The following is a 57434-nucleotide window of genomic DNA, read 5'->3' as shown; positions in this document are numbered from 1 at the left end:
CAGCCGTTGTAGCCGGCGACGATCAGGGAGATCACCAGGACGGTGATGATGAAGCCCATGCCGGCGCCGGTGAGGGCGCCCAGGACGATGAGTCCGCCGCCGACGCCAGCGGTGATCTGGATGGCCTTGGAGTGCTTGCGCACGGCGGCCTTGCGCTGGGTGATCGGGTTGTCTCCGTAGGGGCTGAGGGTCATGGTGCTTCTTCCTCTATCGCGTTCTTGGTGTTGTGGCCCGGGTGCTCATCGGGTCGCCGGGGTGCCTGGGAAAATTTTTAGCTTCCGGTGGGTAAATCTACCCAACGTTGGCCCGCGCGGGTGGGTTCCACGCGGCCTTGGGTCCAGCTGGCGAGGTGCGTGGCTAGCGCGTCGTCCCCGGCGATGAGGAAGCCCACCTTGGCGGCGTAGTCGGTCTCCAGGATCTGGTAGCCGGCGTTACGGATCTCGGACTCCACGCGCCCGGCCTCGTCGTGGTTAAGCTCCACGCGGTAGAGCTCCAGCTGGGTGCGCGTGACCCAGGTGACCTCATCGAGCGCGGCCTTGGTGGCGTCGTGGTAGGCGCGGACCAGACCACCGGTGCCGAGCAGCACGCCGCCGAAGTAGCGGACGACCACGGCGGTGATGTCCAACGCCCCGCTGCCGCGCAGCACCTCGAGCATGGGCTGCCCGGCGGTGCCGGCGGGCTCGCCGTCGTCGCTGGAGCGCTCGATGGGCTGCGCGCCGTCCTGATGGACGAGGTAGGCGCTGCAGTGATGGCGAGCGTCCGGGTAGCGGTCCCGGACCTCGTCGATGAAGGCGCGGGCTGAAGCCTCCGTGGGGGTTTGCCGCACTAGTCCGATGAAGGTGGAGCGCTTGATCTCGAGCTCCGCCTGCCACTCTTTTGCCGTCGGGCGGCGGTAGGGCTCGAGGCGGGTGAACTCTTCTGCGCCCTCCGCCTCGGGGGCCTGCTTCTTCTTGCTCACTGGGTGTTGTTTTCCTGCTCGTGGTTTTTCTGGGCCGGGGCTACCTGGGTTTTAGGCGAAGATGCCCTCCCAGGTGCTGGCCTTCAGGTCGCCCATCAGCGCCGGGGACTTGGTCACCCGCATCTCTGGGCCGAGGAGGAACTGCACCTCCTGCTCACCGTCGATGAGGGTGAGGTAGACGTCCGAGTCGCCCTTGTTGTTGCTCAGCACCTGCTTGAGTCGCTGCATGTTCTCCGGGGTGGCCTGGTCGACGCGGATGTTCAGCCGCAGCGGAACGCCGGTGCCAGCACCGATGGAGAGCTCGGCGGACTTCAGGTCCTCGCAGAAGATGCTCATGCGGTCGTCGCGGTAGCGGATCTTCGCCTTCGCGAGGACGATGTTGTCCTCCACGATCTGCGGGGCGACCATCTGGTAGGTCTTCGCGAAGACGAGCAGTTCCACCTGTGCGCCGTGCTGGTCCTCCAGGGTGGCGATGACCCAGGGCGCACCGTTGCGGTCCACGCGCCGCTCGACGCTGGAGATGATGCCGCCGATCTTAACGTCCTTGTTATTCGGCAGCTCGCCGGAGAGCACGGTGGGCAGCGGGGTGTCGATCTGGGCGTCCAGGGCGTCCTCGAAGCCGTCCAAGGGGTGGCCGGACACGTACAGGCCCAGCATGTCGCGCTCCAGGGCGAGCTCGTGCTTGCGCTCCCACTCCTGGTCCGGGACCTCGACCTTGAAGACGTCCCCGGCCTCCTCGGCACCCAGGCCGGCGAAGAGGTCGAACTGTCCCTTGGCGGCGGCCTTCTTCGTCGCGACGACGGCGTCAACGGCATCCTCGTGGACAAGGACGAGGCCCTTGCGCGGGTGCCCGAGGGAGTCGAAGGCACCGGCCTTGATCAGGGATTCGGTGACGCGCTTGGAGGCGGCGACGGCGTCGATCTTGTCCAGGTAGTCGGAGAAGTCCTTGAAGTCGCCCTTCTCTTCGCGGCTGGCGATGATGGACTCGACGACGTCCTCGCCGACGTTGCGGACCGCGCCCAGGCCGAAGCGGATGTCCTCGCCGACGGACTGGAAGGTGAAGGCGGACTCGTTGACGTCCGGCGAGAGCACCTTGATGCCCAGGTGGCGGCAGTCGGCGAGGTAGATCGCGGACTTGTCCTTCTGGTTGGACACCGAGGTCAGCAGGGCGGCCATGTACTCGGCGGTGTAGTTGGCCTTGAGGTAGGCCGTCCAGAAGGAGACCAGGCCGTAGCCCGCGGCGTGGGACTTATTGAACGCGTAGTCCGCGAACGGCAGGATCGTGTTCCATAGCGTGTCGATGGCGTCCTTGGAGTAGCCATTGTCGATCATGCCGCCGGAGAAGGTCTCGTACTCCTGGTCCAGCACCTCACGCTTCTTCTTACCCATGGCCTTGCGGAAACCATCTGCCTGGCCAGCGGTGTAGTTCGCGACCTTCTGCGAGATCCTCATGATCTGCTCCTGGTACACGATGAGGCCGTAGGTCTCCTCCAGGATCTCCTGGAGTGGTTCCTCCAGCTCCGGGTGGATCGGGGTGATGGGCTTGCGCCCGTTCTTGCGGTCCGCGTACTCCCAGTGCGCCTTCACGCCCATCGGGCCCGGGCGGTAGAGCGCGAGTGCGGCGACGATGTCGTTGAAGCCGGTAGGCTGCATGCGCTTCAGCAGCTCCTGCATGCCGCCGGAGTCCAGCTGGAACACGCCCAGGGTGTCGCCGCGGGCGAGCAGCTCGTAGGTGGACTTGTCCTCGGTGGCCAGGCCCTCGAGGTCGAAGTCCTCGCCCCGGTTCTTCTTGATGTTGTCGATCGCATCACCGATGACGGTGAGGTTGCGCAGCCCCAGGAAGTCCATCTTCAGCAGGCCGATGGCCTCACAGGCCGGGTACGGCCAGCCGGTGATCAGCGCGCCGTCCTGCTTGCGCTTCCACATCGGGATGCAGTCCAGCAGTGGCACGCTGGACATAATCACGGCACACGCGTGCACACCCGCCTGGCGCACCACGCCCTCCAGGCCGAGGGCGTCCTCGTAGATCTTGTTGACTTGCGGGTCGGTGTCGATGAGCTGGCGGACTTCGGCGGCCTCCGCGTAGCGCGGGTGCTCCGGGTCCTTGATGCCCTTGAGCTCGATGTCCTTGGCCATGATTGCCGGCGGCAGGGCCTTGGTGATCCGGTCGGCCATCTGGAAGCCGGCCTGGCCGTACCAGGCTCGGGCGGAGTCCTTAATCGCCTGCTTGGTCTTCACCGTGCCGAAGGTGATGACCTGGGCGATCTTGTCCTCGCCCCAGCGGTCGGAGGCGTAGCGGATCATCTCGCCGCGGCGGCGGTCGTCGAAGTCGATATCGATATCGGGTGCGGACGGGCGCTCCGGGTTGAGGAAGCGCTCGAAGAGCAGCCCGTGCTCGATGGGGTCGATGTTCGTGATCGTCAGCGCGTATGCCACCAGGGCGCCGGCGGCGGAGCCACGGCCGGGGCCGACGCGGATGCCCACGGAGCGGGCGTACTTGATCAGCTCGGCGACGATGAGGAAGTAGGAGGGGTATCCCTTCATGTCGATGACGCTGATCTCGTATTCAGCGCGGTCAATGTATTCCTGTGGCACCGGGCCGCCGTTGAATCGCTCCTCCAGGCCCCGCATGACCTCGTGGGTCAGCCAAGACGTCGGCGTGTGCCCCTCCGGCACCTCGGCGACCGGCATGCGGTCGTAGGGGTGCTCTTCCCAGATCTCGCCGTAGTCCTGGACGCGCTCGGCGATCCACAGGGTGTTATCGCAGCCATCCGGGACGACGTGGTCCCACTGGTTACGGATGTCCTCCGCGGTACGGATGTAGTAGGAGGAACCGCTGAAGGCGAAGCGCTTACCGCCCTCGTCGATGGTGGGCTCGTCCATGGTGGAGCCGGTCTGCACGCACAGCATGACCTCGTGGGCGGCGGCCTGGTTCTCCAGCACGTAGTGGCAGTCGTTGGTCACCAGCGGCGGCAGGTCCAGCTTGCGGCCGATCTCCATGAGCTCGTCGCGGACGCGCTTCTCGATCTCCAGCCCGTGGTCCATGAGCTCGAGGAAGAAGTTGTCCTTGCCGTAGATGTCCTGCCACATGGCCGCTGCCTCGAGGGCCTCGTTGAACTGGCCGAGGCGCAGGCGGGTCTGCACGTCGCCGGAGGGGCAGCCGGTGGTCGCGATGACGCCCTCGGCGTGCTCGGCGATGAGCTCGGCGTCCATGCGCGGCCACTTGCCCAGCTGACCCTCGTAGGAGGCCATCGAGGAAAGATAGAAGAGGTTGCGCAGGCCGGTGGCGTTTTCGGCGAGCATGGTCTGGTGCAGGTACGCGCCGGAGGCGGAGACGTCGTCCTTCTTCTGCTCCGGGCTACCCCAGCGCACGCGGTTCATGTTGAAGCGGGAGTCGGGGGCCATGTAGGCCTCGATGCCGATGATCGGCTTGATCCCGGCCGCCGTCATGGTGCGGTAGAAGGCATCCGCGCCGAACATGTTGCCGTGGTCGGTCATGCCCACCGCGGGCATTCCCTGGCGGGCGACCTCCTCGGCGAGCATGTCTACCTTCGCCATGCCGTCGAGCATGGAGTATTCCGTGTGATTATGCAGGTGGACGAAAGACGAGCGGCTCATAACTGGCTATCCTATCGTTTTCCGGACACTGCGAAACTCGGGCACTAAGCTTTTGCTCCGTGAAGTATTTGACCAGGTCTGCAGTTGCCCATTTGGATGCCCCGTTCGCCGTCATGGATCTCGACGCCGCGCTCGCGAACGCCCGCGATATGGTTCGGCGCGCGAATGGCACCCCGATCCGGCTTGCCAGCAAGTCGGTGCGTATCCGTGAGATGCTGCGCCGCGTGCTGGAGCTGCCGGGCTACGCCGGGGTGTTGGGCTTCCACCTTTCCGAGGCCATCTGGTTGGTCGAGACCGGGGTCACCGACGACGTCCTGGTGGCTTACCCCACCACCCACCGCGAGGCGCTGCGCACGCTCGCCGCGTCCCCGACGCTCCGGGAGTCCATCACCGTGATGGTGGACTCCCCTGCCCACCTGGATTTCATCGACGACGCGGTTGCTGGGCAAAAGGCTTCCGGCGCCGAGCGCGGGGAGATTCGGGTGTGCATCGACGTCGACGCCAGCCTGGCCATGGGGCCGGTGCACCTGGGGGCGTTGCGCTCCCCGGTCCACTCCGTGGAGCAGGTCCGTCGCCTGGCGGAGGTCATTGTTGCCCGGCCGGGTTTCCGCCTGGTGGGTCTCATGGCTTACGAGGGGCAGATCGCTGGAACCACGGATAGCTCTCCGGCGGTCTCGGTGATGAAGGGCATCTCCACCCGCGAGCTGGCTACCCGGCGCGGGAAAATCGTGCGGGCGGTGGAGCAGCTGCTGGCGAGCGCGGGACAGCCGCCACTGGAGTTCGTCAATGGCGGGGGCACCGGGTCGATCGAGACCACCTCGGCGGAAACGGTGATCACGGAGATCGGCGCGGGCTCGGGTGTTCTCGCTCCGGGTCTGTTCGACCGCTATAAGAGCTTCCAGCCGGAGCCCGCGCAGTGGTTCGTGGTACCGGTGGTGCGCCGCCCCGCCCCGGATGTGGTGACGGTGGCCGGTGGTGGCCGGGTGGCCTCTGGGCCACCGGGGGCGGACCGGCTGCCGACCGTGGACTACCCCGCGGGGCTGCGCATGGCGCCGCTGGAGGGTCCGGGCGAAGTGCAGACCCCGCTGAAGGGGCCTGCGGCCAAGAGCCTGCAGCTGGGCGATCACGTGTGGTTCCGCCACGCGAAGGCCGGCGAGCAGGCGGAGTGGTTCGACGAGGTAGTCGTCGTATCAGGAGGAGAAATCGTGGACCGGTGGCCGACCTACCGGGGCGAGGGTCAGGCCTTCGTTTAGCCTTCCTCCGTGGCCGGGGTATCCGTGCCGAGCTTCTCCAGGGAGGCGTTACGCCGGGTAGCGCGGGTCTGGATGACCATGTCGATGATGAAGATCACCACGGCTACCCAGATGATGGAGAAGCCCACCCAACGCATCGGCTCGATATGCTCCTTGGTGACGAACACGGCCCAAAGCATCTGCATGACCGGGGTGAGGTACTGGATCATGCCCAGCGAAGTCAGGGACATCTCCTGGGCGGCGCGGGCGAAGGCCAGCAGCGGCAGAGCGGTGACCACACCCGCAACCATCAGCAGAGCCGTGTGTCCGCCGCCCTCGGTGGTGAAGGTCGATTCCGGCCCCAGCCACAGCAGGTAGATCACGGCGATGGGGGCAAGCACCATCGTCTCGGCAGCCAGCGACTGCAGCGGCTCCAGCCGCATCCGCTTCTTCGCCAGACCGTAGAAACCGAAGCTCAAGGCCAGGCCCAGGGAAATGATCGGCGGCTGGCCCAGCGCGATGGTGAGGATCACCACCGCCACCGCGGCGATGGCCACCGAGAGCTTCTGCATCGGGCGCAGGCTTTCGCGCAGCAGGAGCACGCCGAGCACGACGGAGACCAGCGGGTTGATGAAGTAGCCCAGCGCGGCGTCCGCCACGTGTCCGCTGTTGACCGCGTAGATATAGAGTCCCCAGTTCACGGAGATCAGCAGCGAAGCCACCGCGACCCGGATCCACTCGCGGGGCGTGATCTCGCGCAGCAGCTTGATGCGGCGCAGCGCCAGCAGGAGCAGCAGCACGAAGACCAGGGTCCAGATGAAGCGGTGCGCCAGGATCTCCACCGGTGCGGCCGGTTCCAGCAGTGGGAAGAACGCGGGGAAGAATCCCCACATGATGTATGCGGCAAAACCCCACAGCATGGGCTATTCCTCCTCGTGCGTCACGGCGCGGATGCCCATACGACCATAGGCTGCGTCCACCGGGGCCGGTTCAACGGCCATGACTTTCGGGTTCTTCGCGATCGCCTTGAGCTCGGCGGGCGCGGCGTAGACAAGGGCGCCGTTGATCGCGACGTCCTCCCCCTCCAGTCCTTCGGTGGCGATGGTGAAGACGTCCTCGCGGCGCAGCCCGGCGGCCGGTTCCGGGATCGGGCGCTGTACCACCGGGCCGATCAGCAGCGTGGACACGCGCACCCGGGCCGCGTGCGGGATGTCGAAGACCTTGGCGAAGTCCTTTGGCGCCATCGCCGTGGTGGGCGAGACCAGCGCCCAGCGGGGCTCGTTCCCCTCGGCCTCGTCAAGGAGCTGGCGGGAGTGCTCCTCGTACGCCTGGTCGGACATGTAGAACGGCCCCAGCTGGTCGCCGTTGATGTGCATCGGCTTGCTGGTGCGGTCCGACTGGGCCATGACCATGATCCCCACGAGCAGGGCGACGGCGCAGATCCCGCCGAGCCACGCCACCCACGCGGGTCGGCGGGTATCCTCCCAGTCCAGTTCCCGCTGGCGGGCGCGGTTGGGCTTGACCACCTGCGGAGACCTAGATTCCATCGTTGGCCTCCCGCAGCCTATCCAGGGCCTGCTGGAGGTCCGCTGGGTACGGGCTGTCGATCTGCATCATCCGGCCCGTGGGGTGCTCGAAGCGCAGGGAGACTGCGTGCAGCCACTGGCGGATCAGCCCCAGCTTCTCGGCCAGCTCCGGGTCGGAGCCATACATGGGGTCGCCGCACAGCGGGTGGTGCAGGGAGGAGAAGTGCACGCGGATCTGGTGGGTCCGGCCGGTCTCCAGGTTCACCCGCAGCAGGCTGGCCTGGCGGTGGGCCTCGAGGGTGTCGTAGTGCGTCACCGCGTGCTTGCCATCGTCGCGCACGGCGAAGCGCCAACCCGCCGAGGGGTGGCGCGCGATCGGGGCATCGATGGTCCCGGAGGTCGGGTCGGGGTGGCCCTGCACCAGCGCGTGGTAGATCTTCTCCACCTCGCGGTTGCGGAAGGCGCGCTTCAAGTGGGTATAGGCCCGCTCGCTCGCGGCGACGATCATCACCCCGGAGGTGCCCACGTCGAGCCGCTGGACGATACCCTTGCGCTCCGGGGGCCCGGAGGTAGAGATACGGAAGCCCGCGGCCGCCAGGCCTGCAGTCACAGTGGGGCCCTCCCAGCCCAAGGTCGGGTGTGCGGCGACACCGACGGGCTTATTCACGGCGATGACGTCGTCGTCGGAATAGAGAATGTCCATGCCCGCGACGAGCTGGGGTGGCTCGGCAGCCAGGTCGCGTTCAGGGGCGGGAAGGGTGACGTCCAACCACTGGCCGGAAACAAGCCGGTCGGACTTGCCCAGCGCCTTGCCCTCGGAGGTGATGTCCCCCGCGGCCGCGAGGTCGGCCACCACCGTCCGGGACAGGCCCAGCAGCTTGGACAGGCCTGCGTCGACACGCATCCCCGCCAGGCCGTCCGGCACGGGCATCATCCGCTGCTCACGTTCGGTCATTCCTGCGCCTTCCTTTCTGCTCGGGGCTCAACGATGAAAACGATGGCGAGGTAGAGGACTACCCCGACGGTGATGGCGATATCCGCCACGTTGAAGATCGCGAAGTTCCAGAAGCTGAAAAAGTCCACGACGTGGCCGTGCATACCGCCCGGCTCCCGGAAAATGCGGTCGATCAGGTTGCCGGCCGCCCCTCCCCCGATCAGCCCAATGGTCAGGGCACCAAGCCCGGTGCGGGCTCGAAAGGCGAGGAATACCGCCACACCCACCGCGATGAGCTGGACGAATGCCAGCACGATGGTGGCGTCCGTACCCATCGAAAATGCCGCCCCCGGGTTGCGGACCAACAAGAAACGGAACCAATCCCCCAGCACCGGCACGGCTTCGCGCGGCGGCAGGGTGGCCACGGCCAGCCACTTGCTCAGCTGGTCGATGATCACCACAACCGCCAGGGTCGCCAGGGCCACGGCGGTCACGGTTCCTCGGTTACTCTGCTGCTTCACTCCAGCAAGTCTAGCTTGAGCTGCAAACTGCTACGGTTATGACCGTGTTTACTCCCTCACGCACCCGCTCCCACCGCACCGGCCGGCGCGCGATCGCCGCTTTGATGTGTTCCCTCGGACTCCTCGGCACGGCCGCGTGCACTGCTGATTCGTCGAGCCCAGAGGCCGTCGAGGCGCCGGTCGAGGGCGTGCGCGTGCAGCTGCTTGAGCCCGGCAACAGCCCCCGCGCAACCCTCGCCTACCGCATCGGCGAGGAGGAGGCTTCCCAGGAGCTGACCTATTCGGCGACCCAGGGGCTGGAGCAGAAAACCGCCCACGGCGAGGGCGAGGACGTCCCCTACGGCGATGTCACGATGGACCTGCCACTGAACGCCACGGCGAGCGAGGAGGGCGAGGAGATCGCCACGACCGTCGTGGTGGGGCGCCCGGACGGGACGAACGCGGAGCTGAACGAGGACATGGCCTCCGCCGAGGGTTTCGAGATGCACCAGACGATGGAGCCCAGCGGCCGGGTGAAGACCCGCTCCTTCGGCGCCCCCGAAGGCGCCACGGACGGGGCTCGGGCCAGCGTGGAGCAGGCTCTGACGCAGATGACGGACCTGCCGATCGTCTTCCCCGAGGAGGAAGTGGGCCCGGGCGCGAAGTGGACAGTCAGCGGGCGCGTGGACGAGGGGGTCTCCCTGCGCCAGGAGCTGACGTACACGCTCGTGGAGCGGGACGGCGACAAGGTCGTCCTCGACGTCGCGGCCAAGCGCCGACCGGCGGTCGCGAGCCTGGCGGATACGGATCTGAAGGTGCTGGAGGCGGATTCGACCTCCGAGGGGCGGATCACCGTTGATCTGTCCCGTCCGCTGCCCGCCGAGGGCAAGGTCAGCGTGGAAACGACCGTCACTTACGGCAAGGACGACGCCCCGCTGCGCGTGTTGCAGACCATCACGTCGCGCAGCGAATGGAAGTAGGCGGCTTGCGCCCTAGCGCGCAAGCCCCGGGGGCTTCGAGTCCCCTTTAGAGTTCCTTACACATCGGCGGGACCTGCTCCGGCAGGACCGTCTCGACGAGGGTGCATGCCCAGCGGGTGTCCAGCTTCCACTTGCCATCCTCGTGGACGAACTCCACACCGCTGATGACCTGCGGGTCCCTCTCCGGGGCCTGCAGCTTGATGGTGGCCTCGGCCATGTCCGGCAGCACGCCCGGCAGCACCGGGTCCACGACCTCGAGCTTCGCCTGGGCCTCGCTCTGGCTGCGGGTCAGTGCCTCGAAGATCTCCGGTGCCTGGTCACCGTCGACGACGGAGTTGACCTTCTCCTCGGCTGGAACGCGCGGGTCGACCGCCTTGAGGAGGACCTCCTGCAGTTCCTGCGGGGTCGGCAGCTTCTCCTCCGGCGCGGTCGAGGACGGTGCGCTGCTGGCGGTGGTCTGCTCGGTGGTGGCGGCGGTATCCGCATCCTCCGAACCGCAGGCGGTCAGCGTGAGGCCGGCGACGGCAGCGGTTGCCACGGCCACGGACTTCCAGATCTTCACGGTCAACATTCTCCTTCGACGCGGGGGTGTCAAAGCCTTGATCCTACTCGCCCGGGCGGCCAAAGCCCGCCTCCGCGGACAGTGGTGTGCGGCGGATCTCACTCCCCGGTGGAGTCAGTTGGCCCTTCCCCACCGAGCGCCAGCTGCTCACCGTCATCGTCCGCATCCGTGCCCCAGGCCAGGCTGTCCAGCGGGTCCGCGGGCTGGAGCTGCGGGTCGTCGGTGTCGAAGGTCGCGATGCGGCCGGGTCCGGTTTCGCGGGTCTCGAAACGCACGGTCACCACGCCCACCCCACTTCCCTGCACCCAGCCGTGGCCATAATCCGGATGCCAGACGTCCTGGGTCTGTTGCCAGCGGCTTTCTTTCCGCTCCGCTGCTCCCCCGGGATGTGACTCGCCAGCAGCCTCGGCCCCCGCGGGGACCTCACCCCGGCCGGCCACGGTAGTGGCGCTCTGGGTGACGCTCTGGTGTGGCACCGCGGGGTGGCTGAGCTCCGGGAAGAGCATCTCCTGCCGGTCGTGGCTGAGCCCGGAGAATCCCACGCCCACCAAGCGCACCGCGCCGGAATCCTCCGGCCGGGGCAGCACCGCGCGGGCGGCGCGCAGCAACTGCTCGAAGTCATCAGTGGGTGCGGGCAGCGTGGTCGATCGGGTGTGCAGCGCGAAGTCGCTGGTACGGATCTTCACGGTGATGGTGCGCGCCGCCCGGCCGTCCTTGCGCAGCCGCCGATAGGCCTGCCGGGCGGAGAGCTCCATGATGTTCAGCACGTCCCGGTAGGTCCGCGCGTCCACCGGCAGGGTCTGTTCGGCGCTGATCTGCTTCGCCTCCGCGCGTGGGGCCACGGGCCGGGGGTCGTCGCCGCCGGCCATGACCTGAACCTCCAGGCCGACCTTGCCGAGCAGCGACTTCACGTCGGTGGGGTCCATGTCCACGAACTGCTGGATCGTGTACACGCCTACGTCGGCGAGCTTGGCCTGAGCGACCCGGCCAATCCCCCACAGGTCGCCCACTGGGCGCGGGCCGAAGGTGGCCATCCGGTCCTCCACCACGAAGATCCCGTGGGGCTTGGCGAGGTCACTGGCCATCTTCGCGTCCAGCTTGGTGCTCGCCATGCCGATGGAGCAGGGCAGCTCCGTGGCCTCCTCCACCGCGCGCTGGAGGTCCTCGGCCCACCGCCGGGCGGCCGCGGCATCCGCCAATCCCTGGGGCTCGGCGAAGCCCTCGTCCACGGAGAGCTGCTCGACCACGCCCGCGCGCTCGGCGATGACCTGGAAGATTCGCCGGGAAATGGTTTTATACAGCACCGACCGGGGCTGGACCACGATCGCCCGGTTGCGGCACAGCCGGATCGCCTGGTGCATCGGCATGGCTGAGCGCGCGCCGTACACGCGCGCCTCGTAGCTCGCCCCGGCCACGACCCCGCGCCCGGACATCCCGCCCACGAGGACGGGCCGGTCGCGCAGGGTCGGCCGGGTGAGCTGCTCCACGGACGCATAGAACGCGTCCATGTCGATGTGGGCGACCCAGCGCATGGCGGCTTAGCGAGCCACCTTTGCCACCTCGGCGGTCACGCCGTCCACGATCTCGTGGCCCAGCTTCTCACCGGTGAGTACCTCGTGCTCCACCGCGAGGACCTCTTCAGCGATGTGTCCGATGTGCTGGTCTGCCCAGTCCTTCTTCTCCGCCGGCACCGCCAGGCGCAGGCGGATGCGGTCGGAGACCTCGAAGCCCTCGTTCTTGCGGGCGTCCTGCAGGCCGCGGATGACGTCCGCCGCCCAGCCTTCGGCCTCCAGCTCCGGGGTGACGGTCGTGTCGAGGACCACCAGGCCGTCGAGCCCACCCGGGCCCGCGACGCGCGCGGTGGAGTCCGGGTTCTCCGCAACCAGGCGCTCGGTATACAGCTCCGGGGTCAGGACGATGTCTCCGTCGACGATCACGTTCTCGCCTTCGCGGACGTAGTTACCGGCCTTGACGTTCTTGATGGCACGCTGGACGTCGCGGCCGAGCGTCGGACCAGCGACCTTCGCGTTGACGACGACCTCGAAGCTGCCCGCGGAGTCGACGTCATCCGTCAACTCCACGTCCTTGACGTTGACCTCATCGCGGATGGTGGCGGCGAATTCCGCGAGCCGTGCGGACTCCGGCAGCGCGACCGTGAGCTTCGGCAGCGGCAGACGGTTGCGCAGCTTATTGGACTTGCGCACCGAGCTGGCCGAGGAGCAGACCGCACGGGTGGCGTCCATCGCGTCGACGAGCTCCGCGTCGGCCGGGAAGTCCTCGGCCTTCGGGTAGTCCGCCAGGTGGACGGAGCGCTCGCCGGTCAGCCCGCGCCAGATGACCTCGGAGATGTACGGCAGCAGCGGCGCGGTCACGCGGGTGGCCACCTCGAGCACCGTGTACAGGGTGTCGAAGGCTTCCGGGTGGGCCTCCTGGCCGGCCCAGAAGCGGTCACGGGAGCGGCGCACGTACCAGTTGGTGAGGATGTCGGCGTACTGGCGCACCTCGTCGCAGGCGTCCGCGATGCGGGTATCGGCCAGGGCCTTGTCCACATTGGCCACCAGGTCGTGGGTCTTGGCGAGGATGTAGCGGTCCAGCACGTTATCGGAATCCACGGACCAGCGCGCCTCCTCGGAGGCGTAGAGCTGCAGGAAGCTGTACGCATTCCAAATCGGCAGCAGCGCCTGGCGCACGCCCTCGCGGATGCCCTGCTCGGTGACGATCAGGTTGCCGCCACGCAGGATCGGGCTGGACATCAGGAACCAGCGCATCGCGTCGGAGCCGTCGCGGTCGAAGACCTCGTTGACGTCCGGGTAGTTGCCCTTGGACTTGGACATTTTCAGCCCGTCGGAGCCCAGGACGATGCCGTGGGCGACGACCTTCTTGAAGGCCGGTCGGTCGAATAGCGCGGTGGAGAGCACGTGCTGGACGTAGAACCAGCCGCGGGACTGGCCGGAGTACTCGACGATGAAGTCCGCCGGCTGCTCCTCCTCGAAGGCCGCCACGTTCTCAAACGGGTAGTGGTACTGGGCGAAAGGCATGGAGCCGGACTCGAACCAGCAGTCGAGGACGTCCGGGACGCGGCGCATCATGGACTTACCGGTCGGGTCATCCGGGTTCGGGCGGACCAGCTCGTCGATGTCCGGGCGGTGCAGGGACTTCGGGCGGACGCCGAAGTCGGCCTCCAGCTCAGCGAGGGAGCCGTAGACGTCCACGCGCGGGTACTGCGGGTCATCAGAGACCCAGGCTGGGACCGGGGAACCCCAGTAGCGGGTGCGGGAGATGTTCCAGTCGCGGGCACCCTCCAGCCACTTGCCGAACTGGCCGTCGCGAATGTGCTCCGGGATCCACTCGATCTCCTGGTTGAGCTCCACCATGCGGTCGCGGATCTCGAGCACGTTCACGAACCAGCCGGGCAGGGCCATGTAGATCAGCGGCTCGCCGGAGCGCCAAGAGTGCGGGTAGGAGTGGACGATCGTCTGGTCGCGCACGACGCGCTGCTTGGCCTTCAGGTCGCGGATGATGTCGCGGTTGGCGTCGAAGACAAGCTTGCCCTGGTACTCGGGCACCAGGGAGGTGAACTTGCCGTCGGCGTCCACCGGGATGACCAGGTCGATGCCGTAGCCCTTACAGACCTCCATATCGTCCTCACCGAAGGCCGGAGCCTGGTGGACGACACCGGTGCCGTCCTCGGTGGAGACGTAATCCGCGACGAGCACCATGAAGGCGTTTTCCTGATCAGCGAAGTGATCGAAGACCGGGGTGTACTCCAGGCCCTCGAGCTCAGCACCGGTGAAGGTGGCCAGCACCTCTGGCTCCTTGCCCAGCTCCTTGGCGTAGGCACCCAGCAGTGCACTAGCCAGCAGCAGCTTCGCGCCGACGAAGCCCTCCACACCGTCCTCGCCGACCTTCACCAGGGAGTACTCGATCTCCGGGCCGACGGCCAGGGCGAGGTTGGACGGCAGCGTCCACGGGGTCGTCGTCCAGGCGATGGCCGCGGCGTCGTGCAGCTCGGGGTGCGCTTCCCAGGTCTTGGTGGCCGGGTAGCCCTCACGTGCGCCGGTAAACGGCATGGTCACGGTGACGGTCGGGTCCTGGCGGTCGCGGTAGGAGTCGTCGAGGCGGGTCTCCTGGTTGGACAGCGGGGTGTGCTCGGCCCAGGAGTACGGCAACACGCGGAAGCCCTGGTAGATCAGGCCCTTGTCGTAGAGCTCCTTGAAGGCCCACATGACGGACTCCATGTAGTCCTGGTCCATGGTCTTGTAGCCGTTTTCGAAGTCCACCCAGCGGGCCTGACGGGTGACGTAGTTCTCCCACTCATCGGCGTAGTGCATGACGGACTTGGCGCAGTACTCGTTGAAGCGGTCCAGCCCCATGGACTCGATCTCGCCCTTGTCCTTGATGCCCAGTTGCTTCTCCGCCTCCAGCTCGGCGGGCAGGCCGTGGCAGTCCCAGCCGAAGACGCGCGGGACGTGGTAGCCGGCCATGGTGCGGTAGCGCGGGACGATGTCCTTGACGTAACCGGTGAGCAGGTGGCCGTAGTGTGGCAGGCCGTTAGCGAACGGCGGGCCGTCGTTGAAGACGTACTCCTCGTTGTCCTTGCGGTTATCGAGGCTGGCCTGGAAGGTATTGTCCTTCTTCCAGTACTTCAGTACCTCTTCTTCCATGGCCGGGAAGTTGCTGCCTCCGCCGCTCATGTCGACGCGGGGGTAGACGCCGCCAGCTGGTGTAGCCATAAGAAAATCCTCGTCTCTGGTGCTTAAAGTGAAATTTCTTTCAAGCACAGGGACGAGGATTCGCGGTACCACCCTGCTTGAAGCCTGCCGTGGGCGCCACCCGCCCGTTGGAAAGGCTTCCTCTTATCTTGCGTTGTTCTACGGGACGCGACTCCGCTCGGTTCTACTGGGCTTCCCTGGTGGGGGCTGTTCTTCCGAGGCGCTCGCCGGTGATGGCCGGGTCCTAGCGTTGGGTTGGCTCGGTGTGGCTGCCAACCCTAGGGGTAAAGCTATGTAGTTATTTTTTGCTCTTACGGTGCTGGATGGCCTCCGCGATGGAGAGCAGGACTCCGATGGCTGCGATGATCACGCAGATCCAGGCCCAGGTGACTGAGCCTAAATAGAGCGCCACCAGGAGCGCTGCAAATCCGAGGACCGCGAGGCCCAATGAGGCCACGAGCATGATCGCTAGTTGCGCTCGCCTTCGCCCTCGACGGCCTTCGGCGCTGCGGTGCCGCGGCTGTTGAGGTCCTCAAGCTGGGACTCGAGGAAGGTCTTCAGGCGGGTGCGGTACTCGCGCTCGTAGGTGCGCAGCTCCTCGATGCGGGCCTCGAGAGCGGTCTGCTGCTTCTTGACCGTGGTCATGATCTCGGTGTGCTTGCGCTCGGCGTCCTGCTGCAGGGCGTTGGCCTTCTCCTGTGCCTGGCGCACGGTGGCCTCTGCCTGAGCGTTGGCGTCGGAGACCAGGGTCTCGGACTTCTGCTTCGCGTCAGAGAGCTGGGTCTCGGACTTCTGCTTCGCGTCAGCCAGCATCTTCTCGGAGCGGGTCTTCGCGTCGGAGAGCTGCTCCTCGGAGCGCTTCTGGGAATCCGCCAGCTGGTTCTTCGCGGTGGAGTCCGCGTTATCCAGGGTCTTCTTCGCCTCGGCGCGGGCCTCATCCAGCATGGCGCTGGACTCGGTCTTCGCGTCGTTGGTGAGGCGGTCGGCCATCTCCTGCGCCAGGGACAGCACGCGAGCGGCCTGCATGTGAGTGTCCTCGGTGGCAGCGCCCTTGGCGGCTGCACCACCGGCGACACCGGAAGCCTGCGGGGCGGCCTTGCCAGCCTGGGACTTCGCGGCCTCGGCATCCTGCTGAGCCTTCTTGGCCTTCTCCTCAGCCTCCTGAGCACGGCGCTCAGCGGCCTCAGCGCGCTGCTCCGCCTCCTTCAGCTTGGACTGCAGGCCAGAGACCTCGGCAGCACCCTTGGACTGGGTGTTCTGCGCCTCGCGGCGAGCCTCCTCGCGGACCTCGGCCTCAACCTCGGAGCGGATCTGCTTGCGCAGCGCCTCCTCGTCGACCTTGCTGTCCGCTGCGGCAGCGGTCGGCTGGCCACCGTCGCCCACCTGGCTGCGAAGTTCAGCGTTCTCGTCCTGGAGCTCGGCGAGGGTGTCCTCAACGAGGTCGAGGAACTGATCGACCTCGTCCTCGTTGTAGCCACGCTTACCAATCGGGGGCTTACTGAACGCAACATTGTGAACGTCAGCTGGTGTGAGCGCCATCAATACTTCCCTTCGCTCTCGGTTATTTTCGGCAATGCCTGTCTGCAGGATGGTTTTATTCTTCAGAAAGACTGTAGTCCACCATACCAGCGCGAAAAGGCTTTGTTCCCATCAAGAGCTGGTTTTCTTCACCAGTTCTGAAAAACCTTCGCCCTGGCCGGGCTCCCGGGATTCCTCGCTAGAGGAGGGAGTACAGAATCATCGTGAGAATCTGCAGACCAAAGAACAGCACCAAGACAGAAACGTCGAGGGCAACCCCGCCCATATTCAGCGGCGGGATGAGCTTACGCAGCCCCTTGACCGGCGGATCGGTGATCGCGAAGATCGGCTCGGCAAGCATGATGAACCAGCGCTGCGGGCGCCAATTCTGGGAGAAGGACTGCACCATCTCCACGATGATCCGCACGATGAGGAGCAGCGTGAAAAGGCGGACGAGCAGGATGAGTGCTCCGATGAGGTTGACCACTCGGGATCAGCCCTCCGTCAGCTGATCCAGCTGGGACTGCTCGAGCTCAATGCCGTGCGGGATCAGCACGAAGTTACGAACCCCACCCAGCTTCTTCAGCTCGGCGTCCAGGCCCAGGCTCAGGCCTGCGGCGAAGTCCAGCACGCGGGTTGCGGCGGACTTCTCCATCCCACCCAGGTTGAAGACGACGACGTCGCCGGTCTTCAGCGCCTCGGAGATCTCGCGCGCCTGGTTGTACTCGTTCAGCGCCAGGCGGATAACCATCGGATTCTTCTGCGCCGGGGCAGCCTCACGCTCGGTAGCACCGTAGCGGGAACGTGCCGGGGCCGCGTGCTCCCGGTCGGAGCTGTAGCCGTGAGAGGAGCCAGCCTCGGAGCGTCGCTCGCTGGAGCGGTAGGAACCGTAGTGATCGGAGTCGTAGCGTCCGGCCGAACGGTCCTCACGCTCGTGGCGCTCGGTGCGCTCGGGGCGCTCTTCGAAGTTATCCCGGTAGTAAGGGTCCTCGTAGCTTTCTACGCCCCCGAGCCCGAAGAACTCCTTGAACTTATCGCCAAAGCCCTCAGCCATGCTTGGGTTTCCTTTCGCTTGCTGCAATCACTGTTTATTGGGGTATTCGTTGTTCGTTAACGTACTGGTCGCGGGCCCATGATGTCCGTACCGACACGCACCAACGTGGAGCCCTCGCCGATAGCGATCTCCAGGTCGTGGCTCATGCCCGCGGAGTACACCGGCGCGCCCAGAACGCGGTCGCTGATGCCGTCCAGCAGCGCGCGGCCGCGGGCGAAGACCTCGGCCGGGTCACTGCCCAAAGGAGGGACGGTCATGAGGCCGCGCAGCTCGAGGTGTTCCGATCCCGCAACCAGGTCCGCGAGCTGGTCGATCTGGTCCTCCGGGGCACCGCCGCGCTGGGGGTCACCGTCGGCGCTGAACTGCACCAGTACCGGCAGCTTCTCCGCCCGGTCGCCGCGCTCCAGCGCCAGACCGACGCCGCGTTCGAGGGCGGTGATGAGTCGCTCCGAGTCCGCGGTGTGGACGGCGGCTGCCCACCGAGCCACGGAGTTGGCCTTGTTGGTCTGGATCTGACCCACCATGTGGATCTCGACGCTTCCCGCCAGGTCAGCGGCCTTGCGCTTGGCTTCCTGTTCGCGGTTTTCCCCGACCGCGTGGATGCCGCCGGCGCGCAGGAGCTCGATGTCTTCTACCGGGTGAAACTTCGTGATCGGCAGGAGGTCTGCTCCCCCGGCCACGGCGATGCGGTGTCGCACGGCTCGGAGGTTCTCCGCCAGCTGCTCTGCCCGCTGGGCGCGGGCCTTATCTCCATCTGGGCTTGTCATGATGGCATCCAGATTACGCCAGCTTGGCGACCGGTGGTTCCCTCGCGGCGGTAGCTGAACAGGCTCTCGGAGGCAATGGTGCAACGCGGGTCGATGTCCACCGCGCCCACGCCGAGGCTTTCGAGCTGGCGGGCGATGCCCGCCCGGATGTCGAGCCCGGTGGTCCCCTGCTTCGTACGGGTTTTCGCCCCAGGCAGGCGGGACTCCACGTCCGCCGCCATGTCGGCCGGAACCTCGTAGTTTTCGCCGCTGGCCGCAGCCCCCATCACCGCATGGATCGCGGCGGGGTTGGCGCCAAGCTCCACCATGCGCTCCACGGCCCGGGCAACGATGCCGTTGCGGGCCCCGATCCGCCCGGCGTGGACCGCGGCGATGACGCGGGCGTCCTGATCGGCGAGCAGGAGGGGGACGCAGTCGGCAGTCAGGACGACCAGCGGGACGTCCCGCAGCGTCGTGACGAGAGCGTCGGAGGCCGACACGGGCCCCGACCCCACCATGTCCGCGGTGACCTCCGTGACCGTCGGGGTGTGCAGCTGCTCCATGAACATGAAGCGCTCCGCGTCGAGCCCCAGGATCTCGGCGAGTCGTCCGCGGTTGGCGGCGACCGCCGCCGGGTCGTCCCCGACGTGATCTCCCAGGTTAAAGCTGCCGTAGGGAGCCTCGGAGACGCCACCGTCCCGGGTGGTAAACACCATCCGGACGGGGCGCTCGGTCGGGTGTGCCGTAGCCATCGCTGTTAGAGGAAGGACGGGAGGTCGAGGTCGTCGCCCTCGTCCGGGCCGTCGGTGCGCTCGTGGCGCGGGCGAGCCGGCTCGTCAGAGGTGAACAGGCCACCGCCGCGTGCGGGGTTCTGGCCCGCGCGGCCCTCGCGGGCGGCGAAGGAGCTCTGGCGCTCCTGGCGCGGCTCGCTTGCTGGGGTCGCTGGCTGGGCCGGTGCGGCCTCCTGCAGTGGCTCAGCCTCGACGCGCGGGGCCTCGGAGTCACCGAAGATGCTAGCGCCGCGGTTCTCGGCAGCGTGGGCAGCCCCGCCGCGCTGGGCGCTGGAGGATGCCGACGGGGAGTCGTCGAAGCCGGTGGCGATGACGGTGACGCGAACCTCGTCGCCGAGCTGGTCGTCGATGATGGTGCCGAAGATGATGTTGGCGTCCTCGTCGGCCATGGTCTGGACCAGGGATGCGGCCTCGGAGACCTCCATCAGGCCCAGGTCGGAGCCACCCGCGAAGGAGAGCAGCACGCCCTTGGCGCCCTGCATGGTGTTTTCCAGCAGCGGGGAGTTGATCGCGGCCTCGGTGGCCTTGACGGCGCGCTGCTCACCGCGGGAGGTGCCGATGCCCATCAGGGCGGAGCCGGCGTCGGTCATGACGGAGCGGACGTCCGCGAAGTCCACGTTGATCACGCCCGGGGTGGTGATCAGCTTGGTGATGCCCTCGACACCGGACAGCAGCACCTCGTCTGCCTTGCGGAAGGCGTCCATCATGGACAGCTGCTCGTCGGAGAGCTTCAGCAGGGAGTCGTTCGGGATGACGATGAGGGTGTCGCAGACGTCGCGGAGCTCCTCGATACCCGCCAGGGCCTGCTTGGTGCGGCGCGGCCCCTCGAAGGTGAACGGGCGGGTGACGACACCGACGGTCAGGGCGTTCTGCTTCTTCGCGATGTTTGCGACGACCGGGGCGGCACCGGTGCCGGTGCCACCGCCCTCACCGGCGGTGACGAAGACCATGTCCGCACCAGCGAGGATCTCCTCGATCTGGTCCTTGTGGTCCTCGGCGGACTTGCGGCCGACATCCGGGTTGGCGCCGGCGCCAAGACCACGGGTTTCCTCGCGGCCGATGTCGAGCTTCACGTCAGCATCGGTGAGCATGAGAGCCTGCGCGTCGGTGTTGATCGCGATGAACTCCACGCCCTGCAGCTTCTCGTCGATCATGCGGTTGACGGCGTTGACTCCGCCGCCGCCGACACCAACCACCTTGATTTCTGCGAGGTGGTTTCCAGGAGTTGTCATAAAGTTTTCCGCCTTCCTTGTGCGCGAGCCTTCGGGGAAAGGTCCGCGCTAATGTGTGGAGCCTTTTCGTTGCCTTCCATCTTGACCCGTGGGGCCAAGGATTTGGCGCACATTTCGGGAGCGTGTCGTATCTTTAAAGTTCTACTTTAAGGTTCCGACCTGCGATTATCGGCACATGAGTCACACTAGTCACACGCGCTTCAGTAGCGCCGCGCCAACCCCAACGCGGCGGAAAAATCCCACTTAATCCCGGGCTGTCGGCATGGCGGGATTGGACACGTTCCACGTGGGCTGCTCGCGCTGCAGCACCACGCGCACCGCCTCGGCCTTCTCCGTCAGCTGCTCGGCTGCACCGAAGTACACGACCTTGCGGGGCTTGGCCTCCCCCTTAGGGGCGGGCAGCTCGAAGGTCATCTCGACCGCCTCAGCGTTCGGGACCGCGACCTCCACCAGTTGCTTGCGGTTCTCCGGCTGCAGCGCATTCACCGCCGCCGCACCGGCAGCCAGTGCCCGGGTGTCGCCGTCCTTGACCTTGGTAAACGGCACCGCACCCTCCGGGGCCGGGCCCTTGAGGAAGACCTTGCCGTCCCGGTCGATCAGGGATGTCTCCCCACCCTCGTCGAGCACGCCGACGGCCTCGTGTTCGGTGATTTGAATTGTCACGGTGCTCGGCCAGCTGCGCGAGACGGTTACCTTCTTCACCCACGGCGTCGGGGCGACGTTCCGGGCGACCTGCTCGGTATCCAGGCGCAGCATGTTGCTCTGCTGGCCCACCCCGCTCGCTTCGCTGACCTGCTGCACATCAGCGTTTGTGGCGCCCTGGACGTCGACGTTCTTGACGGTAAGAACCGGGAAGAAGAAGAGCACCGCCCACGCGACAACGACGGCCAGCACCGCCACAAACGCCCACCGGCGCCGCGCGTGCTTGCTTCGCCTGCGACGTTCCCGGGCCTGCGCTCCCGCGCTGCGGGGGCCGCGCCGAACGCGAGTGGTCTTTTCTTCCGCCATGGCCCCTACTCCCCCTGCGCTTCCCGGCCGCAGCGCAGGATCTCATCGGCGAGCATGGTGACCGTGCCAGCACCGATGGTGAGCACCACGTCCCCCGGCTTCGCGATGCCGATGACCTGCTCCGCAACAGCGGAGAAGTTTGGCTGGAAGTGCCAGTCGCAGGTCAGCTTCTCACCGATGATGCGGGAATCCACGCCCTCCACCGGCTGCTCACGCGCGCCGAAAATATCCAGCAGAACAACCTCGTCCGCCAGGGACAGGGCACGGGCGAATTCAGCGGCGAAGTTCATGGTGCGGCTGTACAGGTGGGGCTGGAATACCGCGATGATGCGTCCGGCGTCGGTCGCCTCGACCAGCTCCTTAGCGGCGGTGAGCACCGCGGTGACCTCGGTCGGGTGGTGCGCATAATCGTCGTAGACCCGCACGCCACCGGCCTCACCGTGGTACTCGAAACGGCGGCGCACCCCGTCGAAATCGGCCACACCAGCGATGACCTTCTCCAGGTCCGCGCCCAGGAGCGCACCGCCGGTGATCGCGGCGACCCCGTTGAGCGTCATGTGTGCCCCCGGGATGGCCACGCGGATGTCCTCACAGCGTTCCTCCTGGCCGGGCAGGGTGAACCGAACCTTCGCAGCCGTACCACGTGCGTCGGGGCGCATCTCCTCGATAATTGCGGCGGCCGGGATATCCGGGTGTTGGTCGACGGCCGCGCGGGTGCCGTAACCCAACACCGTGGGCGCCGAACCCGCGGCGCGAACCCGGGCTGCCAGCGCGGCAGCGCCCGGGTCGTCGAGGCAGCACACCAGGTAGCCACCCGGGGTGACCTTCGTGGCGAACTCATCAAAGATCGCCACATAGGCCTGTTCCGTGCCGTAGTAGTCGAGGTGATCCGGCTCGATGTTCGTGATCACCGCAACTTCCGGGCTATAGGAGAGGAACGAGCCATCGGATTCGTCGGCCTCGGCGATGAAGATCTCCCCGGTGCCGTGGTGGGCGTTCGTGCCCGCGCGATTCAACTGCCCGCCGATGGCAAACGAAGGATCGAGGCCGGCGGCCTGCACGCCCACCACCGCCATCGAGGTCGTGGAGGTCTTCCCGTGGGTGCCCGCCAGTAGGAACGCCCGGCGATCGGACATGAGGGCGGCGAGCACGTCGGAGCGGCGGACGACGGGGATCCCGGCCTCGCGGGCAGCGGTGAGCTCAGGATTATCCTGCGGAATCGCGGCGAAGGAGGTCACGACAACCGTCGGAAGTGCCGCGCCACCGGTGACGTTGGCGGCGTCGTGTCCGATAACGACCTCCGCCCCGGCTGCACGCAGCGCCAGAACACTGCGGGAATCCTTCATGTCGGAGCCGGTGACGCTGTAGCCCCGGGCGAGCAGGATTCGGGCGATGCCGGACATCCCGGCCCCGCCGATGCCCACCATGTGGGTGCGGCTCAGATCAATCTGTTCAGGCTGCGTGGTCATGGGATCCTCAATCTTCGTGGGAAGGGCTATTGCCTTGAAAGGGGTGTCGTAGTGGTCGCACCGGGAGAGGCCACCTGCTGGTGCTGTGGCCCGGCGTCCGGTTGAAGCGGGTCTGGGCGCCTAGCGGGCTGCTGAAAGCAGAGCTCGAGCAATCTCGTCCGCCGCATCGCGGTGACCGGCGGACTCGGCTGCCGCGCTGGCCTGGGCCAGCCGCTGCTCGTCGCCGAGCAGTGCGGTGACCTCCGAGGCGACGCGCGCGCCGTCGAGCTCGGCATCGGGGACAATCACCCCGCCACCGGCGTCGACAACAGGGCGGGCGTTGAGCTCCTGCTCCCCGTTGCCGTGCGGCAGCGGGACGTAGATGCCAGGCAGGCCGACGGCGGAGACCTCGGCGACGGTCATCGCACCCGCGCGGCACAGTACGGCGTCGGCTGCGGCGAGCGCGAGATCCATGCGGTCGATATACGGCACCGCCTGGTAGCGGGGTGCGGTGTCGAATTCGGGTGCGGTGATCTCGTTCTTCTTGCCGAAAGCGTGGAGGACGCCCACGCCCGCCTCGTGGAGGGCATCGGCGGCGTCAACAACCCCGCGGTTGATGCTGGCGGCACCCTGGGAACCACCGGTGACCAGGAGGACCGGTCCTTCGGGGTCAAGGCCAAAGAACTCGCGGGCCTCGGCGCGCAACGCTGCGCGGTCCAGGTTCAACACGGATTCCTTGACCGGGATGCCCACGATCTTCTCGTCCTTCAGGCCCGAGCCCGGCACGGCGGCCAGCGCAGTCCCACCGAGGCGAACGCCCAGCTTGTTAGACATGCCGGCACGGGCGTTGGCCTCGTGCACGAAGAACGGGATTCCCAGCGAGCGGGCGGCGAGATAGGCCGGAGCGGAGACGTAGCCACCAAAGCCGATGAGGACGTCCGCCTGGACGTCACGGAGGTGGGCCTTGGTCTCGTCGATGGCCTGCTTCAAACGCAGCGGCAGGGTGAATAGGTCCTTATTCACCTTCCGCGGGACCGGAACCGGCGGGATCATGCGCAGGTCAAAGCCGCGGTCAGGCACGATCGAGGCTTCCAATCCCTTGGGGCTACCCAGTGCGGTGATCCGGGCGTTCGGGGCCAGGCGCTTCACAGCCTCGGCGACCGCGAGCGCTGGCTCGATGTGGCCAGCGGTTCCGCCTCCTGCGACGACCACCGACGGCGCGGCATCGGTACGCCCGCCTGCTGGATGATCCTCCCGGTGTGTGCTGTGGCCCATGGGTTTCTACTTCCTCCTTGTCGAGTAGCGGTTCGCGCTACTGCGGCTTCGACGTTGCGGCAGTGGTTCCTGCCGGTGCCAGCTATTAGTGCCATCGTAATCCGGCACGCGATCGCGGTGCGGCAGCCGCTCCTGCGCGCGACGGTTCCGGTCACGTTCCCGGCGGACATCCTGCCCCGCGGTGCCCGCGGTGGACTCCCGGCGGGTCACCGGTCGACCGTAGCGCTGAGTCGTATTGCGACGCTCGATGCGGCGCTCCTCCCCCGCCCGGTACGGCAGCGGCTCCGGCAGCAGGAACATCCGGTCGAAGAGGCTACGACCCTCGTGCTGCATCGAGGAGATCGCCTTGGGCTCGTGGCGTGCGCAATTGGCGAGGAGGCCGAGCGAGCCCAGGGTGATGACCATGGAGGTACCACCCGCGGAGATCAGTGGCAGCTGGATACCCGTCATCGGCATCAGGCCCACGACGTAGGAGATGTTGTACAACGCCTGCACGACGATGCCCAGGGTCAGGGTTGCGGCGAGCATGGACAGGAACGGGTCTGCCTGCGCCAGGGCGGTGCGGATGCCGAACCAGCCGAGGAAGGCGAAGAGCGCGACCACGATGATGGCCCCCACCCAGCCGAGCTCCTCCCCGATGATTGCGAAGATGAAGTCATTCTTCGCCTCCGGCAGGTAGTACCACTTCGCGCGAGATTGCCCCAGCCCCGTGCCGGTCAGGGAGCCGTCCGAGAGGCTCAGCAGCCCCTGATAGGACTGGTAGGACGGCCCGCTGGTGCTGCCCTCCCGGAAGTTCAGGAACAGGGTGTCCTTCCACGTCGTGATGCGGTCGCTTCGGTAGGCCTGGGCGATGGTCGCGCCAGTGGCCAGCAGCGCGATGACACCGCCGACGAGGGCAATGAGACGGGCCGAGACGCCGGAGAAGAAGAACAAAGCCATCAACACGATGCCCACGGTGAGCATCATGCCGAGGTCCTTCTGCAGCAGAACCAGAAGCACCATGGCCGTGCCCACGGCCAGGAATCGACCTAGAGCGGGGCGGAATTCGTCGGTCTGGCGCGTCTTGGAGCTGATCTCCGCCGCACCCCACACAGCCAGCGCCACCTTGGACAGCTCGGAAGGCTGAATACCGAAGGAGCCGAAGCGGATCCACGAGTGGGAACCGATTTCCGCGCCAACACCAACCCCCGGGATGAACAGTGCTACCTGCAGGAACAGTGCGAGGCCGAGCAGCCACGGGGAGATGGCCTTGATGGTGTCCGGCCGGAGCCGCAGGGCAAGCCAGGCAACCACGAGGCCGAGGACGACGTACAGGGCCTGGTTGAGGAATACGGACCACACGGAGGTATCCGGGGTGCGCGCGGTGACCATCGAGGAGGACAGCACCATCGTCAAACCAATGGCGGTGAGCATCAGGGTGATGCTCAGGATCACCTTGTAGTTCAGCTGCGGGGCATCCAGCACCGCGCTGATCTTGGCTCCCACGCCCTTGGCGGTGGAGTTCTGCCCGCCACCGCTCTGCTTCGGTCGCGTTTGATCCGCGTGGCGGCGGGGGTACTCGGTGCGGGCGGGTTGGCGCCGGGCACGATCACGGCCTGAGCCGTGGTGTGAAGTCATAGTCATTGGTTCTCGCCCTCCCGTTCGCTGGTGCAAGCCTCGGCGCCTGTGCGCTGAGCGTAGGCGGCGAAGAGTTCGCCGCGCTGTGCCATGCCGGTGTACATGTCCAGAGACGCCGCCGCGGGCGCAAGGACAACACTGTCCCCTGGTGCAGCGAGGCTACGGGCGGCGGCCACCGCCTCGGCCATCGCTCCTTCCGGGTCGGTGTTCGAGACCTCCGTGACAGGCAGGTCTGGGAACTGCGCTGCCAGTTCGCGAATGATCTCCGCCCGGTCGCAGCCGAGGACGACCGCGCCTCGCAGCCCAGGTCCGACGGTGGCGATGAGGTCGTGAACCTCCGCGCCCTTGAGCTGGCCGCCGGCGACCCACACGATGTTCTCTAGCCCGCCGAGCGCGGCGATGGCTGCGTGCGGGTTCGTGGCCTTGGAGTTATCAATCCAGATCACCCCTTCTGCCAGGTGCACGGCTTGGCCACGGTGCGCCTGCACTTCGAAGCCGTGCAGCGCCTGCGAAATGGCTACTGGCGGCACGTCGAAGGCTCGCACGAGGGCGCAGGCCGCCACAGCATCGGCGATGCCCGCCGGCCCCGGTGGGGAAATCGCCTCCGCCGAGGCGATGGGGGTGACCTGCAGTTCACCGTTCTCGGCGGTGGCTACCTCGGTGATGACCGCCCCCGCCTCGGACTCCACCACCCCCACAACGAGCGGGAAATGTGCCTGGGCGAGCACCTCGGCAGGATCCTGCATGCTGCAGGCCACCACGTTGGGGACACCGTTGTCCGCAGCGAGCTCGCGGACGAGCTGCTCGTCCACTGCAACCACCGGGCGCGGTCCCCGAAGGGCGCGGAGCTTATCCCCGGCGTAGCCTGCCATGGAACCATGCCAATCCAGGTGATCTTCCGCGAGGTTGAGCACCACGCCGGTGTCCGGGGTGAAGCTGGGCGCCCAATGCAGCTGGAAACTGGAGACTTCGGCGACGAGGTAGTCCGCCCGCTCGTCGGCCACCAACGCGGCCCCCGGCGGGGTGCCGATGTTGCCGACGGACACGGCGGCCAGGCCCCCTGCCTGCAGCATCGCCGTGGTCATCGCGGTGGCGGTGGTCTTACCGTTCGTGCCGGTGATCGCAATCCAAGTGCGCGGGGTCCCGAAGGCCCCGGCCTGGTCCGCGAGCCAGGCGGCCTCGATGTCACCGATCACCGGCACGCCCGCGGCCTGGGCTGCGAGCAGCAGCTCAGAGTCCGGGCGCCACCCCGGCGAAGTGATCAGCAGTGCGGGCGCGGTCTCAGCCGAAGACACCGCGGCAATAGCCTCGGCGGTGTTGAGATCCGCAGCCTGGGCGCGGTCGTCGACAACCTTGAAGCGTCCACCGATGCCCTCGAGCATGGCGACGATGCCCTTGCCCGCCACGCCGGCGCCGGCGACGAAGACCGTCTGCGAGCGCATGATGTCAACAGCGGACTGGGGGTGAAGGATCGAATCGGTGGACATGATAGGCCCTCTTTCGCGGGTTTAGAAGCTCGTGGCGGTCAGCCACTCGCCGTAGAACAGGCCGAAGCCGGTCATCGCGGCCAGGGCTGCGAGCAGCCAGAAGCGGACGACGACGGTGGTCTCGGCCCAACCGCCGTTCTCAAAGTGGTGGTGGATCGGTGCCATGCGGAACACGCGCTTACCGGTCGTCTTGAAGTAGGTCACCTGGATGACCACGGAGACGGTCTCCAGCACGAAGATCGCGCCCACGATGATCATCAGCAGCTCGGTGTGGGAGGTAATCGACAGGCCGGCAACAAGACCGCCCAGGGCCAGCGAACCGGTGTCCCCCATGAAGATTTTCGCCGGGGCGGCGTTCCACCACAGGAAGCCAAGGCAGGCGCCCAAGCCGGCGGAGGCGAGCATCGCCAAGTCCAGCGGATCGCGCACGAAGTAGCACCCAGCCGCCGCCCCATCGGCGCAGGAGTTGCGGAACTGCCAGAAGGTGATGAGCACATACGCCCCCATCACGATGGCCGTCACGCCGGACGCCAGCCCGTCCAGGCCGTCCGTGAGGTTCACGGCATTCGACCAGGCGGAGATGACGATGTTGATGAAGATCAGGAACAGGATCATGCCGATGACGGCGCCGCCCACGGCGATGTTGAACGTCGGCATCTCCCGGACGAAGGAGAGGTACGTGGATCCCGGGGTGATGTCATTGGAATCCGGGAACTGCAGAATCAGCACGCCGAAGGCGATGGCGATCACCAGCTGGCAGATGAGCTTCGCCCGGGCGTTGAGCCCCAGGTTCCGCCCCTTGACCAGCTTGATGTAGTCATCGGCGAAGCCCACCCCGCCCAGGGCGAGGGTCAGGCCCAGCACCAGCCAGCCGGACACGCCGGGGCCGGAGCCGGTAAAGATCAGTCCGACCAGCACCGCGACAATATAGCCAAGGGTGATGCCCACGAGGATGGCGATGCCACCCATCGTGGGAGTGCCGCGCTTCTTCAGGTGGGACTTCGGCCCCTCCTCGCGGATCTCCTGTCCCAGGCCTTCGTCCGAGAACTTCCGGATGAGAACCGGGGTGAAAAGTACAGCCGCGAGGAACGCCACGGCGCCCGCGATGAAGATCTGCATCATGGGTTTTCCTTATGCTCCTTCGTCCGCCAAAAGCCCTTCGGCGACCGCCCAGAGACCATCAGAGTATGACGCCTTCACGAGCACAACATCCTTGGGTTTGACATGTTGATCCACAAAATTCACTGCCGCGTCGACATCCTCGACGCTGCGGGTATCCACACCGTGCTCCCGCGCCGCATCGGCGATGGCACGCTGATTGACCCCGGTGCCAACGATCACGGCGTGATCGATGCCCCGGGTGCCGAGGAACTTGCCTAGCTCGGTGTGCTCCTCGGCGGATTCCTCACCCAGCTCGCCCATCTGCCCCAGCACAGCCCAGCTACTGGCCTCCGGACGACCACCGGCCGTGTAGGCCAGGGCGTCGATGCCAGCGCGCATGGACTCCGGGTTGGCGTTGTAGGAATCGTTGATAATAGTCGCACCATCGCGCCGGGTTCGCACATCCATGCGGTTGGCGCTGGCGGCGACGTGGTTGCCCAGCACTCGGGCCACCGACGCCGGCAGCATGCCGGATTCGATCGCAACCGCAGCGGCGGCGAGCGCGTTGGAGACCTGGTGGGCACCGAACACGCCCAGGCGGATGTCCACCGGCTCACCGTACGGGTGGTGCAGGCGGAAGGACGCCCGGGCGACCTCGTCCAGGCGGATGTCGCTGGCCCAGTAGTCGGCCCGCTCCCCAGTCTTGGAACGCTCGTCAAGCGCGAAGGTGACGACCCGCGCGCGGGTGCGGTGCCGCATGGCGATCACCGCGTCGTCGTCTGCGTTGAGGATCGCGATCCCGCCATCCGCTGCGGCAGGGAGTGCTTCGACGAGCTCTCCCTTGGCCTGTGCGATCGCCTCCCGGGAGCCGAACTCGCCGAGGTGTGCGCTGCCAACGTTCAGCTCGACACCGATCTTCGGCGGGGTGACCGTGGTCAGGTGGGCAATGTGGCCCACACCGCGGGCGGACATCTCGGAGACCAGGAACTTCGTGTCTCGGTCCGCGCGCAGCGCGGTGTAGGGCAGGCCGATTTCGTTGTTGAAGCTGCCCGGCGGGGCGACGGTCTCTCCCAGGTCACCCAGCAGCGCGCCGATCAGGTCCTTCGTGGAGGTCTTCCCGGCCGAGCCGGTCACACCAACGACGACCATGCCCTCTTCGTCGGCAAGGACGTCGGTGTTGTGGCGCGCGAGCTTATCGACGGCGGCGAGCACCGCCGCCCCGTAGCCCTCCTCATCTGCGCCGAAGACCGCGGAATTATCGGTGCCCTCAGCCCGCTCGCTGGCCGGAGCCAGCAGCGCCGGGTAGTCGACGGGCCGGCCCACGATGGCCAATGCCGCGCCCTGCTCACCCGCGGCGGCCACGTAGTCGTGCCCGTCCACGGTGGCCCCGGGCAGCGCCATGAAGATGCTCCCCGGCGCTACCTTGCGCGAGTCGAACTCCACGGGCCCCGCCACGATAGTCTCCGCGGCGGCGCCGTCAATCAATTCGCCACCCGTGATGGCGGCAATTTCACCTGCTGAAAGCTCAATCATTGCTTCGTCGCCTCTCGTTAGTCGCGGATCTTCGTGTGTGCCTGCTGGTCAACGCCCGCCCGCTGCTCAAGCGCAGCGGCGAGCTCCTCGAGGTCGGAGAATGGGTGGATTTCCCCGCGGACCTCTTGGCCGGTCTCGTGTCCCTTGCCGGCCACCACGATCGCATCGCCTGGGCGAGCCCATGCGACCGCCGCGCGGATGGCGTCCGCGCGACCCGGGACGTCGTCATAAAAAACCTTCTCGCCGTTCGCCTCGCGCGCCTTGGCTGCCTTGCGCACCCCGTCCAGGATCATCGACCGAATCGGGGCGGGTTCCTCATCGCGCGGGTTGTCGTCGGTGACGAAGACGGCGTCGGCGATCTTCGCGGCCTCTTCGCCCATCATGGGACGCTTATCGTGGTCGCGGTTACCGCCGGCGCCCAGCACGATGCCGATGCGCCCCGTCGGGGACGGCAGGTAGTCGCTCAGGGTTCGGACAACGGCGGCGACGGCGCCCGGCTTGTGGGCGTAGTCCACGACCGCGAGGAAGGGCTGCCCGGCGTCCACGGCCTGCATGCGGCCCGGCACCTGCACATCCGCGATTGCCGCTGCTGCGGCCTGCGGGTCCTCCCCCAGTTGCGCCACGCAGCTGATCGCCAGCAGGCTGTTGGCCACGTTGAAAGAGCCGACCAGGCCGATGTCGTAGCTGAATTCCTCGCCCTCGGCGGCCACGGTGATCTCCTGGCGCCCGGCCGGGGTGACGTGAACGTCTGTGACCTGCCAATCCGCGCCGGACTGCTGCGTGGTGCTCACGGTGAGGGCCTGCTGACCGGAGTCCGCAATCATGCCGGCGAGGCGCTGGCCCCAGTCGTCATCGACGCAGACCACGGCGGCGGGCAGTTCCGTGCCCTCGGCCTGAGCCTGGAGGAACAGCTGAGCCTTCGTCTCGAAGTAGTCCTCCATCGTCGGGTGGAAATCCAGGTGGTCCTGGCTCAAGTTGGTGAAGCCGGCGATGTCGAAATCGATGCCGGTCACCCGCCCCAGCGCGAGCGCATGCGAACTGACCTCCATGACCACGTGGGTGACCCCGCGGTCGCGCATCTGCGCCAGCAGGGCCTGCATGGTCGGCGCCTCGGGGGTGGTGAGCTTCGTGGGGATCTGCTCGCCATTGATCCGGGTACCGGTGGTGCCGATGATGCCGACGCTGTGCTTGGCCATCAGGGCGCGCTCGATGAGGTACGTCGTGGTGGTCTTACCCGAGGTTCCGGTGATGCCGATGATGCGCAGGTCGCGGCTCGGATGGCCGTAGACGGCCGCGGCGACGGGCCCCATCCAGCACCGGACGTCGTCGACGACCAGCAGCGGGAGCTCTGCATCGGCGAGGATCTCCGCGCCCTCGGCGTCCGTGAGGACGGCAGCGGCCCCACTGTCGGCTGCGAAGGTCGCGCCGTGGACGCGGCTACCCGGAACGGCGCAGAACAGACCGCCGGGCTGGACGTCTGCGGAACCGATGGCGGCGGAGTCGACGGTGACGTCCTGATGGGTATCGGCGACCGTGCCGCCGGTCAGTGCCGCGAGTTCGCGGAGGGTTACCCCGCTGGTGTTGCGGTCGGAATTGTCAGTGGCCTGGTGGGTTGCCATGTTATCGAGCCTCCAGCATGAGCCGTGGTGCCTTCGGGGAAGGCGGAACGTTGTAGTGATCCATCAACCAGGATGCAATGTTGTGGAAGGTCGGCGCAGCCGAGCCCCCGCCGCCACCGCCTTCCTCGGTGCCGCGCTGCGGGTTGTCCAGCATGATCGCGACGACGAAACGGGGGTTATCCGCCGGGGCGATGCCGCCGAAGGTGATCCAGTAGTTGGAATTCGAGTACGCGCCGGTGTCCGGATCAATCTGCTGGGCGGTGCCGGTCTTGCCGGCGATCTGGTAGCCCTCGACTGCGGCCGCGGCACCGGTGCCGTTTTGCACACCGTTCGGGTCACCCTGGGTGACGGACTGGAACATCGCGCGGACGGTCTTCGCCGTCTCTGCGGACACGGCGCGCGTCTCGCCCTGGACTGGCTGCGGGACGTCCTCACCGTCCGAGTTGGTGATGGACTTGATCAAGCGCGGCTGGACGCGGACGCCGTCGTTGGCGATCGTCTGGTAGATGCTGGCCATCTGCAGCAGGTTCATTGACATGCCCTGCCCGATGGGGAGGTTGGCGAATGTGCCGCCCGACCACTGCGAGAGCTCGGGCATGTAGCCCGCGGCCTCGTGTGGCATGCCGACGTCTGCGGCCTGCCCCACACCGAACTTCCGGAAGTACTCGTACATCTTCTCCTGACCGACGCGCTCGGCGAGCATCAGGGTGCCGACGTTGGAGGACTTCCCGAACACGCCGGTGGTGGTGTACGGGGCCACGCCGTGCTCCCACGCGTCGCGGACGGTGACACCGGCCATCTCGATGGAGCCGGGCACCTTCAGCACCTCGTCCGGGGTGGTCTTCTTCTCCTCGATGGCGGCCGCGGCCGTCATGATCTTGGCGATGGAGCCCGGCTCGAAGGTTTCCGCGGTATTGCGGTCGCCGAAGGCCTTGTTGGCCCGCAGCTGCTTTTGCAGGTCACCGTTGGGATCGATCGTGTCGGAGCTGGCCATCGCGATGACCTCAGCGGACTTGGCGTCCAGCACGACGGCGGAAGCGGACTCGGCCTTGGAGTTATCCTTCGCCTGCTGCACCTGCTGCTGGATGAAGGCCTGCGCGTCGAGGTCGAGGGTGAGCTCGAAGTTATCGCCGTTGACCGGCGGGTGTTCGTCGCGGGCGGAGCCTGGGATAGTGAGGCCGCCAGCGATGTCCAGGGTCTTGGAGCCGTTGACACCCTGCAGTCGGCTGTCCTGGGAGAGCTCCAGGCCGAATTGGCCCTGGTTATCGGAGCTGATCTTGCCGATGATGTTCTGGGCCACCGCGCCGTTGGGGTACTGGCGGATGTCCTGGCGTTCCGCGGTGATCTCCGGGAACTTTTCGGTGACCTTCTGTGCCACGTCTGGGGCGACGTTGCGGACGAGGACGGTGTAGGTGACCTTCTCGTCGGTGAGTTTCTTGCGGAGGTCTTCCTTCTTCACCCGGCCTTCGGATGCCGGGATCATGTCGGGCAGTTCTTCGACGATCTGCTCGATGCGCTCGTCGGCTGGCGGGACCTCATCCGGGTTCGCCTTGTGGCGTTCGTCCATGTAGCCGCGCAGCTTATTCGGCAGCACCGACAGCGACTTGGCTTCCATCGTGTAGGCGAGGTTGCGGCCCTCGCGGTCGACGATGGCGCCGCGGTGGGCTGGTTCAGCAATGACGGCTGTGCGCTGCGCAGCGGCGTGTTCCGCGAGCGTTGGGCCCGCGATGAGCTGGACCCAGGTCAGGCGCAGGATGAGCGCGAGGACGACGATAACGATGGCAAACAGGGAGAGCCGCAGGCGCTTGTTATAGCGCTGCGGGCTGTTGTCGAGGAGCAGCAGCGCTCGCGTATTCCGCGAGCCGTCTGCCGGCCGACGGTTCCACTGCTGAGCCAACGGTGTGTGTCCTCCTCGATCTTTGTCTTCGCAGTTGCAAGATCGGCATGGTTCTTGGGTTGGAGACGCAGATCTTCACTGGCCGGGACGCGGCGGTGTCCCGGAAGTTTTAGCGCTTAGAATCTTAGGCGCTGTGCGGCCAGTTACGGTCGCGGCGCGGCGGGCGGAGCCGGATTCGCTTCGGCGGGTGCCGCCGGTGCGGGCTGTGCTGCTGGTGGCGCCGGCGGTGCCGGCTGCTCGCCGTTGGCCGGGGCCGGGGCCGGAGCTGGTGCGGGGGCTGGGGCGCCGTGGCCCTGGTTGGCATATGGCAGGTCCCCGGAGTTCATGTTGCCGGCTGCTTCCGCACCCGCCGGGCTAGAAGGCGCCAGCCCCGGGACGTTGCGGGTCTCCTCCGGGGAGGACGTTGCCTCGCGAGTTCGCTTATTCCCGGTGACGTCGACGACCCGGCGATCCTTGGAGTTATCCGCCTCGCGACGCTGGTCAACCTTGTCGCCCTTGGTCTCCAGAATGCCTGCCTGCCCCGGGGCAACCATGCCCAGCTCGGCGGCCTTCGCGGACAGGTTCTGCGCGGACTTCGCCTTTTCAACGTCTCGCTCCAGCGTGGTGATCTCGTTAGCCAGCGTCTTGGATTTGGCCTCTGCGTCCGTGATCTGGAAGGTCTTCTCCGTCGTCATGCCGGCGAGCAGCATGACGGCGGCGGTGCCGATGATGCACGCGGCAACGGCGAAGGCCACGAAGCGGAAGACCCGGGAGTTTTCCTGCTTGATGGGCTGCAGGCGGCGGCCGCGTTCCGAGACGCGCTGCTGCGAGCCGAGGCGGCCACGGTAGGCCGGAGCGCGGTGCAGGCTGCGACGGGGCTTGGCCGGCTGCCGCTTGAGCGAACGGGGTGCGCTGGTGCGCAGCTCTGCTCGCTCGACCTTGGTGGCAGTCCTGGGGTGCTCCTTCAGCATTCCGGGAGTGGTCATATCCTGTCCTTTGCCTGGTTCTTCGGGCTCGTTGTGGGCTTCGTGGTGCGGTGCGCGGTTGTTGTTGAGGTTTCTGTCGGGCTATTCGGTCCACTTACTGTGGCGACGCCAGCGGGTAGTGTGGCCCGTCTGTTCCGGAGGTGTGGGCGCCTATTCGCCGCGCTGCCCGGACCCTCACGGGGGCGGATCTGGAGTTTTCAGCGATCTCTTGCTCGCTGGCTTTCTCTGCCCCGCGAGTGAGGAGCTCGAACTCCGGTTCGGTGCCGGGCAGCTCGACTGGCAGCCCGGGCGGTGTTGTGGACTCGGTCATGCCCTTGAGCTGTTGTTTGACGATCTTGTCCTCGAGGGACTGGTAGCTCATGAAGACCCCGGCGCCGTCGACACGGAGCCAGCTGAAGGCTGCCGGGATGACGAGCTCGAGGCTTTCCAGCTCCGCGTTAACCTCGATCCGTAGTGCCTGGAAGGTTCGCTTGGCGGGGTGCCCGCCGGTCCGTCGTGCCGCGGCTGGGATGGTTGCGTAGAGCAGGTCCACGAGGCGCGCGGAGTTGTCGAAGGGCTGCTTCTCGCGCTCGCGGATGACAGCGGAGGCGATCTTGCCCGCGAACTTCTCATCGCCATAGCGCTTGAGGATGCGGGCAAGCTCGCCGTGCTCGTAGGTGTTGAGGATCTCCGCCGCAGTCAGCCGACTGCTGGGGTCCATGCGCATGTCCAGTGGGGCATCGACACGGTAGGCGAAACCGCGATCCTCCTGGTCCAGCTGCATGGAGGACACCCCGAGGTCGAACAGGAACCCGGAGATCCCCTGCTCACGGATGTCGACCGGGAAGTCAGGGGCCTCGGAGAAGTGCTCTAGTGCCTCACCGATGCCATCGAAGCGAGTCTGGTAGCTGAAGAATCGCTGACCGAAGCGCTCGAGGCGGGCGCGGGCCTCAGCAAGCGCGTTGGGATCGCGATCCAGCCCGATGACGATGGCATTGGGGTAGGCCTCAAGGAATGCTTCGGTGTGGCCTCCGGCCCCCAGGGTGCCGTCCACGATGATGGGCTGGGCTGGGGCGCTGTCTGCGGTCACACCGATGCCGACGAGTTCCACCATGCGCTGCCGCATGACGGGAACGTGGCCTGGGCTGCTCGGATCGTGGGGGGTGTTCGTTGCCACGGTCACGCTCCTCTGGGCTCGTCGGTGGGTTACTTGGGGTGGGCGCCTGCCTGTGGGTCGGGCGCCGTCAAACTGCTTGGGTTTTGTCTTGGGTTGATATGAACAGGGCCTTACCTGCGCGGGCGTGGGCTTGATGTTGGGGAAGTGCATCAAACGGTCACGTCTTCCGCTCAGGCAAGGGCCTGCACACATCACGGGCATCACCGGCGTGATCGTGGCCGGTCGATGTGGCATGGCGGGCTAGAGGAAATTCGCGAAGGCTTCGTCGTCGCCTGCGGCGAAATCTGCCTCGTGGGCTGCGCTGTACTCCTCCCAAGCCTGGGCATCCCAGATCTCGAGGAAGTCCACCGAGCCGATGACGACGCACTCCTTCTTCAGCCCCGCGTATTCGCGGTGCGCTGCGGAGACGGAGATGCGTCCCTGCGAGTCGAGATCCTGCTCATCCGCGCTTGCCGCGAGGTTTCGCACGAAAGCGCGAGCTTGCGGGTTGCTACGACTCGCGGCCGCAGCCTTGCGGGCCCGGAGGAGGAACTCCTCGCGGGGGTAGATCGCGAGGCTGTGGTCCTGCCCCTTAACGACCATCAGGCCGTCCTTGAGTTCCTCGCGGAACTTCGCAGGAAGGGTGAGTCGCCCTTTATCGTCGAGCTTCGGCGTGAAGGTGCCAAAGAACATGTCTTGTGACCCCTTTCGCCGTTTTCTCGTGCAGCCATGCCATGTTTTCGCTGTGAAGTTATCTGTGGCTCTTGCGGTGCGTCCGGTCTGGACCGGCGAGCTACCTACATTCAGGAAGCCCCCTCAATCACCAACATTCCCCACTTTACCCCACCTTGCGCCACCTTAACCACCCAGCTGGCGTGTTTAGGCGTGTTTTTTCTCAAGCCAGCGAAACAACCTGCAGGTTCACGACAGAGACCGGTGGGGAGCGCGAACTTTCCGCCACCGAAATCCGATCCACAAGGCCCAAAAATGGCGCCTTTCATGGTGGCTTTGACTCTAAATAACGCCAATTCGAGTCTCAGCGGGTCGAGAGTGGGTGAAAGTGGGGATTCGGAAGAAAGCACGAAAAAACCCTCGCCATGTGGCGAGGGCTCTCGGGCTGGGGCCCGCTACTTCACCGGCGGGACTTAGCGCTCGAAACGCTTGCGGAACTTATCCTCCATGCGGTCCCCCAAACCGCCATCCCCCTGCCGGACAGCTCCGCCAGCGGAAACCCGACGAGACTTCGCACTCTTCGCTGGCGCCGGGGAATCGCCGTTATTCAGCGCGATCATTCCGCCACCCAGCATGACCAGGAAGCCCGCAACGCCCAGGATCACGAACCACAGGGAGACCTGTGCCAGAGCGACACCGCCGACCAGCAGACAGATGCCGAGCATGATCAGCGAGATCGAACGGACATCGAAGCGCACCCCCGACGGCGCCGAGTCATCCCCGCCCTGAGCAAAGCGCGGATCCTCCGCGATCAAAGCCCGCTCGATCTCTGCGAGCATCTGCTTTTCTTGTTCCGAGAGAGCCATGACAGTCCTCGTTTCCCTCTACTGATCCTCCGCGTGGCCACAACAACGCAGCACGCGACCTGATAACCCACTGTAGCGCGCTTCAGATCTTCATTTACTCCGGCGGAAGATCGCGCCAACGCCGCAGTCTGCTGGAAGCCACCCCGCCGCAGCGAGGCTTCCCCATGTTTTAGTTACTACTCGATTCCCCACTCTAACCAATGAGCAGGATTAAATCAGCCCAAAGCCCTAGGCAGCCTGCAGGCCAAGGCCCAGCTCCATTCGCACACGCTCCAGGAGTTCGACAGAATCCGAGTACACCTCCTGAAACGAAGAATCCGCTACATCACGCTCGAGGCCAATATCTGCCCGCTCCGTCAGCCTGGCGTGTTGCTCGAAAGAGTCAGCCCAGCCGCCGAGGTCAGGTCGCACCGCCCGGAGACGCAGCCACGCCGAACCGGCCGGAAGCCTGCGACGAGCCGGCCGCTCGGCGTCGATAACAGCACCCGCAGCACGTAGCCCGGCGCGATAGGCGTAGACAACAGCCCGCGGCAGATCCCCCTGACCATAAGCCTCGTTCGCCAACACGAGTTGGGCTTCCGCGCGCATCAAAAATTCCGCTGGATTGGGACGCAGCGTCCCCCTTGTCTTCGACATCACAGCCATCGCCACTCCCACCTTTCGAGAACTTCCGTTTCGCAATTTGCACCCCTGACGTTAAAGCTCGGCGCAGACACCCCCGCCCACTATTCGAACACGTGTTCTAATCACGCTTTAGCATCTCCCGTTGCACACCCTCGCGCTTGATACGTGGGACGATATCCCTATGAGCCAACCCATCGCGCAACCCGACCAGGATCACCTCGTCTCCCTCGCACCCATCAGCCGCGCGGTCTTCCTGCGACGCCTCGATGAACTCGTTGCTTTGCACCTCAAGGCCATGGGGTATCCGCCGGAGGCATTTCGACAACGGCGCAGCCTGTGGCTCAGCAACGCCAACCACCCACACTTCACGAGCCTGGTAGCGCTCTTACACTCACCGGCAGAAGAACCGGATCCAGCCAACCCTGCGCAGAAGATCGTGGGTGTCTGCTTTGGCTTCCAAGGTAGCCGAGGAACGTGGTGGTACCAGCAGGTCAGCTACGGCCTGCTGGCTTCGGGCATGCCGCCGGAGGACGTCACCGAGACTCTGTCGAGCTACACCGAGATTTCGGAGATCCATGTTCTTCCGCGATTTCAGGGCTCCGGCATCGGAACCCGGCTATTAACGGAGGTCCTGGGCATCCTGCCCACCCGCGACGCAATGCTCTCCACCCCGGAGGTGCCCGGCGAGAATAATCACGCGTGGCACCTCTACCGCAGCTTGGGCTTCACCGATCTACTGCGGGAACACCGCTTCCCTGGCGATCCCCGCCCCTTCGGCATCCTTCGCAAGCGCCTGCACAACGCCCCAGGCGACCCCACCACGGTGAGGGAACCAGCGTCAGACGCGGACCGGGTGGCACGCTAGCCCCTGCGCGCCGGTCCGGGGCAGACTTGCCCAGCAGCTGCCCCACCCCACGGGGCGAACGCACCGGTAGGCGTCGCCGGTGAGCTAGCGAACCATGTCCTGGCCGTAACCCGGCCCCCATGCTGGCGCCATCCCCAGGTTGTGCAGCACGTCCTGGGTTGCCCGCACGTTATTCATAGTCATGAAGTGCAGGTTCGGCGCACCCTCAGCGATGAGACGCTCACTCATCTCGGTGGTGATGTCGATGCCGACCTCGCGGACCGCATCACGGTTGGCAACCTCATCGCCAGCTGCGGCCTTCTCCAGGCGCTCCAGGATCTTCACGGGAACCTCGCCACCCGCCAGTTCCATTTGGCGGCGCACGGAACGGATCGAAGTGATCGGCATGAGTCCCGGAATCACGGGCTTTGCCCCGTGGATCGGGTCGGCGGCGGCGAGCCTATCGCGCAGCCGGAGGTAGTTCTCCACGTCGAAGAACATCTGGGTAATCGAGTAGTCCGCCCCCAGCCGGAGCTTGTGCAGGGTCACCTGCGTGTCCTGCTCCAGGTCCTCGGCCCGGTAGTGCCCCTCTGGGAAGCTGGCGATACCGATATCGAAGTTTTCGCACTCCGGGGTGTTGCGGATCAGTTCGATGAGGTCGGAGGCATAGTTCAGCCCGCCGGGCGTGGGCTGCCATGTCCCGAGCGGGTCCCCCGGCGGGTCGCCGCGCAGCGCGAGCACGTTCGTCATGCCGCGGCGGGCGTAGTCCTGGAGCATGACGCGCAGCTCGTCGGCCGAGTGGTCCACCAGGGTGAGGTGCATGAGGGTGGTCAGTGGCTTGGCTGCCAGCTGTTGGGCGACCTCCATCGTGCGCTCCCGGGTGGAGCCACCGGCCCCGTAGGTGATGGATGCGAAGCTCACGCCGAGGTCGTGGAAGGCCTCCGCAGCGTTCCACAGCCGGGTTTGGGCGGCATCGTCGCGCGGGGGCATGAATTCAACGGAGAACGGGATCTTACCGGGGCTGTAGCCACGGATAGCTTCGCTCACTGGAACTTGGAGCGTGGGCTGTGGTGGTGTGCCCGGCAGCGGTGAGGTCTTCTCGTGGTGACCGTGGGGGTTGGATGCAGACATGAAGAAAATCATAGTAGACATCTCTGTCTAGGTCGCGTTCCGGGCTAACACTCGCGTGCCGTCGGGTTCCCCCACCCCCACTGACCTATCCGGCCCCCACCCCGGTTGCGCCTGTTCGCCGGTGTCTGCAGCGACCTTTAGACTATGAGGCACAAGATCGAACCTTCAAAGCAGGGCGCTTCGTGCGCTGCTCACTCAGCATCCACGCCCCGCCCTGCCCCACAGCCCCGAAAGGTGTGCTCCCTGTGACCACTCCGTCCTCCCCGCATGGCCTGTCGACGATCTCCCAGCCGCCGGTTGCGAACCAGCTGGCCGGTTGGGACCTGCGCTCACCGCTGAAGGACGTTCCGGCTGCTGTCGACCGTGCCCTGGACGCCTATTTCGACCACAGTGCGGCGGAGTTTTCCGCGATCGCGCCCGAGTTCAACGACGCCATGGCGGTGTTGCGGGGCTTCGTCATGGGCGGTGGCAAACGCGTCCGACCGACCTTCGCTTGGGCTGGTTTCCGCGCCGGCCTGGAAGGCGGCGGGGCCGATGGCAGCAGCATTCAGGACGTCGACCCGGCGACCGTGCTGCTGGCTCTCAGTGCTCTCGAGTTTGTTCAGGCGTGTGCGCTGATCCACGATGACATCATCGACGAGTCCGATACCCGCCGAGGCAACCCCACCACCCACCGAGTGTTTGAAAGCCAACACCGCGAGCGCGACTGGTTTGGATCCCCGGAACACTACGGCATCAGCCAGGCCATTCTGGCTGGTGACCTCGCGTTGAGCTGGGCGGATGATCTGCTCGCCACCGCGGGACTGAGCCCAGCGATTATCGAGCGGGTGCGGGGTCCTTGGCGTGCGATGCGTACTGAGGTGATCGCCGGCCAGCAGCTGGACATCGCGTTGGAGAACAACGGGAGCGAGTCGATCGCCGATGCCTTGCAGGTGATCAACTTCAAGACCGCCAGCTACACGGTCGCCCGTCCACTGCACATCGGCGCGGCCCTGGCAGGCGCTGATGAGCGCACGATCGAGCTGCTCCTGGAGTACGGGACACTGGTGGGGCAGGCTTTCCAGCTTCGGGACGACCAGCTGGGCGTCTTCGGCGACCCTGCCGTGACTGGCAAACCGAGCGGGGATGATCTGCGCACCGGGAAACGAACGGTGTTGGTGAATACCGCTTTCGCGGAGTGCAGCCCGGAGCAGCTGGCCCGACTGCGGGAAGATTTCGGTCCGCTTCCCGGCGCGGCGGAGCACACTGCGGAGCAGATCGACGGGATGCGCCAGATCATTCAAGGTTGCGGGGCGGCGCAGCAGATCGAGGACAAGATCAACGCCCTGTCCGAGCGGGCAATCTCGCTGGTAGAGGACTCCTGGCTGGAGGACAGCATCAGCGAGGAGCTCGTCGCCTTCGCACGCTTGCTGAGCGACCGGAGGTTCTAGGGCATGCCGATTTTTAGCGCGATCCCCTCCCCTCGCCAGGTACTCGCGGCCACGCGCCGGATGATGGTTCCGACCACCCGCCCAACGACCCGCGATCGGGTCCCCGGGGATGTCGAATCCGTGGTTGTCGTGGGTGCGGGGCTATCCGGTTTGGCGGCTGCGTGCCGGCTGCAGGCTGCTGGCAAGCAGGTGACGCTGGTTGAGGCGAATCCCGAGGTCGGGGGCCGCTGCCGTACGGAACAGCTGCGCAGCGACCACGGCGAATTCTACGCCGACACCGGGGCGACGGTGCTGACGATGCCGGATCTGGTGGATAACCTCCTGCTGCACCTGGGGGTGAGTGCCGAGGACGTTGGCTGGGGTTACCGCAAGTTGCGCCCGGCCTATCACGCGATGTTCGCCAGTGGCCGCGAGCTGGATGTCTACTCGGACGGCGACACCATGGAGCACGAGGTGCGCCGCTTCGCCGCCGGGAAGTACGGCGCCGACAGCGCGGATGTCGACCGGCTTGCCCGGGGATACCGCCAGCACCGCCAGTGGATCGGCGGGATCTTCGATGCTTCCTTCGAGTCCTTCATCGGCGCGGATTTCGATTCCCTCCTCGACGCCGTGGCGACCCCCGCCACCGCCAATGACATGGCGGATCTCGTGGAGCTCGGGGCGTTCGGCAGTCTGGGTAAGCGCGCCTCCCGCCACCTGGGGGACGAAGAGCTGGCCCGGGTGTTCAGCTTCCAGGCCCTCTACGCCGGCGTGGCCCCGGCGAAGGCCCGCGCGGTCTATGGGGTGATCTCCCACATGGACACGACCATGGGTGTGTTTTACCCGCGTTTCGGCATGGGGGACGTGCCTGAGGTCTTGACCAGGGCCTTCCGCCTAGCCGGCGGGGTGCTGCGCTGCAACACCCGGGTGGAGCGCATCATCCATGATGGTGCGCGTGCCACGGGGATCCGAACCGCTGACGGCGAGCAGCTGGCCGCGGATGCCGTCATCGTCACCGCGGATTTGCCCGTCGTGGAGGAACTACTGGACTCCCCGGCACGGCTGGCGGGACGGAAGCCGAATTGGTCCCCCTCCGCAGTCGTGGTGCACGGCAGTATCCCGGTGGACGTCACCGCGGCATGGCCTGGTGCAGACGCAGGCGGCTACAACCACAACATCAGCTTCGGCGAGGCGTGGAACGAAACCTTCGCCGAGCTCACCGCCTCGCGCGGTCGGGCGGGGCTGATGTCGGACCCATCGCTGCTACTGACCCGCCCGGCGGTCACGATCCCTGAGCGGCTGGTCCGCACCGAAGATGGTCTCACGGTCGAGCCGGTGAGCATCCTCGCCCCGGTGCCGAACCTGGACCGGGCGGGCCTGGATTGGGAGGCGATCGCCGAAAACTACGTCCAGGAATTGCTGGGGGTGCTGGAGGGTCGCGGCTTCACTGGTCTGCGGGATCACCTGTCGGTGGCCCGGATCGATACCCCTGTGTTCTGGCAGCAGCAGGGCCATGGCGGGGGCTCGCCGTTCGGGCTGGCCCACACCGTCGCACAGACCGGTCCTTTTAGGCCACGGAATTATCCGGTGGCGGGCCTGGGGAACGTGATTCTGGCTGGCTCCTCCACCACCCCGGGTGTGGGTGTGCCGACCACGCTGCTCTCTGGTTCTTTGGCAGCACGCAGAATTATTGGTGGAGGTTCCATCCGATGAGCACGCAGTTGCAGGAGTCGCAGGATAAGTCCGCGGCGACCAGCCGACCTTTCACTGAGCACCCCGTCGTTGCCCGCCCCACCGCGTGGTTGCGGGCCCACAGCATGAGCAGCGCGATCCGCATGGGGCTGATCGGCTCGGTGGTTCTCACGCTGTGTTCCTACACGGTGGGCGCTACCCGCGAACGCGGCGGCATCATGCAAGCCCTCGGCCTGGATTGGCTGACCTTCGGGCACATGGCGGGGATCTTCTCCGTCGTGCTGTGGGTGGGTATTGCGCTGCTGGTGCTCAGTTGGGCGATCGTCGGCGGGCTCGTGCTCCGGGGCGGGCGCTCCTTGCCACAGCGCGCGATCGCCGCGTGGGTCGGGCCGATGGTGCTGGCTGCACCGTTGATGAGCCGCGATATTTACTCCTATTTGATGCAGGGGGCGCTGGCGAAGGAGGGGCTGGATGCCTACCGGGTGGGTGCGGCGGCCAACCCGGGCCCGATGCTCTACGAGGTCTCTGCCGACTGGCGTAACACCACCACCCCCTACGGCCCCGGCCATCTGTGGCTGGGCAAGGGGGTCACCACGATCACCGGGGATAACGTCACCGCCGGGATCTTCGTATTCAAGTTTCTGACCCTTGTGGCCTTCGTGGCCCTGATCTGGGTGGTGCGCCGCCTGGCCGCCGAACTCGGCAGTGACCCCGACCTGGCGGTGTGGCTGGGCGTGGCCAATCCCCTGGTGATCGTGCATCTCATCGGCGGACTGCACACCGAGTCGATGATGATGGCGCTCGTGATGCTCGGCATTCTGGCGAGCCTGCGGCTGCGACCGGTCGCCGGGCTACTGCTGGGCAGCGTGCTGATCGCCGCTGGCGTGGCGTTGAAGGCCACCGCCGCGATCGCCTTGCCCTTCCTAATTTGGATCGCCGTCGCCCGCATCGCTGGGCCCGCGCCCCGTGGCTGGTTCAAGGAAACTGCCGCCCGTTTCGTCACCTTGCTGTGGACGGGGATCAGCTCCGTGGCGGTGGTCGTGGCCGTGATGTTCGCCATCACCTGGGCCTCGGGGCAGACCTGGGGCTGGATCGCGGAAATGTCCGGCAACTCGAAGGTGATCAACCCACTGGCCGCCCCCACGATGCTGGCCAGCACCCTGGAGCCCTTCATCTCCCGCATCAACGACGACATCGGGTTCAACGTCCTGATCGGCATCTTCCGGCCGATCTCGATGGTCATCATGCTGATCGGTCTGGTCGTGGTGTGGTGGCTCTTCCGTCACGACGTCCGCCGCGCCCTGCTGGGTGCGACCCTGGCCTACGCGGTGACCTGCGTGTTCAACTCGGTGGTGCTGCCCTGGTACTACGTCGCCCCGCTGGTGATCGTGGGCGTGTGCATCCGTGACCGCCGGGCGGTCTTCATCGTGGCCTGGCTGAGCGCAGTGCTGTGCTTCATGTTCGACGGTGGTGGCAACAACCGCCTCTACGTTCTGTGGTGGGTCATCGCCATCGGCGTGGTGATGTGGTTCGCGCTGCGCGCCACCCTGGGCTTCGCGCCCGGCATGCCGGAAGAGCAGGCCGAGCCGTGGCCGAAGGCCGCTAAATCAGAGCCATCGCCTGCGCCCGGCGGCGAACCTCGCGAGCCAAGTGCCCGTGCAGCGCATCAACCGGCCGACCAGGCAGGGAGTCGTCCTCGGTAAAGAGGTACTCCAGGATCTCCGTGGGCTGGTAGCCGCCGTCGAGAAGGAGGGCAACCACCCCGGGGAGGAAACGGGTGACCTGGCCGTCGTCGTCGAAGAAGCGGGCGGGGAGGTAGCGCACGCCGTCGATCTTGGTGTCGAGGATCTTTTTCTTCTGCACCAGATCCAGGATCTTGCTCTGCCCCACCCCCATGCGCTCGGCAGCTTCAGGGATGCTCAGCAGCACCTCGCCCGCGGGCAGGCCGCCCGCGGCCTCCTGCAACACGCCACTGGTCACGCGGCCGCGATCGGAGCGGCTTTTGGCTGCTGGGGTGGCTTCTAGGTGGGAAGACTGCGGATCCGGCTGTGTGGAGTTGCTCATGGCTGCCATTGTATTCGACTGTGACAGGCTAGAATCGTTGACACCTTCAAGGCACACTTGAGCCTTTAGGGCGCGGGCTGCGGCCCGGCCCGGCACGGTGTGAACCCGGCCCGCCCCTCCCCTGCATGCGGTGCCCTGCGCACGGCCCAATGGCCTTCGTAGCGTGCACAGATGGACAACGGGGAAGAGCGTAAGAAAAAAAATAAGCAAGGATTATCGGCAGTAAAAGTGATGGAACCGCAACCCGGCAGCTACCTCGACGACCGCTACCACCTGGGCGCCAAGATCGCCAAGGGCGGAATGTCGACGGTCTACCACGCCGTGGACACTCGCCTGGACCGTGAGGTCGCGGTGAAAATCATGAACCCGGAGCTCGCGACCGACCCGACGTTCCGCACCCGCTTCGAGCGGGAGGCCCGGGCTGTCGCAAAGCTCACGCACCCGGATCTGGTCAACGTCTTCGACCAGGGCGAGGATGGCCCGTTCGTCTTCCTCGTCATGGAGCTCGTGGACGGCGGTTCGCTACGGGAGCTGCTCCGGGAGCGTGGCCCGATGCCGCCGCACGCAGCGCTCTCGGTCATGGAGCCGGTGCTCACCGCCCTATCGGTTGCCCACACCACGGGCATGATCCACCGGGACGTTAAGCCGGATAACGTGCTGATCAGCGCCAATCACCAGGTCAAGCTCGCGGACTTCGGGCTGGTCCGCGCGGTTGCGACGGGCTCGGGTGAGGCGGCGCGCACCTCAGCCACCGGGCAGGTCATCGGCACCGTCGCTTACCTTTCCCCGGAACAGGTTCAGGGCCAGTCCCTGGGTGCGGCCTCCGATGTCTATTCCGCCGGGGTGCTGCTCTACGAGCTGCTGACCGGCGAGACCCCCTTCAGCGGTGGCAGCCCCGTCGAGACGGCGCTGAGCCGGCTCACCCAGGATGTCCCCGCCCCCTCCGAGATCATCGACGGCGTGCCGCCGGAGATCGACGACCTGGTGCTGCGGGCCTGCCAGCGGACTCCGGAGGATCGTTTCGCGGACGGTTCTGAGTTCCTCGCCGCGGTCCGCCAGACCGCTGCGGAACTCCAGCTTCCGGCATTCCGGGTGCCCGTCCCCGCGGATTCCGCCGTGCAGCACGCCCTGGCAGGCTCGAGTTTCACAGACCGCCTGGCCTGGGACGACGAGGCGATGTCCACCCGTGCGGTCACGCTCGACCCCGCAGCGGGTACCGATGAGGCCGGGAACACGGCGGAAACCCGCTACGCGGCTCCGGACCAGGCTCACGAGACGTCGGAGACCGCACTGGTCGACCCCTACGGGGATTACTCGCCCGCCGAAGCCGATCAGGGCTATGACCAGTGGGCAGACCCAGGCCATCAATGGGCTGAGCCCGGCGAGCAGTGGGCCGAGCCAGCCCAGCCCCAGGGGTATGGGCAGGCGCCGGGCTACGCGGAGCCGCAGTACTACCCCGCTGCTCCAGCGGGTTACCCAGCGCAGCAGTCCGCCGGCTACCCAGCGCCCGAACACCGCCCCGCGCCCCCACCGGCGCCGACAAAGAAGCTCAGCAACCGCTCCACGATCAAGGGTCTGCTGTGGACCGCGATCATCACCGCGCTGGTGATCGCGATCGGGCTCGGCGGCTGGTGGCTGACCTCCGGCCGCTACGGCCAGATCCCCTCGGTCGTCGGCCTCGACCGGGAAGCGGCGATCGTCAAGGTGGAGGACGCAGGCTTCGTCTCCCAGGTGGATGAGCAATTCTCCGACGACCACCCGGCGAAGAAAGTGATGGGGACCGATCCCCCTTTTGGTGAACGGGCGCCGAAGGGAAGCCAGGTTTCGGTGCTCGTCAGCCTCGGGGCGCCGACCGTCCCGATCCCTGGTGAAACGGATACGGCGGAGACCTATTCCGCCAAGCTGACGTCCCGCACCCTCGTCGCCGAGATCGGCGAGGAGGTCTACTCTGACGACGCAAAGAAGGGCACCGTCGCCGAGGTCTCCCCCTCTCCCGGCAGCGAGGTCCGCACCGGGTCCACGGTGACGATCCACGTCTCCCGCGGGCCAAAGCCGGTCCGGGTTCCAGGTGTGGCGGGTCAGAAGCTGGACCGGGCGAAGAAGACCCTGGAATCCGCCGGTCTGAAGGTGGGCAAGACGATCAAGGAGTTCGACCCCGACGCCGACCCGGGCACCGTCCTGCGCACCACGCCCTCGAAGGGCACGGAGGTGCCGAGCAAGTCCGAGGTCACCATCGTGGTCAACAATGCCACGGAGGTCCCGGACATCACGGGACTGAGCAAGTCTGAGGCCATCGCCGAGCTGCGCGATGCGGGTCTGGACCCGGTCGATGATGGCGAGGTTTTTGACGAGGACGTCTCCGGCGGCGACGTCGCCTCCCAGTCACCGGAAGCGGGCACGGTCGTCGACCCGTCCCGGGACACGCAGGTGAAGTTCAAGGTCTCCAACGCCGAGTCGGTCCCCTTCGTGTTGGGGATGCGGGCGGAGAAGGCCCGGGAGAAGCTGGAAGACGCGGGCTTCGAGGTCGAGATTTCGGGCTCGGAGGACGGCTTGGTGTGGAGCCAGTCGCCGAACACCGGTCGGAAGGCGCAGAAGGGCGACACGGTGCGGATTTCGACCTTCTAGGCTCCGCTGGGGCGCTCGGGTTAGCTCCACTGCGGTCTCCCCACCGCCCCCCGCCTGACACCCTGGATGGCTATCGCTGCCGTGCACCCTGCACAACCGGCTGGGCAACCGGCCCTCAATCAACCGACCCCACGCAACCGGCTGGGCACGCAATAACCCCGGGGAAGGAATAACTCCTTCCGCCGGGGTTGCGTTGCGCTGCGGGACCGGTGCGGTCCGGCGCTGGCTACAGCGGCAGCAGCCTAGTTGCGGAGCATCTCCGCGACGAGGAACGCCAGCTCCAGGGACTGCTGAGTGTTCATGCGCGGGTCGACGGTGGTGTCGTAGCGCTTCGGCAGGTCCACGTCGGTGATGGACTGGCCGCCGCCGACGACCTCGGTGACGTCGTCGCCGGTGAGCTCCACGTGCACACCACCCGGGTGGGAGCCAAGGGCGCGGTGGACCTCGAAGAAGCCCTGGACCTCGTCGATGATGCGGTCGAAGTCGCGGGTCTTGTAGCCATTGGAGCTGGTGTAGGTGTTGCCGTGCATTGGGTCGGTCTGCCAGATGACCTTGTGTCCGGTGGCCTCCACGGCCTCCACGATCGGCGGCAGGACGTCGCGGATCTTGTCGTAGCCCATGCGGGTGATCAGCGTCAGTCGGCCCGGATCGTTGTGCGGGTCGAGGCGGTGGACGTACTGGACGGCCTCCTCTGGGGTGGTCGTCGGCCCGATCTTCACTCCGACCGGGTTACCGATCAGGGAGGCGAAGTGGATGTGGGCGTCGTCCAGCCCGCGGGTGCGCTCGCCGATCCACACCTGGTGGGCGGAGAGGTTGTAGAGCACGTCCCTGCCCTCTTCGTCGTGGGCCAGGCGCAGCATGCCGCGCTCGTAGTCCAGGACGAGGGCCTCGTGGGAGGCGTAGATGTCCGCGGTGTGCAGGGTGGAGGAGGTCACGCCACAGGCGCTCATGAACTCCAGGCCGCGGTCGATCTCCTGGGCCAGGGCCTCGTAGCGGGCGCCCGCCGGGGAGTTGGCGACGAATTCGCGGTTCCACTCGTGCAGCTTGTACAGGTCCGCGGTGCCCGAGCCAGTCAGGGCGCGGATGAGGTTCATGGTCGCCGAGGAGTTCGCGTAGGCGCGCACCATGCGGGACGGGTCGTGGGCACGGGCTTCCTCGGTGGCTTCGTGACCGTTGACGAGGTCGCCGCGGTAGTTCAGCAGGCCGTTGGCGTCGCGGTCGGCGGAGCGTGGCTTCGCGTACTGGCCGGCGATGCGGGCCATCTTCACCACGGGGGTGGACGCCCCGTAGGTCAGGACGACAGCCATCTGCAGGAGGGTCTTGATGTTGCCGCGGATGTGCGGCTCGGTGTTGGACTCGAAGGTCTCGGCGCAGTCACCGCCCTGCAGCAGGAAGGCCTTGCCCAGGGCGACGTCCGCGAGCTGCTTGCGCAGGCGACGGATCTCCGGGGCGACGACGATCGGCGGGACGGACTCGAGAATCCTCCGGACACGATAAGCATGATCCTTGTCCCAGCTCGGCTGCTGCTTGGCATCACGAGCAAAAACCTGGTCGAACTCCGCTGCGATATCGTCCGGCAGCGGTGGGAGGTCGGGCATCTCATCGATGGGGAGGTCAATAGTCCAAGACATGCCTAAAACTATACCCGAAATTGGCCCTGGGCTGCGTGTTAAGTGCGCTTATTCAGCGCCGACATGCTCAGCCGGTATTTCACGGCGTTGAAACGGGCGTCCACCAACGCGTCGTGGGCCTTAGATGGGGCCTCCGGCAGTTGCGGTTTGCCCGCCATCTCCCACAGCTGGCGCAGCTCGCGGGTGAAGTGTGGAATCTCGCGGGGCAGCTTGGTCATATCCCCCCACAGCTGCGCGAGCGCCACGTGGTCGTATGCCCCCAGCCAGGCCCACAGTTCGGGCCAGTCGCGGCGGGTCGTGCCGGGCGGCAGGAGGAAGTCGTAGAGCTGGTCGCGCATCTGCGCGCGGCTCATCCAGGCCGCGTGGGAGCGTGGCGGCAGCAGCGGCAGGACGTTGCGCTTGACCCATGGGCCGGCCGCTGACGCATCGAATTCCGTGGAGATCGCGTAGAACTCGCGACCGTCCTCCGCGACAACACCGATGGAGATCAGGTCGATGGTGCGACCGTTTTCGATGAACTCGGTGTCATAAAAATAGCGCACTGCTACTGCTTTCTAGCTTCGCGTTTGGGTGGAGCTTGCGCACTGCTGGCGCGGCGTGGAGCGTTGTTCCGCCGTCGAGTGTAACCGGGTAGCGCCCGCCCGGGGCAAAGCCGGCGGATAAAGAATCCACTTGAGCACCGGCACCTTGCCGACGTTGTAGAACAGGGTCCCGGCGAACAGGCAAGCAGCGAAGCCGATGAGCATGAACGGATAAGTCTCGGTAAGGAACCCGAAGCGCTCCGGGTCACTATCGGCCAGGCCGCGGGCGCCGACGTCCATAAACAGCCACATCATCGCATGGTGACTGACGTAGATCGGCAGGGTGTTGGCTCCGACAAAGGTCAGGAAGCGGCTGACCAGCGGGGTGTTGCTCAGCCACACGGCCAGCACCACGCCGAACGGCACAGCGGTGAAGGTGCGGATGAGCGCCAGGAATGCGTTCTGGCTGGAAATGACGATATCCCAGCCTTCGAAGACCACCGCCTCCATGTAGCGGTACACGAACTCCCAGGCCACGAAGATTCCGAAGGTGCCGAGGATGACCGCCGCGTTGCCGGCCTTATTGGCCAGGGCAAAGAACCACGTGCGGAAGTGCAGGCCGGCAAAGAAGATCGGCATGTAGATGAAGGCCTGGCGGAAGCTCTGGGTCTGCACCCAGCCGGTCATCATGCCTGCACAGATGGGAACGAAAGAGAGCGCCAGGGCCACGACGGCGGGCTGGCGACGCAACAACCACGCGACGATGTTGTAAACCATCAGCGTGTAGAGGAACCACAGCCCGGGATCGCCGAACAGGATCGCCTGGATCAGGTGGGGCAGGTCGGCATTGCCCGCCATGTTGAGGCGGATCAGCGCCTGGAAGGGGGTGAAGACCAGATAGGGCACGAGCAGGAACCACAGGCGGCGATACCACAGGTCCCCCAGCGTGCGCTCCAGCACTCGGTGGGCGAAGAGCCCGGAGACCAGGAAGAACAGCGGCATGCGCAGCGGGTCGAGGAAGGAGGACAGCAGCCCCAGCGGCGTACTGGTGCCGTCCGGAACCGCCGTGACGACGTGCATCAGGCACACGCCGATGATCGACAGGCCCTTCGCGGTATCCGCCCACTCGACGCGGCTTGCCTTGCGGGGCGTCGAGGCCGGCGCCGACGCGCTGCTCGCCGCGGTCGCGTCCGCGGTCTGCTCACTGCTCGTCTTGATGTTTGCTCCTCTATGCCAATGGGGCTCTGCCCTGCCCCGGTGTGGATCCGTGGCCGGCAAGCCCCTTATCGAAGCGCGACTTCTTAACGTTTTTTAAGAGTACACCACGCCCTCGCCCGGAGCGGAACCCTCCGGGTAGCCCTGACCTGCAGCGAGGGAGTTTTTCACGTCCGCGGCGTAGAAATCCTTCACGTACTCCTGGCCGCTGAGCTTGGCGAGCTCTTCCATGACCCGGTCGGTCAGCGCACGAGCCTGCTGGTAGTCATCCCCAACGTCCTTGAACTCGGCGGGGTCGATCGGGTCGCCCACGATCACGCCGCAGCGGTAGGGCCGCGGGATCCAGGAGCCGATCGGGTTGACCTTATTCGTGTTGATCATCGCCACCGGATAGACCTTCACGCCGGACTCCAGCGCGATGCGAGCCATGCCGGTCTTGCCACGGTAGAGGCGACCGTCCGGCGAGCGGGTGCCCTCCGGGTACATGCCCAGCGCGTCCCCCTTCTCCAGCACCCGCAGCGCGGTCTGCAGGGCGGCCTCCTGGGACCCCTTGTCGGCGCGGTCGATCGGCACCTGCCCCACCGAGGAGAAGAACCAGCGCTGGATCGCGCCGACCAGGCCTGGGGTGGTGAAGTATTCCTTCTTCGCCAGGAAGGTCAGCTGGCGTTTGTTCACCAGCGGAAAGTAGAAGGAGTCCATCACGGCGAGGTGGTTGGAGGCGAAGATCACGGGCCCGTCCGCTGGGGGCTTATCCAGCCCGCGGGTGAATGGCCGGTTGTAGATCCACAGCCACGGCCCGATGAAGACGTGCTTCAACCACCAGTAAGTCCGGTTCCGCATTGGAAAAGTCTTGCCTTCCTAGAGTTCGCCTCGAGCTTTGAAGCCCCGATCGTGTTTGGCCGCACGCCACGAGGCCCGGGCTGCCCGGGGCTATAACTTCTTTAATCCAGCGCCTGCGCTGCGAGTAGAGCCACGCCAATCATACCGGCGTCCCCACCCAGTTCCGCGGGAACGACGCGGGCTAGGGGCCGGCGACCTTGGCCGACGATGTTTTTCGCCATTTCTGCCCGCGCAGTGTCCAGGAAGAGGTCAGCGTCGGCGCTCACTCCCCCGCCCAGGACGATGAGCTCTGGGTCCAGGATGTCCTGCACCATCGCCAGGCCACGGCCGAGCCACTCCCCGACGTCCCGGAGGATCTCAAGGCCCAGCTTGTCCCCGTCGCGAGCAGCCTTGACGATGTGCCGGCCGGAGATCTCCTCCGGTTGCCGGTGGAATCGGGTGAAGAGCACGGATTCCGGGTAGGCCCGCTCCGCGATGCGGTCATGGGCGGCCAGCTGCAGCGCGGAGCCGGAGCAGTAGCGCTCCAGGCAGCCTCGCTTGCCGCAGGGGCAGGCCCGGCCGCCGGGCACCACCGTGATGTGGCCGAACTCGGGCGCGGTGCCGAAGGAGCCCCGGTACAGCTCGCCGTTGTGCATGAGCGCGCCACCCACCCCGGTGCCGATGGCGAACAGCGCCCACGTGCTGACCCCCTGTGCCGCGCCACGGTGGTGTTCCCCGATGGCGGCGGCGTTGGCGTCGTGTTCCACGACGATGGGCAACTTGATGCGGTTTTCCAGTCGGGCGACGACGTCGACGTCCTCCCAGGGCAGGTGGGGCGCGAAACGGACGGTGCGCAGGTCCGGGGCCAGGAAACCCGCGATCGCGAGGCCCACCGCACCGATCTGCGGGTGTCGGGCGCGTAGCGTGTCGACGACGCGGACGATGGTGTCCTCCAGCGCCGGGGCTTCGGATGGTGTGGGGAGTTTTTCGAGGTCGACGATCGTGCCGTCGGCGTCGATGACTGCCGCGCGGAGGTTCGTGCCTCCGATGTCCATACCGATCGTCAGCTGTGGGTGTTCAGCTGGTGCTTCCTGGTTGTGCACCGGCAACCTTTCTCGATTCAGGCGTGGAAATACCGGTGCCCCGTAGCACCGGTATTCGCCGTGGTTCTCGCCCCTCGGTTGAGGTTGCGGCGATCGTGTCGCGCGACTGGCGAGTTGAGGTCTTTATAGAACTTACTTCTTATTGACCGGGGAATTCCAACTGTGGCGGGGTGGTGTGCGCCGCCGTGGCTGCTGGTCGCCCCGCAGGACGTACTCCAGTTGCTGGGCGAGAACGCGCCAGTCCCAGGCCTCCGCGACGCGCTCCTGCCCAGCTGCGGCCAGGTTTGCGGCGCGTTCCGGGTCGTTGAGTAGTGCGCTGAGGCAGGAGGCGACGGCGGCGGTGTCACGCCCGTTCACGATCTCGCCGGTGACTCCGTTGATGACGGTCTCGGGTGCTCCCCCACCATCGCCGGCCACGGTGGCCCTCCCTGCGGCTTGTGCTTCGAGGAAGACGATGCCCAGCCCTTCGACGGAGAGCCCACCGCCCTGGGTGCGCACCGGCAGGGCGAACACATCACCGAGGCTGTAGTAACCGGCGAGCTCCGCTGGCTGCACCGGCCCGGTGAAGGTCACATGCTGGGCGACGTGGAGTGCCTCGGCACGCCGCTGGAGCTTCGTTGCGTAATCGCCAGGGCCGACGATCACGAGGTGGGCATCCGGGACCTCCCGCAGGATCTGCGGCATCGCTGCCACGAGGGTGTCCTGCCCTTTCCTGGGAACGACCCGGCTGACCGCGACGATAACTTTCTTTTCCTCAACGCCAACGCGTCGGCGGAGGCGCTGCCGGACCTGCTCATCGGGGGTGAAACTTGCGGCATCCACGCCGCCGGGCATGGGTTCCCACGCCACATTGGGGCCGAAAACCCCGGCGATGCGCCCGCGCACGTAGCGGGAGACGAAGGTGAGAGTGTCCACGTGCCGGCCGATATAGCGGAGCACGGCACGGGTGCCGGGGAACATGGACCAGCCAACCTCGTGGCCGTGGGTGGAGGCTACGACCCGCGTTGCCCCGGCGGCCCGAGCGCTGGGAGCCATCGCAGCGAGTGGGGCTGCTGCACCGAACCACACGGTGTCGATGCGGTAGTCGCGGATGAGCTGCCGCATGCGGCGGGCGACCTGCGGGGTCGGCAGCATGATCTTCCGGGGCCACCGTACGACGTGGTAGTCGACAGCGGCGTCGAACTCGGCGGCCGCGTCGGCGTCCTGGGTAGAGGCGAAGACCACGATGTTCTCCGCGGGGATCCCGGCGTGGGCGACCAGCGCGTTGAGGTAGTCGCGAATATAGGTCTGGATGCCCCCGAGGGTCGGTGGGAAGTCGTTGGTGACGACGAGAACCCGCGGGGCTGGGACGCCGCTGTTCTTCTGCTCCGGCACGCCGGGTGGGACCTGCTAGTAGCGGACGGCGCCGACGATCGGCATGGAATCAACCGGAACAACCTGGACCGGGATGCCGTAGTCGGAGGCGTGAACGAGCTGGCCGTCGCCAATGTACATGCCCACGTGGGTCGCACCCGGGTAGTAAGCGACGATATCGCCCGGCTGGAGGTCGGAGGTGCTCACGCTCTGGCCGCCGGAGAGCTGGGCCTGGGAGGTGCGCGGGATGGACTTGCCGATCTGCTGATAAGCCCAGACCATCAGGCCGGAGCAGTCGAAGGCGTCCGGACCGGTGGCTCCCCAGCTGTACGGGGCGCCGAGCTTGCTCATCGCCGCGGCGACGGCGCCGGCGTAATTGCCCTTCGCCGCACCCTTGGCGGACTTCTTCAGCTTGCCGAGGAACTCGTCGACGTCGACGTCGATGGGGCCGTTGCGGTCGACCCAGCGGCGGCGGTCCTCCGGGGAGAAGCCATCGACGATGGTCTTGACCTCGGCCTTGAGCCGGTCCAGGTCCTCGGTGCGCTCGTTGAGCTTCTTCTCCTGGTAGCGCAGCTCGTTGAGTCGGTGGTCGGCCTGGGCCTTGGTGCGCAGCGCCTTGGAGCGGGCGGCGTGGGCGTCCTGCTGGTCCTGGGTGACGGCGTCCATGCGGGACTGCGCGTCGCGGGTCAGGGCGGTCAGGTATGCGGAGCGATCCATGGCCGCGGCCGGACCGGATGCGCCGGCGATCGCGGAGACCGGGTCCACGCTCGCGCCACGGTAGGCGGAGCGGGACATCTCGGAGACGGAGGCGCGGGAGGCGTCGACCTTCTTCTGCGTCTTGTCGAGCTGGGTCTTGGCGGCGCGGACGTCGCGGTTGGCCTTGTCCAGCGCCTCGTTCTGCTTGGCGATGCGCCCCTTGGTGGACTCCACGAGGTCGCTGGTGACCGCCGCGGTGCGGGAGATCTTTTCGAGGCGCTTGATCAGGCCGTCGACGTCCTTCGGCGCGGGGCTCTTGAGCAGACGGTCGACGTCAGCCTGGGTGGCGTCGAACTCGCTGAGCTTCTTCTTGCCCTTCTTCGTGTCCGCCTGGTTGGCTCCGTTGTCTCGGGTCGACGCGGCGGGGTCGGCCTGCGCGATTGGCGCGGTCGGCAGGATCGTCGCGGCGGTGAGTACAGCAGCGCAAACACTAGTCCCGAGGGTGAATTTCTGCTTAGACAAGATTTTTTCCAAACCTTTGCTTCGAAGAGCCACAGTGTGGGGGCGGATGTACGGGCCGTTCACGGGGTCGTCACGGCCACAAGCCGGGTTTTCAGGGGGATCGTGCAGCCGTGTTGGCTTGGGCTGACACCTGCTGCGGCGAACCGAAACCCAGCGGAACAACCAACTTGTGATTATGCCACAGTTGGCTCGCAATGAGTAGCCATTTCGGAGGGCTGAGCTGCAGCGCAGTAACGCCAGACCTCGTTAGCCACAGGAGTTAACTGAAGGAAACAAGAAACCCGCCGGAGGCCGCATTCTGGGCCACTCCGGCGGGCAATCTGGCGCTAGAAAGCTTAGAAGCGCACTGCGTTGTTGACCGGCATGTAGTTGAGGTCGTTGACCTGAACCGGGGTGCCGGAGTTTACGGCGTGGACGACCTTGCCCTTGCCGATGTAGATAGCAACGTGGGATGCGCCACCGTAGTAGGAGACGATGTCGCCCGGGCGCAGATCCTTGATGGCGACCGGCTTGCCGCCGCCAGCCTGAGACTGGGAGGTACGCGGGATGTTCTTGCCGACCTGCTTGTAGGCCCAGCTGGTCAGACCGGAGCAGTCGAAGGCGTTCGGGCCAGCGGCACCCCAGGCGTACGGGGCGCCGACCTTGCTCATAGCGTAGTCGGCGATCTTCTGGCCGATGCTGACGTGTGCCTTAGCAGGGGCAGCCTTCTTCGCGCCCTTGGTTGGAGCCTGAGCCTGCTTAATGAGGCCTGCGTTCACTGCCTGGCGGTGAGCGTTATCGATGTGCGGCTGCACCTGCTTGGCGATGTGGTCCGGCGCCTCGACGGAGAAGTCGGTGTCCGGGACGGTGATCGGCGCGGCGGTGGCGGTGGCCGGAGCCAGCGCTGCGAGGCCTGCGCCTGCTGCTGCGAATGCGACTGCGTTGCGGACGGTGTTGCCCTGCTTACGGTGCTTACCCATAGAAATTCTTGCCTTTCGCTACTCCCCTTGAGAGGAGTTCTTATTCGGTTTCTTTTCTCCGGATGTTTACCGGCGGGGCGGCTGCCCTCTGCTTTAAGATCACGGAAAGATTACGAAACGATCACAAGCCCTGTCCACTGAAACGGCCAAATTTTGTAAAAATTCTTCTGTTTCCATGCCAACCAAGGGCACCGACCTGGGAACTTCACCCCGCGAACACGCAAAAGTTACCAAACCGTAATAACCCCGCTACCTGCGTTCTTGCATTTGCTATACCGCTCGACTGCTGGCGCCAGCACCGCAGGCATAGCGGTGAAGTTCCAGCAATGTGATCTTGCTCACACCTCTTTATATTGGGTGCTTTTTGGCGCTGGAAACACGGTTTGGAGGGAAGAAAACCGGACATCGAACACCTGCTGCTCAGCCAAAGAACGGGCTTGTCCGGGAGCGCGCCTAGACTCCTTAGCTATGAGCACTCCCCCGGCTAATACTCAACCCGGCTGCAATCGTGATGATGGCTCGTCGGTGAACCCGCGCCCACGCCTTGAGGCTGCGTTGGCAGCAGCGTTGGAACGCTGTGCGGTGGTGGACCTGGAAACCACCGGGCTGGAGCCTGCCACGGATAGAATCATCGAGATCGCTGTCCTGACCGTAGAGCATGGAAGCATCGTGGGGAGGTTCCACTGCCTCCTCAACCCCGAGTGCAGCATTCCTGCGGAATCCAGCAACATCAACGGGCTTAGAGACGATGATGTCGCCAACTCACCCACTTTTGCCGAGGTCGCTCAGGATCTCCTACCCCAGGTATTGAATAGGACGCTCGTGGGGCACAACGTGAAGTTCGACGTCGGCTTCCTCGCGGCGGAATACGCTCGCCTGGGGCACGCGGATGCGGCACGGGCTTTGACGGAGCAGTGCCTCCCGCAAGCGTTCTGCACGGCAGCGACCGCGCGAGAGCTCATCCCCCGGGAGGCCGTGGGGCGTTATACGTTGGCGAACCTCGCGGCACACTGTGGGTTGGCCTCCTCCCCTACCCATCGGGCGCAGCAGGACGCGGCCACGACTTTCGATCTCACCCATCGGCTCTACACAATCGCACAAGAGCCCCCACAGCGTTAGTGGGCGCTCACCGCACCCCGCTCAACGCTTCCGCACGCGCAAATCCCTCAGGCAGGAACAGCGGGAAGCTTTAAATAGGGCATAGAGAAAGGGCGGGGCCCACGTTTTTAACGTGGGCCCC

Annotated in this window: 49 protein-coding genes (1 of these 49 running past the window's edge); 8 read left to right on the top strand and 41 right to left on the bottom strand. The window is 66.2% G+C overall.

Features of this window, described 5'->3' with window-relative positions; all coding sequences use genetic code 11:
* The 3 genes from HMPREF3097_RS08590 to dnaE form a co-directional block, all read right to left on the bottom strand.
* Positions 1-194, bottom strand: partial view of a hypothetical protein gene (locus HMPREF3097_RS08590; RefSeq protein WP_070761901.1) — the 5' portion only. Its footprint begins 40 nt before the window's first position; 194 of the gene's 234 nt are visible here — the first part of the coding sequence; the start codon lies at positions 192-194; its stop codon lies off the left edge, out of view.
* Positions 195-271: 77 nt separating this feature from the next.
* On the bottom strand, positions 272-958 hold the full coding sequence (locus tag HMPREF3097_RS08585; protein ID WP_070761900.1) for an IMPACT family protein: 687 nt from the start codon (positions 956-958) through the stop codon (positions 272-274).
* Positions 959-1009: 51 nt separating this feature from the next.
* Entirely contained in the window at positions 1010-4576 is a 3567-nt protein-coding gene (dnaE, locus tag HMPREF3097_RS08580; protein ID WP_070761899.1) for a DNA polymerase III subunit alpha, read from the bottom strand.
* A 68-nt stretch (positions 4577-4644) separates the two neighbouring features.
* On the opposite strand from dnaE, the gene HMPREF3097_RS08575 reads away from it, so the two are divergent.
* The gene (locus tag HMPREF3097_RS08575) at positions 4645-5829 is read left to right on the top strand and encodes an amino acid deaminase/aldolase (RefSeq protein WP_070761898.1); all 1185 of its coding nucleotides are present in this window, start codon (positions 4645-4647) and stop codon (positions 5827-5829) included.
* On the opposite strand, the gene rarD is transcribed toward HMPREF3097_RS08575, so the two are convergent.
* Genes rarD through lspA form a run of 4 tightly spaced genes read right to left on the bottom strand, consistent with a single transcriptional unit; the run spans position 5826 to position 8789 of the window.
* A complete protein-coding gene (rarD, locus tag HMPREF3097_RS08570) occupies positions 5826-6728 on the bottom strand; it encodes an EamA family transporter RarD (RefSeq protein WP_070761897.1) in 903 nt (300 codons plus the stop codon). The genes HMPREF3097_RS08575 and rarD overlap by 4 nt on opposite strands.
* 3 nt (positions 6729-6731) lie before the next feature.
* Positions 6732-7355, bottom strand: coding sequence for a hypothetical protein (locus HMPREF3097_RS08565; RefSeq protein WP_070761896.1), 624 nt, complete (start codon positions 7353-7355; stop codon positions 6732-6734).
* Positions 7345-8289 carry an RluA family pseudouridine synthase gene (locus HMPREF3097_RS08560; RefSeq protein ID WP_070761895.1) on the bottom strand — a complete coding sequence of 315 codons (945 nt, stop codon included), beginning with the start codon at positions 8287-8289 and terminating at the stop codon, positions 7345-7347. Before HMPREF3097_RS08560 ends, HMPREF3097_RS08565 begins: the two co-directional genes overlap by 11 nt.
* A complete protein-coding gene (gene lspA / locus HMPREF3097_RS08555) occupies positions 8286-8789 on the bottom strand; it encodes a signal peptidase II (protein WP_070761894.1) in 504 nt (167 codons plus the stop codon). Before lspA ends, HMPREF3097_RS08560 begins: the two co-directional genes overlap by 4 nt.
* Positions 8790-8827: 38 nt before the next feature.
* Here lspA and HMPREF3097_RS08550 point away from each other — a divergent pair, with 38 nt between their 5' ends.
* Positions 8828-9748 carry a DUF6263 family protein gene (locus tag HMPREF3097_RS08550; RefSeq protein ID WP_070761893.1) on the top strand — a complete coding sequence of 307 codons (921 nt, stop codon included), beginning with the start codon at positions 8828-8830 and terminating at the stop codon, positions 9746-9748.
* A 46-nt stretch (positions 9749-9794) separates the two neighbouring features.
* Here the strand turns inward: HMPREF3097_RS08550 and HMPREF3097_RS08545 are convergent, their stop codons facing one another.
* The 24 genes from HMPREF3097_RS08545 to HMPREF3097_RS08435 all read right to left on the bottom strand — a co-directional run bounded on the left by HMPREF3097_RS08545 (position 9795) and on the right by HMPREF3097_RS08435 (position 37631).
* On the bottom strand, positions 9795-10319 hold the full coding sequence (locus tag HMPREF3097_RS08545) for a WKL family lipoprotein (protein WP_246821351.1): 525 nt from the start codon (positions 10317-10319) through the stop codon (positions 9795-9797).
* Positions 10320-10408: 89 nt separating this feature from the next.
* Entirely contained in the window at positions 10409-11842 is a 1434-nt protein-coding gene (locus HMPREF3097_RS08540; RefSeq protein WP_070761892.1) for a DNA polymerase IV, read from the bottom strand.
* 6 nt (positions 11843-11848) lie between these two features.
* The gene (ileS, locus tag HMPREF3097_RS08535) at positions 11849-15043 is read right to left on the bottom strand and encodes an isoleucine--tRNA ligase (protein WP_070761891.1); all 3195 of its coding nucleotides are present in this window, start codon (positions 15041-15043) and stop codon (positions 11849-11851) included.
* 277 nt (positions 15044-15320) lie between these two features.
* Complete coding sequence (locus tag HMPREF3097_RS09775; RefSeq protein ID WP_168167021.1) at positions 15321-15479, bottom strand: hypothetical protein; 159 nt, start codon at positions 15477-15479, stop codon at positions 15321-15323.
* Positions 15480-15490: 11 nt separating this feature from the next.
* Positions 15491-16561 carry a DivIVA domain-containing protein gene (locus HMPREF3097_RS08530; RefSeq protein ID WP_070761890.1) on the bottom strand — a complete coding sequence of 357 codons (1071 nt, stop codon included), beginning with the start codon at positions 16559-16561 and terminating at the stop codon, positions 15491-15493.
* A 178-nt stretch (positions 16562-16739) separates the two neighbouring features.
* Positions 16740-17027 (bottom strand): YggT family protein, encoded by a 288-nt coding sequence (locus HMPREF3097_RS08525; protein WP_070758022.1) that lies wholly within the window; start codon positions 17025-17027, stop codon positions 16740-16742.
* Positions 17028-17033: 6 nt separating this feature from the next.
* Positions 17034-17594, bottom strand: coding sequence for a cell division protein SepF (gene sepF / locus HMPREF3097_RS08520; protein WP_070761889.1), 561 nt, complete (start codon positions 17592-17594; stop codon positions 17034-17036).
* Between the two features lie 56 nt (positions 17595-17650).
* A complete protein-coding gene (locus tag HMPREF3097_RS08515; RefSeq protein ID WP_070761888.1) occupies positions 17651-18361 on the bottom strand; it encodes a YggS family pyridoxal phosphate enzyme in 711 nt (236 codons plus the stop codon).
* Positions 18358-19092 carry a peptidoglycan editing factor PgeF gene (gene pgeF / locus HMPREF3097_RS08510; RefSeq protein ID WP_070761887.1) on the bottom strand — a complete coding sequence of 245 codons (735 nt, stop codon included), beginning with the start codon at positions 19090-19092 and terminating at the stop codon, positions 18358-18360. Before pgeF ends, HMPREF3097_RS08515 begins: the two co-directional genes overlap by 4 nt.
* Before the next feature lie 5 nt (positions 19093-19097).
* On the bottom strand, positions 19098-20363 hold the full coding sequence (gene ftsZ, locus HMPREF3097_RS08505) for a cell division protein FtsZ (protein ID WP_070758015.1): 1266 nt from the start codon (positions 20361-20363) through the stop codon (positions 19098-19100).
* A 243-nt stretch (positions 20364-20606) separates the two neighbouring features.
* Positions 20607-21371 carry a cell division protein FtsQ/DivIB gene (locus HMPREF3097_RS08500; protein WP_070761886.1) on the bottom strand — a complete coding sequence of 255 codons (765 nt, stop codon included), beginning with the start codon at positions 21369-21371 and terminating at the stop codon, positions 20607-20609.
* A 5-nt stretch (positions 21372-21376) separates the two neighbouring features.
* Positions 21377-22840: a UDP-N-acetylmuramate--L-alanine ligase gene (gene murC, locus HMPREF3097_RS08495; RefSeq protein WP_070761885.1), complete on the bottom strand. Its 1464-nt coding sequence runs from the start codon at positions 22838-22840 to the stop codon at positions 21377-21379.
* A gap of 120 nt (positions 22841-22960) precedes the next feature.
* Positions 22961-24094 carry an undecaprenyldiphospho-muramoylpentapeptide beta-N-acetylglucosaminyltransferase gene (murG, locus tag HMPREF3097_RS08490; protein WP_070761884.1) on the bottom strand — a complete coding sequence of 378 codons (1134 nt, stop codon included), beginning with the start codon at positions 24092-24094 and terminating at the stop codon, positions 22961-22963.
* Positions 24095-24100: 6 nt separating this feature from the next.
* Entirely contained in the window at positions 24101-25717 is a 1617-nt protein-coding gene (locus tag HMPREF3097_RS08485; RefSeq protein ID WP_070761883.1) for a peptidoglycan glycosyltransferase FtsW, read from the bottom strand.
* Complete coding sequence (gene murD, locus HMPREF3097_RS08480) at positions 25714-27198, bottom strand: UDP-N-acetylmuramoyl-L-alanine--D-glutamate ligase (RefSeq protein WP_070761882.1); 1485 nt, start codon at positions 27196-27198, stop codon at positions 25714-25716. The genes HMPREF3097_RS08485 and murD overlap by 4 nt, the downstream gene beginning before the upstream one ends.
* 21 nt (positions 27199-27219) lie before the next feature.
* Positions 27220-28320, bottom strand: a complete 1101-nt coding sequence (gene mraY, locus HMPREF3097_RS08475) for a phospho-N-acetylmuramoyl-pentapeptide-transferase (protein ID WP_070761881.1) — start codon at positions 28318-28320, stop codon at positions 27220-27222.
* Positions 28321-28329: 9 nt separating this feature from the next.
* A complete protein-coding gene (gene murF / locus HMPREF3097_RS08470) occupies positions 28330-29832 on the bottom strand; it encodes a UDP-N-acetylmuramoyl-tripeptide--D-alanyl-D-alanine ligase (protein ID WP_070761880.1) in 1503 nt (500 codons plus the stop codon).
* A gap of 17 nt (positions 29833-29849) precedes the next feature.
* Positions 29850-31451: a UDP-N-acetylmuramoyl-L-alanyl-D-glutamate--2,6-diaminopimelate ligase gene (locus HMPREF3097_RS08465; RefSeq protein WP_070761879.1), complete on the bottom strand. Its 1602-nt coding sequence runs from the start codon at positions 31449-31451 to the stop codon at positions 29850-29852.
* A gap of 1 nt (position 31452) precedes the next feature.
* Complete coding sequence (locus HMPREF3097_RS08460) at positions 31453-33348, bottom strand: peptidoglycan D,D-transpeptidase FtsI family protein (protein ID WP_070761878.1); 1896 nt, start codon at positions 33346-33348, stop codon at positions 31453-31455.
* A 143-nt stretch (positions 33349-33491) separates the two neighbouring features.
* Positions 33492-34313, bottom strand: coding sequence for a cell division protein FtsL (locus HMPREF3097_RS08455; protein WP_070761877.1), 822 nt, complete (start codon positions 34311-34313; stop codon positions 33492-33494).
* Positions 34314-34407: 94 nt separating this feature from the next.
* Positions 34408-35469 (bottom strand): 16S rRNA (cytosine(1402)-N(4))-methyltransferase RsmH, encoded by a 1062-nt coding sequence (gene rsmH, locus HMPREF3097_RS08450; RefSeq protein ID WP_070761960.1) that lies wholly within the window; start codon positions 35467-35469, stop codon positions 34408-34410.
* A gap of 240 nt (positions 35470-35709) precedes the next feature.
* Positions 35710-36141 carry a division/cell wall cluster transcriptional repressor MraZ gene (gene mraZ, locus HMPREF3097_RS08445; protein ID WP_012360462.1) on the bottom strand — a complete coding sequence of 144 codons (432 nt, stop codon included), beginning with the start codon at positions 36139-36141 and terminating at the stop codon, positions 35710-35712.
* A gap of 452 nt (positions 36142-36593) precedes the next feature.
* Complete coding sequence (locus HMPREF3097_RS08440; RefSeq protein WP_070761876.1) at positions 36594-36986, bottom strand: DUF3040 domain-containing protein; 393 nt, start codon at positions 36984-36986, stop codon at positions 36594-36596.
* Positions 36987-37214: 228 nt separating this feature from the next.
* Complete coding sequence (locus tag HMPREF3097_RS08435) at positions 37215-37631, bottom strand: SAV_6107 family HEPN domain-containing protein (protein WP_246821350.1); 417 nt, start codon at positions 37629-37631, stop codon at positions 37215-37217.
* Positions 37632-37791: 160 nt separating this feature from the next.
* Between HMPREF3097_RS08435 and HMPREF3097_RS08430 the strand changes: the two genes are divergently transcribed.
* Complete coding sequence (locus HMPREF3097_RS08430) at positions 37792-38475, top strand: GNAT family N-acetyltransferase (protein ID WP_070761959.1); 684 nt, start codon at positions 37792-37794, stop codon at positions 38473-38475.
* Positions 38476-38559: 84 nt separating this feature from the next.
* Here HMPREF3097_RS08430 and HMPREF3097_RS08425 read toward each other — a convergent pair whose 3' ends face one another.
* Positions 38560-39585 (bottom strand): methylenetetrahydrofolate reductase, encoded by a 1026-nt coding sequence (locus HMPREF3097_RS08425; RefSeq protein WP_246821349.1) that lies wholly within the window; start codon positions 39583-39585, stop codon positions 38560-38562.
* A 245-nt stretch (positions 39586-39830) separates the two neighbouring features.
* Here HMPREF3097_RS08425 and HMPREF3097_RS08420 point away from each other — a divergent pair, with 245 nt between their 5' ends.
* The 3 genes from HMPREF3097_RS08420 to HMPREF3097_RS08410 are packed head-to-tail and all read left to right on the top strand — an operon-like array spanning position 39831 to position 44389.
* Complete coding sequence (locus HMPREF3097_RS08420) at positions 39831-41015, top strand: polyprenyl synthetase family protein (protein ID WP_070761873.1); 1185 nt, start codon at positions 39831-39833, stop codon at positions 41013-41015.
* 3 nt (positions 41016-41018) lie between these two features.
* A complete protein-coding gene (gene crtI, locus HMPREF3097_RS08415) occupies positions 41019-42707 on the top strand; it encodes a phytoene desaturase family protein (protein WP_070761872.1) in 1689 nt (562 codons plus the stop codon).
* On the top strand, positions 42704-44389 hold the full coding sequence (locus HMPREF3097_RS08410) for an alpha-(1->6)-mannopyranosyltransferase A (protein WP_070761871.1): 1686 nt from the start codon (positions 42704-42706) through the stop codon (positions 44387-44389). The genes crtI and HMPREF3097_RS08410 overlap by 4 nt, the downstream gene beginning before the upstream one ends.
* Here the strand turns inward: HMPREF3097_RS08410 and HMPREF3097_RS08405 are convergent.
* The gene (locus tag HMPREF3097_RS08405; protein WP_246817994.1) at positions 44289-44750 is read right to left on the bottom strand and encodes an Rv2175c family DNA-binding protein; all 462 of its coding nucleotides are present in this window, start codon (positions 44748-44750) and stop codon (positions 44289-44291) included. The genes HMPREF3097_RS08410 and HMPREF3097_RS08405 overlap by 101 nt on opposite strands.
* A 231-nt stretch (positions 44751-44981) precedes the next feature.
* On the opposite strand from HMPREF3097_RS08405, the gene HMPREF3097_RS08400 reads away from it, so the two are divergent.
* A complete protein-coding gene (locus HMPREF3097_RS08400; RefSeq protein WP_070761870.1) occupies positions 44982-47375 on the top strand; it encodes a PASTA domain-containing protein in 2394 nt (797 codons plus the stop codon).
* A gap of 242 nt (positions 47376-47617) precedes the next feature.
* Here HMPREF3097_RS08400 and HMPREF3097_RS08395 read toward each other — a convergent pair whose 3' ends face one another.
* From HMPREF3097_RS08395 to HMPREF3097_RS08360, 8 genes are all read right to left on the bottom strand, one after another.
* Complete coding sequence (locus HMPREF3097_RS08395; RefSeq protein WP_070757981.1) at positions 47618-49006, bottom strand: class II 3-deoxy-7-phosphoheptulonate synthase; 1389 nt, start codon at positions 49004-49006, stop codon at positions 47618-47620.
* A gap of 38 nt (positions 49007-49044) precedes the next feature.
* Positions 49045-49548: a polyadenylate-specific 3'-exoribonuclease AS gene (locus tag HMPREF3097_RS08390; protein WP_070757979.1), complete on the bottom strand. Its 504-nt coding sequence runs from the start codon at positions 49546-49548 to the stop codon at positions 49045-49047.
* 12 nt (positions 49549-49560) lie between these two features.
* On the bottom strand, positions 49561-50805 hold the full coding sequence (locus HMPREF3097_RS08385; RefSeq protein ID WP_246821348.1) for an acyltransferase family protein: 1245 nt from the start codon (positions 50803-50805) through the stop codon (positions 49561-49563).
* Positions 50806-50838: 33 nt separating this feature from the next.
* Positions 50839-51582: a lysophospholipid acyltransferase family protein gene (locus HMPREF3097_RS08380; RefSeq protein ID WP_070761868.1), complete on the bottom strand. Its 744-nt coding sequence runs from the start codon at positions 51580-51582 to the stop codon at positions 50839-50841.
* A gap of 101 nt (positions 51583-51683) precedes the next feature.
* Entirely contained in the window at positions 51684-52664 is a 981-nt protein-coding gene (locus HMPREF3097_RS08375) for an ROK family protein (protein ID WP_070761867.1), read from the bottom strand.
* A gap of 132 nt (positions 52665-52796) precedes the next feature.
* Positions 52797-54038 carry a glycosyltransferase family 4 protein gene (locus HMPREF3097_RS08370; protein WP_070761866.1) on the bottom strand — a complete coding sequence of 414 codons (1242 nt, stop codon included), beginning with the start codon at positions 54036-54038 and terminating at the stop codon, positions 52797-52799.
* 15 nt (positions 54039-54053) lie between these two features.
* Positions 54054-55235: an NlpC/P60 family protein gene (locus HMPREF3097_RS08365; RefSeq protein WP_246821347.1), complete on the bottom strand. Its 1182-nt coding sequence runs from the start codon at positions 55233-55235 to the stop codon at positions 54054-54056.
* Positions 55236-55570: 335 nt separating this feature from the next.
* Positions 55571-56194 carry a C40 family peptidase gene (locus HMPREF3097_RS08360; RefSeq protein ID WP_070761865.1) on the bottom strand — a complete coding sequence of 208 codons (624 nt, stop codon included), beginning with the start codon at positions 56192-56194 and terminating at the stop codon, positions 55571-55573.
* A 468-nt stretch (positions 56195-56662) separates the two neighbouring features.
* Here HMPREF3097_RS08360 and HMPREF3097_RS08355 point away from each other — a divergent pair, with 468 nt between their 5' ends.
* Complete coding sequence (locus tag HMPREF3097_RS08355; RefSeq protein WP_246821346.1) at positions 56663-57313, top strand: 3'-5' exonuclease; 651 nt, start codon at positions 56663-56665, stop codon at positions 57311-57313.
* Positions 57314-57434: the final 121 nt, after the last annotated feature.

The sequence above is a fragment of the Corynebacterium sp. HMSC27B11 genome (assembly GCF_001815985.1).
In the GTDB taxonomy this organism is placed as follows: domain Bacteria; phylum Actinomycetota; class Actinomycetes; order Mycobacteriales; family Mycobacteriaceae; genus Corynebacterium.
The sequence above is the reverse complement of the archived record's forward strand: the minus strand, read 5'-3'. Positions and strand labels throughout refer to the sequence as shown.

What these genes read in the sequence shown, in the direction of transcription:
- ileS (WP_070761891.1), bottom strand. Translation starts at nt 15,043, where the DNA reads ATGGCTACACCAGCTGGCGGCGTCTACCCCCGCGTCGACATGAGCGGC.
- crtI (WP_070761872.1), top strand. Translation starts at nt 41,019, where the DNA reads ATGCCGATTTTTAGCGCGATCCCCTCCCCTCGCCAGGTACTCGCGGCC.
- HMPREF3097_RS08440 (WP_070761876.1), bottom strand. Translation starts at nt 36,986, where the DNA reads ATGGCTCTCTCGGAACAAGAAAAGCAGATGCTCGCAGAGATCGAGCGG.
- murG (WP_070761884.1), bottom strand. Translation starts at nt 24,094, where the DNA reads ATGGGCCACAGCACACACCGGGAGGATCATCCAGCAGGCGGGCGTACC.
- HMPREF3097_RS08515 (WP_070761888.1), bottom strand. Translation starts at nt 18,361, where the DNA reads ATGACAAGCCCAGATGGAGATAAGGCCCGCGCCCAGCGGGCAGAGCAG.
- murD (WP_070761882.1), bottom strand. Translation starts at nt 27,198, where the DNA reads ATGTCCACCGATTCGATCCTTCACCCCCAGTCCGCTGTTGACATCATG.
- HMPREF3097_RS08360 (WP_070761865.1), bottom strand. Translation starts at nt 56,194, where the DNA reads ATGGGTAAGCACCGTAAGCAGGGCAACACCGTCCGCAACGCAGTCGCA.
- HMPREF3097_RS08465 (WP_070761879.1), bottom strand. Translation starts at nt 31,451, where the DNA reads ATGGCAACCCACCAGGCCACTGACAATTCCGACCGCAACACCAGCGGG.
- HMPREF3097_RS08425 (WP_246821349.1), bottom strand. Translation starts at nt 39,585, where the DNA reads ATGTCTGCATCCAACCCCCACGGTCACCACGAGAAGACCTCACCGCTG.
- HMPREF3097_RS08530 (WP_070761890.1), bottom strand. Translation starts at nt 16,561, where the DNA reads ATGGCGCTCACACCAGCTGACGTTCACAATGTTGCGTTCAGTAAGCCC.
- sepF (WP_070761889.1), bottom strand. Translation starts at nt 17,594, where the DNA reads ATGGCTGAGGGCTTTGGCGATAAGTTCAAGGAGTTCTTCGGGCTCGGG.
- mraY (WP_070761881.1), bottom strand. Translation starts at nt 28,320, where the DNA reads ATGATGCAGATCTTCATCGCGGGCGCCGTGGCGTTCCTCGCGGCTGTA.
- murF (WP_070761880.1), bottom strand. Translation starts at nt 29,832, where the DNA reads ATGATTGAGCTTTCAGCAGGTGAAATTGCCGCCATCACGGGTGGCGAA.
- HMPREF3097_RS08405 (WP_246817994.1), bottom strand. Translation starts at nt 44,750, where the DNA reads ATGAGCAACTCCACACAGCCGGATCCGCAGTCTTCCCACCTAGAAGCC.
- HMPREF3097_RS08355 (WP_246821346.1), top strand. Translation starts at nt 56,663, where the DNA reads ATGAGCACTCCCCCGGCTAATACTCAACCCGGCTGCAATCGTGATGAT.
- HMPREF3097_RS08410 (WP_070761871.1), top strand. Translation starts at nt 42,704, where the DNA reads ATGAGCACGCAGTTGCAGGAGTCGCAGGATAAGTCCGCGGCGACCAGC.
- HMPREF3097_RS08550 (WP_070761893.1), top strand. Translation starts at nt 8,828, where the DNA reads ATGACCGTGTTTACTCCCTCACGCACCCGCTCCCACCGCACCGGCCGG.
- HMPREF3097_RS08545 (WP_246821351.1), bottom strand. Translation starts at nt 10,319, where the DNA reads ATGTTGACCGTGAAGATCTGGAAGTCCGTGGCCGTGGCAACCGCTGCC.
- HMPREF3097_RS08430 (WP_070761959.1), top strand. Translation starts at nt 37,792, where the DNA reads ATGAGCCAACCCATCGCGCAACCCGACCAGGATCACCTCGTCTCCCTC.
- HMPREF3097_RS08485 (WP_070761883.1), bottom strand. Translation starts at nt 25,717, where the DNA reads ATGACTATGACTTCACACCACGGCTCAGGCCGTGATCGTGCCCGGCGC.
- dnaE (WP_070761899.1), bottom strand. Translation starts at nt 4,576, where the DNA reads ATGAGCCGCTCGTCTTTCGTCCACCTGCATAATCACACGGAATACTCC.
- HMPREF3097_RS08500 (WP_070761886.1), bottom strand. Translation starts at nt 21,371, where the DNA reads ATGGCGGAAGAAAAGACCACTCGCGTTCGGCGCGGCCCCCGCAGCGCG.
- HMPREF3097_RS08540 (WP_070761892.1), bottom strand. Translation starts at nt 11,842, where the DNA reads ATGCGCTGGGTCGCCCACATCGACATGGACGCGTTCTATGCGTCCGTG.
- mraZ (WP_012360462.1), bottom strand. Translation starts at nt 36,141, where the DNA reads ATGTTCTTTGGCACCTTCACGCCGAAGCTCGACGATAAAGGGCGACTC.
- HMPREF3097_RS08560 (WP_070761895.1), bottom strand. Translation starts at nt 8,289, where the DNA reads ATGACCGAACGTGAGCAGCGGATGATGCCCGTGCCGGACGGCCTGGCG.
- HMPREF3097_RS08435 (WP_246821350.1), bottom strand. Translation starts at nt 37,631, where the DNA reads ATGGCTGTGATGTCGAAGACAAGGGGGACGCTGCGTCCCAATCCAGCG.
- HMPREF3097_RS08380 (WP_070761868.1), bottom strand. Translation starts at nt 51,582, where the DNA reads ATGCGGAACCGGACTTACTGGTGGTTGAAGCACGTCTTCATCGGGCCG.
- rarD (WP_070761897.1), bottom strand. Translation starts at nt 6,728, where the DNA reads ATGCTGTGGGGTTTTGCCGCATACATCATGTGGGGATTCTTCCCCGCG.
- murC (WP_070761885.1), bottom strand. Translation starts at nt 22,840, where the DNA reads ATGACCACGCAGCCTGAACAGATTGATCTGAGCCGCACCCACATGGTG.
- HMPREF3097_RS08395 (WP_070757981.1), bottom strand. Translation starts at nt 49,006, where the DNA reads ATGTCTTGGACTATTGACCTCCCCATCGATGAGATGCCCGACCTCCCA.
- pgeF (WP_070761887.1), bottom strand. Translation starts at nt 19,092, where the DNA reads ATGGCTACGGCACACCCGACCGAGCGCCCCGTCCGGATGGTGTTTACC.
- HMPREF3097_RS08565 (WP_070761896.1), bottom strand. Translation starts at nt 7,355, where the DNA reads ATGGAATCTAGGTCTCCGCAGGTGGTCAAGCCCAACCGCGCCCGCCAG.
- HMPREF3097_RS08400 (WP_070761870.1), top strand. Translation starts at nt 44,982, where the DNA reads ATGGAACCGCAACCCGGCAGCTACCTCGACGACCGCTACCACCTGGGC.
- HMPREF3097_RS08455 (WP_070761877.1), bottom strand. Translation starts at nt 34,313, where the DNA reads ATGACCACTCCCGGAATGCTGAAGGAGCACCCCAGGACTGCCACCAAG.
- ftsZ (WP_070758015.1), bottom strand. Translation starts at nt 20,363, where the DNA reads ATGACAACTCCTGGAAACCACCTCGCAGAAATCAAGGTGGTTGGTGTC.